Source organism: Mesorhizobium sp. M0522, from assembly GCF_040321085.1.
Taxonomy (GTDB): Bacteria; Pseudomonadota; Alphaproteobacteria; order Rhizobiales; family Rhizobiaceae; genus Mesorhizobium.
Genome location: NZ_JAMYQW010000012.1, coordinates 110,889 through 155,666, shown reverse-complemented (window position 1 = coordinate 155,666; position 44,778 = coordinate 110,889). Strand labels below are relative to the sequence as shown.

Below are 44,778 nucleotides of genomic sequence, written 5' to 3'. Positions count from 1 at the left end.
GGCTCGGCGGCGGCGGCCAGATCGGTCTCGGCGACGAAAAGGATCTTCAGACCGAGCACAAGGCGATCGGCGCCTACATCAAGGCGGGCATCGAGACTGAGCTGAAGGATTATTCCGTCGGCGACGATCCCCAGGGCGGGTATGTCGTCATGCCGCAGCGCTCCGACACCATGATGAAACGCCTCTTCGATGCGACCCCGATGCGCCGTCTCTCCCGCGTCATCACGCTCGACGCGGCCGACAGCTGGGAAGAGCCGGTCGATCCATCCGACATCGGCGCGACCTGGGTGGGCGAAACTGAGGCGCGGCCGGAAACCAGTTCCGGCTCGCTCGGCCTTCTGACGATCCCGGTGAATGAGATCTACGCGCTTCAGAAGGTGACGCAAAAGCTGCTGGACACCAGCTATCTGAATATTGGCCAGTGGATCGATGGGAAGATCGCCGACAAATTCGCGCGCTCGGAAGGCCTGGCTTTCGTGTCAGGTGACGGCGTCAAGAAGCCGCGCGGTTTCATGAGCTATGCGGCCGACAGCGTAGCCACGGGTGACGAGACGCGCGCCTGGAACGTCTTGCAGTATGTCATCTCTGGCGCGGCGACGACTGTGACCGCGGATAGCCTACGGGATGTCTATTGGTCCCTGAAAGCCGGCTACCGCACAAACGCCAGTTGGGTGATGGCATCGTCGACCGCGAACGCCCTCGACAAGTTGAAGGATGGCAACGGCGACTACCTGTGGCGCTCCGGAATGACTGCCGGCTCGCCGCCGTCGCTCCTCAATGCGCCCGTCGAGTTCGACGAAAATATGCCGGCGATCGGCGCCGGGTTGTTCCCGATCGCTTTCGGCGACTTCAAGGTCGGTTACACCATCATCGACCGTCTCGGGCTGCGTCCGCTCCGCGACCCCTACACCGCGAAGCCGCACGTTCTGTTCTACACTTACAAGCGCGTCGGCGGCGGCCTAAGCAACAGCGAGGCGATCAAGCTGCTGAAAGTATCGGCCTCCTGATAGGGATGCCCAAGTGGCGGGCCTTGAAATTGGCCCGCCTTTTGCCACCACCAGAAGGAACCGCCGGACATGGAACTTCCTGAACTTCACGACCGCGCTCTCGCGGCCGATCCACACGCTGAATACGACCGTCTAGCGCGCGCTATGGCAACACCGAAGCAACTCGACGACATCGAGGAGATGCCGAACCGCGTGACCTCTCGACGGTCTGAAGACGGCTGCACTCGATGCCCGGCGCACATTCGACGAGGTGAAGGCGATCGCGATCGATGCAATCCAAGATGAGATTGAGACCGAGACGCAAGCGTTGCTGGTGCGCCGGGCAATGTTGGCGGAATATCTATGGCGCCGCACATGTCTGATCCTCGCCGACGAGTTCCAGCGCCGCCGCACGGGCGTAGCTCCCCGGGCGAAAGGACTGAACTAATGGGCAAACCGCCCTTTCGCCTCCAAACACCTCTCGAGGAAGCGCTTTCAGAAGCGATGCATCCCACGGCGCCGCCGGCGAGCTCCGGGCTGCTCGACGTGCCATGGATGGAGGAAATGCGCCGGCAGTGCGACGCCGATCCAGAGTACCGGAAGAAAATTGAGGCTCTCAGGGACCAGCACCAGGCGGACCCGATCTTCACTCCGATCTTCGCGGCAATCCTGGGCGCCGGCAATTTCACCATTTTCGGATCGACAACGTTTGCGACTGTGCTATCGGCCATCGCGACCACGGCAGTCGTGCCCGGCATTCAGGTGAAGTGATGACCGCAATCAATGTGCTGAAGCTTGCGGATTCGGTGCATCTCGTCACCGACGGGCGTGCCGGTGTTGCCGGCCTTGCAATTGGAACTTTGCCCAAGGTAATTCCAATTCCCCATCTCGACGCCATAGTCGCGACGCGTGGCCCGTCCCGGCTTCTCGGGCTGATGACGCTGATGCTTTGCGCAAAGGCGACATCCTTCGACGATCTCTGGGGCGAACTCTGCCGGCTGCAGTCAATATGCGCTCAAATGGCTGAGCCGTGGCAGGTCGAGACGCTGGCGGCCGAGTTCGATGTCGTTGTAGCCGGCGTCGGATCGAAGGGGCCAGCCGCATATCTGGTTTCCAACCATGGCAATCATGGCTTCAAACCTTGGGAGGTGTTCGAGATCCCTTATTGCCTCGCAACGCCCGTCATCGACCAAACCCTCCTTGAATCGGTGTTCTGGGCAGATAATCCGGTGGCCGAAATGCCTCGCCTGGTCGATTCTCAGCGTGCCGATCCTTCCGTTGGCGGCTTCGCGCAGCTGACCTCCATTACAGCCGCTGGCATTTCCACCAGGATCGTCCGCGACTATCGATCGACATTTAATTTGGTCGAGGCTGATGCTTGGGCGGCGAGTGCTTGTCGACAGCATCCGCCAACGCGACCAACAGCTTTCCAAGCCGGCGGGCCTTTTCCGTCGAAAGCGCGATTTGAAGAGCTTTCACGCCTGGAGCAATACCGTCCTTGGGTACCACTGGGCTGACAAATTGCAGAAGCAGTCCGACCCCGTTACCATCGAGCGGGACACACTGATGGCCAGTTGCGAGTGACAAAACTAAAGAGCCATCTGGGTTCTTTTCCCAAGCAGACACGTCGATGTCTTTGGTTTTCAACCTCGCCGCCTCCTTGGCGCTCTAGCAGGGCCGGCCGGGGCGAGGGGCTGGGTATGAGGCCGGCAAACTCCAGCCCGTCACTGGCGCCGCCTGTCTTCCTCGACGTGCCGGCGAACACGGTCGTATAGATCGTAGACATGGTCGGCAAGTACCTTCGCTTCGTCGTCGGACATCACTGCCAGTGTGGCAGGGACGTATCCGGCGTCAGGATCCTTGACCACCGTCAACCGTTCCATAATCTCCCGATACAGAGATTTCATCTCGTCCGTTGGGAAATCTCGCTCCTGGACAGGATGGAAGGTTAAGTATGCACTGTGCAGGCGTTCTTGCAGGCGACCTGACGAAGTGGCCATCATGCCTGTCACCGCAGTGAACTTTTCCAGTGCATATTCGATGCTCATGTCATCCCCCAAATTGTAAAAGTGAGCATCGCCTATAAGTTTAACGCGCGCAAGCTTCGCCGCGTGAGGGCGGCCTGTGTGGCGTAAAGAACTGGAGTTTAGTCGTGCACACTCGCCGAGGTGCTCTTTCGAAGACGAACTCCTGGCCCTTCGCCATTCTCGTCTACAAAGATCACGCCGGCCGCCTCGAGGGCAGCGCGTATGTCAGCGAGCGTCCGATCGTAAGGGGTACGTTTGCCTCGCTCGAAGTCCGCAAGCGTCTTTGTAGCGACTTTGCTCGCCGACGAAAGTTGAGCCTGTGACCAATCCAACAGCGCCCTAGCTGCACGGCATTGCGCGGGTGACAATTCCATTTAAGAGAAACCTTACCGAAAATCGGTTGACTTTTGCCGAGTAACCTTACATAAAATCGGTTATCGCATAACGCGACAAAAGGAGCAAGAGCATGCCGAACATACCTGTTCGGGCAGCCGCCGAAGGCTTGCCCATCATCACCCGTCGCCAGGTCCTTCGTGGCTTGACCGCATTGTCAGCCGGCGCTGTTGCGCTGGCGGCCTCGACCATTCCGGCCGCGGCAGCCGTCGGCGGTACCGCAAAGACGGCTCATAAGATGAGCATCGAGGAGCGCCTGGACCGACTGCCACCGCGCGTGGCCAAACGCCTCCGTGCACAGTTCCATGCGATGATCGACTTTGAGATCGAACGTGCGCGCTCGGTCTCAGAGAAGGGAGCTCAGTCATGATGAGCGGCATGATTAAGGCAGAAATTATTCCAAACGTGTTCTCCCGCCGCGTTTTGCTAGGCGCCTTCGCTGCGCTGCCGGCCGGGGCCGCTGCCTTGGTGGTGGCAACGCCCATTCCGGCCGAGCCGGCCGAGCATCCCGACGCCGATCTTTTCTGGCTTTATCAGGAACTGGAGGAAGCTCACGCCCGGACGGAGCGGGCGTCAAAGGTCTGCAGCCGAGCCGGCAAGAAGTATGAGGCAGCGTTGCCGCCGCCACCACCGGACCCGAATGAATACTGTGAGAACGTGAAATGGTCAGATGAGGTATCGGCTGCGTGGGATGGCATGACGATGGGCGATTATCGGGCCGGGCGCCTCCCTGCCGCCTACCAGTCCTATGAATGGGCCAAAGAGAAAGAGATCGCCATACGCCGCGCCGCCCGAGACAAATATGAGACCGAGCGAAAGGAACTGAGCCGAAAATTCAAAATTAATGCCCTCGAAAAGGCCTTTGACGACCTCGTCGACGAGATGTTTAAGGTCGGCGATCGCATCTTCGCAACGCCGGCCAACACGTTGGAGGGGATGGTGATCAAGATCCGGACGGCCGACAGGCTGGATTTGAAGAGCTTCGCCGGAAACGATGCGTTCGTGTCGATCGCCGCGGACATCAGGCGCCTTGCAGGGGAGGTGGCCTAGATGAGCAAGACCACCAAGCCCGACGCCAAGCTCCTCCGGCTCGAGGTCAAATTCAACGCCGCAAGCGATCGATGGAACGAGGCCACGGCCAGGACGGCAGAGCTCGAGGAGGAGGAGCTTCGTATCAGGTCCCGCCGTGCGAAAGCGGAAAAGAAGGAGGAGAAGAGAGCCGAGGCTTTCGTCCGCGCCCGCGATCGTATCATGAATACCCGAGCAAGAAGCCTGGAGGGTCTGGCCGTGAAGATGAGAGCGAGAGAGCGCGATTACACCGACGCCAAGGACCTGGAGATTGAAATTCTGAAAAGCCTAGTCGACGACATCAAGGTGATGACCGATAAAGCGTTACACGGGAAACCAGCGGTGTAACCCGCTGAGAAGGTGGCTAATTTCGCCACCGCTGCGCCAGTGGGGAAGACTTCCCCAGGTCCAGATCATCATTCTTCCCGCCGGGAAGAATGATCCTCTGCGGTTCCGGTGCGGAAACCGTTCCGGGCCGGAAAACGGTTTTTTTGTTTTGGGTGTGCAGATTTGCATCCCCGGCCCGTCGAGACCTGGCGTGCGGGAAAATGTTTCACGGGAAGAGCACTGAAACAGGGTCGCCTCTGCCGGAGCGATTCCAAGCAAGCAACAGCGTTCCGCGTACATATGCCGTACATAACCGGAAAATCTTCGGTTTTGGCGCGTTGCTAAGTCTTTGAAATTATTGGCTCCCCGGGCCGGATTCGAACCAGCGACCAACCGGTTAACAGCCGGTTGCTCTACCACTGAGCTACCGGGGAACAGAGGCTCTTGCGTGAGTGGGGCAGCCTATAGCAAACCCGTTTCGGCTTTGCAAAGAAGCATTTCGCATTTTTTCGGTGCTTTTTGGCGCAGGGCTTGCTGGCAATGGCCGGCGAGCGCCCTCATATGAGCTGTCTCTCGCCTGTCACGGAACAGAAAAGGCCGTTGCGGCTTTCTCCGGCTGATGGTGCTACTGATGCAAACGGATCGACATTTCACATGACGGCAATGAGCGACGAACAGCCACCGGCCCGGAAAATCTCGGTCTTCGGCCGCCAGTTCACCATGCCGCGCTCGCGCGGCCTCAGGATTGCGATCGGCGTTGTGCTGATCATCGGCGGCATTCTCGGCTTCCTGCCGATCCTGGGTTTCTGGATGGTACCGATCGGACTGCTGGTGCTCTCCTACGAATTTGCCCTGGTGCGTCGTCATCGGCGCCGCTTCGTCGTCTGGTGGGAGCGACGGCGCCGGCCTGACTGAGATTGCCCCGCTGACGGCCGCCAGCCTGCCATATGTCGGCGAGCGGCGTCGTCCGCCCATACGTTTACCGAGGTTGGTCGAAGCAGCTCTCCAGACGTTCGCAAAGCTCCTTGAGAACGGCGGTAGCCGATGCCAGCCGCGCCCGGTCGCGCGGCGGCAGGCTGTTTGCGCCTTCTATGCTGAGGCGGTCGATGGCATAGCGCACAAGCTCTGCAGACTGCGACAATCCGCGCGACGTGCCGTCCTTCGTAGCTGCTCGACGCATGGCGGAGCCTCCTCTTTGCCCAACGTGGCCGCCGGTTTCGGGTTCCCGCCGCCCAGAATCATGCTTAACGATAAGCTAATATGTTATTGCTAACATGGGCATTGCGTTGATAAGGCAGGGCATGGAATGTCGAGGAACCGTTGGGAATGCATGGTGGCCGCTTGACGGCATTTTCGCCGCAACCTATTGGAGCCGGGTGGAACGCCGGGAGCAATGAGGCCTCGTGGCGGAGTGGTTACGCAGAGGACTGCAAATCCTTGCACCCCGGTTCGATTCCGGGCGAGGCCTCCATTCTCAAGCGCGGCGGACGCTTGAGGATTGTTTTTCTTCGGTAATTTCCGCAGGGGTGGCAGCCGGAACCGCACCGCCCTCCGCAGGGTGTGGCAATATGTTCCCCATTTCGCCCCAGTCGATGCGCTCGACTGCCTGCCTGGCGAGCCGGGATTGCTGCTTTTTGGCGGTATAAATCTTCGAGGTCTTGCCGTCTTTCCAGGCGAACAGCCCGTCGAGCATCGAATCGGTAGCCTCATTTTCCGCGAGATTCGTCGCAAGGCCCTTGCGCACCGAGTGCGCTGTGCAGTGCGTCAGGCCCGCCTGGTTGAACCATGCTGATACGCGCTGCGACAGGCCCTTGATTGAGTAGGGCTGGCCATATTCGGTCATCAGGTAATAGAGGCCCGTGACCTTATGTAGCGACAGGACATGGCCCAGAATCGGATGGATGGGTACCTGGAGGGTCGTCGGGTTGCGGTTGCGGCCCTTGAACACCCGGAAGATGAAAAGCTCCTCTCGGCGATGCCTTGGCCCGATAGCCTGCAGGTCGGACACGCGGAAGCCGATATACATCAGTAATGCCAGCGCCAGCACGGCTTTCGATTCTGTGCCATGGTGGCGGACATAGATGCCGATTTCATCGCTGGTGATCGTATGGTGCCCCTCGGTCTTACGGCGATAGGACCGGACCATTCGCGCGGTGTTGACCGGCATGATCGGCTCCGGTCTGCCGTCGCGGCCGGGGCGCGTAGCATCGAACACCTGGCGCAGGATCTTCAGCCGCTCATCCGCGGCGAACGGCGTGTCGGCCTTGCGATCACGCAGCTTGGTGAGATTGTCGACCGAAAGCGCCTTCAGCGGCATGTCGGCGAACAGATCCGTGCCGCCGATCTTGACCGGCTCGAGCAGCATGGCGTCGACGATCTGCCGTCGCTTGGCCTGCGTCGTCTTGTCGAGCTTCTGGAAGGCGTCAGACCTGAAATAGACCATGCACAGCCAGTGGAACGTGTTTGGCTGCGGATGGCCGGGCAAAGACTTTTTCGGCGCAGGTGCCGGTGCGCCCGATTTGTCGACCTGGTTGCGGGCTTTCCAGTATTCGGTGGAAAAGCTTTCCGATTCGGAATCGTCGGGCAGGCGGCAGATGCGCACGCCTTCGAAGCGGAAATAGTAGCGCATCGTGCCGTGGCGCGATTTGTTCTTCTCGATGTAAGGCAGGTCGATTGTCGCCAAATCCGCCATCAGTCGGCGTCCCACCGTCCCGGTTCGCCGTCTTCCCCTTGCTGCTCGCCGTCAGTAGGCCACTCGGCAAGGGCTGCGTCAATCTCGGCGACGCGCCACAATTTGCGCCGGCGCCAGACGCGCGGCCGGGGCAGGAGGCCTTCTTCGACCATCTGCATGACGCTGGTCGGACTGACATCGAGCGCGATCGCGACCTTGGTCAGCGACATGGCGAGGCGCGGCACGGTGACCGTGAGCGGCGACGTATCATGCTTCACAGCTTCGCCTTCCGACGCGCCTTGTCCCGGCGCTTCTGGTTTTGCTTATGGGTAACCAGCTCCAGATGATCGTCGCGGATGCAGCGGCGCATCCGGCATTTGTGATCGAGCTGCTTCTTGCCCGGAATGATGCCGTGCTCGTTGGTCCAGGAAACCTTGTGGACGGCCATCGTCTGGCCGTCGAGCGCCATGCGCGGATAGCCGCCGCCGCGGCCATTGCCAGAATCAGGACCGGTCCACAGATGGCAGGGTGACTTGCGGCCCTTCTCGTCGACATAGCCCGTGTCGACGATTTCGACACAGGCCATGACCCGCATGCGGATCGCGTCGCGGCGGGAGAGCGGCGCATTCATCAGAATGGGATCTCGTCGTCGAGTTCGCGCGAGCCGCCGCGATTGGCTTGCGCCTGGCGGGTGCGCTCCTCGATCGCGCGGCGCTCGTCAGTCTCGCGAGAACGCTGCGTGCCGTAATCGTCAGCGCCTTCGGCACCGGGCGGGCGGTTGGACGGCAGCTTGTCGAGCATCTGGATTTCGCCGCGAAAGCGGTTCAGCACCGTTTCCGTTGTGTAGCGTTCGATGCCGTCCTGGCCGGCCCATTTCCGGGTCTGCTGCTGGCCCTCGACATAGACCTTCATGCCCTTTTTAAGGTATTTTTCCGCGACCTCGGCGAGCTGCGTATTGAAGACGACGACCGAATGCCACTCGGTCCTTTCCTTGCGCTCGCCGCTGTCCTTGTCCTTCCAGCTTTCGCTGGTCGCCATGCGGAAGGTGACGATCGGATCGCCGGCATGGCTGCGGCGGATTTCGGGATCGGCGCCGAGATTGCCGACGAGGATGACTTTGTTGACGCTGCCGGCCATTACGGCTCCACTCCCATGGTGGTCAGCGCCGCGTTGGCGGCGGCGATCTGTTGATCCAGCGATGTGGTGACATCGGCGATGATCTGCGCGAGGTAGGCGGCAGACAGCACGATCTCGCCGGCATCCTTGCCTTCGCCGACCATCAGCGCGACGCGCTGGCTGGTGACGCGGTCGCGCATGCGCTGGGCGATGTCGCGCTCGCCGAATATCTTCTGTGCCCTGGCGAGGTCTGCCTTGGTCAGCATCAGACCATTCCCAGCGCGGCTTTGTAGAGGTCGAGGATCGATTCCTCTTCCTGCCGTTCGGCCTGGTCTTTGCGGCGCAAGGCGACGATGGTGCGCATCGCATCAGTGTCGAAACCGGTGCCCTTGGCCTCGGCATAGACTTCCTTGATGTCGGCATTGATGGTGCTGCGCTCTTGCTCCATGCGCTCGATGCGCTCGATGAAGGCGCGCAGCTGGCCTGCCGCGACGGTCTGCGAAGTTTCGGTGATGTCGTCCATAAGATCCTCTGCGGCTACATGCGGCGCTGGCCGATGACGAACATCGCGCCTTCCGCCCCGGTGATGTGGAAGGGCATGCCGAAATCGACCGGCGGGTGGATGGCGATCTGCTTGGCGCCCGCCGCGTCGATGGCGTCGCGCAGGAAGTTGGCGGCGAAGGTGATTTCCGTGCCGTCCTTGACGCCCTCATTGGTGATCTCGACGGCGTCTTCGGCATCGCCGCCGTCGCCGCGGGCGAACAATTCGATCGCGTCCTCGCGCATGGTGATGCGCACGGTGCGCACCGTCTCGCGCTTGCCCTTGGCATCGCTCTTCGGGACGACCAGCAAACCGTCCAAGGCGCGGCCGAGCGCGTCGGCGGACACGACAATGCGGCCTTCGGTGCGCTGCGGCACCATGCGCGGATAGTCGATATAGGTCGCGTCGATCAGCTTGGAGGCGATGCGCAGATGCTCGGCCTCGATCACCAACAGCCGGTCGGTGCCCGACACGATAATCTCGCTCTCGTCGCCGGCGAAGATGCGCTGGATCTCCTTCGCCGTCTTCGGCGGCACGATGATGCCGGGAAGGATATCCGTGTTGCGCTGGGGCAGTTCGCCGGTCATCTCCGGCCCGTCCAGATCGATGACATGGACGCGGTTGCCGTCGGCGCCGATCAGCTTCAAACCGTCGCGCTGATGCAGGAACGGGCCGTGCAGCATGACGCGGTTGAGATCGGCCGACAGTGCCTTTTCGCAGCGGCGCAGGACCTCGCAAAGCTCATGCGCGCGAAGCTTCATCGTCCAGTCGAACTTCGTGGTCTCGATCAGATAGAAATCGCTGCCGGGCAGGATCTGCATGGTGACGCGGCCCTTGCCGTGGCGGGCGACGACCTGTTTCATATCGGCGTCGAAATCGAGCGTACCGGCATCGTCGCCACCGGTCCTGGCGATGAAGAATTCGAGCACCGCGCGCGGCACCGCCGCCAGCACTTCACCCTTGACCTCGCAGGGAAATGTGACATGCGCCTCGATGTCGAGGTCGGACATGGTCAGCGTCATCTGGCCCTTGCGCGCGTGCAACCTGGCATGATCGAGGATCTCTATCTCGCGCGAGGCGCCGGGGATGTTGCGGATGGCCTTGGCGGCTTCGGCGAAGCCGGCGACGGAGAATTTGATCATTCCGGGTACTCCATCACGACGCCATGAAGCTGTTTTGTTGGCGTAAAACTGGCGACGGCTCGATCATGCCGCGCGTCGATCTCGGCTTCGGTCGGAAATGGCGTTGGCTGCGGCACCTTGCGCGCTGCAATCAAGCGGGCGCGCGCTTCCCATGTTGGCAGGTCGCGGAAGTAGTCGCGCGCCTTTTGATAGGCCTCGCGGTTTCTGCCCTCGACAATGAGATCGCAGATCTCTTCCAGTTCTGGCGACATCACAGCCTCCGCGCGTTGGGGCAGTAGCGCGTGAGGCGGTCGCGGAACTCTTCCGCCGCTTTGGCCACCGGCCATGCGGTCAGCCGGCCGCGCATCGGGATCGGCTTAGCCGCGTCGATCGCCGCGCCCCAGCTCTTCGGCGCAGGCATCAGCAGCTGGCGCTGCTCCGTCGCCAGCATGCGCAGGTCGAAGTCGGCGATCGCTGCGCGATAAGTCTTGCCGGGCGGCGGCAGGCCGGCGGCGCGCCAGATGGCTGCATCCAGCCTCGCCTTGGCGGTAGCGATCAGCGTCTCGACCATGCTGGCGGCGGCCGTCCCATAAAGTTCGGCGGCCATCAGCGCCAGCCATTTGGCAACCGGCGTTGTCATGTCGCCGAAGACATACTCATGCCCGTCATGCACGAGGAAATAGGCGGCAAGGTTGATGTCGCGGGTTTCGTCCATCACGGCATCGGCGCCGACGACGCTGTGCTGGGCAACACAAAAGGGATTGCCCGGCACCGCCCCACCATAACGGCAGATGCGCGCCAGGCCCTCGGCGACATCGCCATAAAGGTCGATGTCGAGCGCCGAGAAGCCCGTCATCGGGAAGGCGCGGCCGGTGATGGTCTGCTTCCACAAACCTCGATTGCTGGCGTGTGCGTTCATGCGCGTTCGCTCCGGCTGACATCGGCCTTCTGCGCGCTAGCGACCGCATAGAGGACGCGGTTCACCTCGCGATCGATCAGCGGCAGCTTGCGCAGGAAGGATTGCAGGTGGTTAAGGCATCGCTCCGATTGCGACCACCAGGGATCGAGCTTGAAAGCCGCACGGGCTGAACAGTAAGCACGCCACCGCTTTTCGGCGGCATCCTCGCTGACCGGATCGAGCCCGGCCGTCTTCGGCATGATGTGCGCCGCCGAAAGCAGCGCCTTTTCGATTATCTGCGGCACCCGGTCGCCAGCCGGCTGGATCTCGCGGACGAAGCTTTCGGCTAGGATCAGCTTTGCCATGGGCAGATGCTCGATGATCTCGCCGATCGAAAAGCCGAGCATGCTGATATCTTTCTCCGTGGCGCCAAGGCCGCAACCGGCGATCTCGCGCATTGCATCGGCCAGTTCAGTCGCGCGGGGGTGACGCTCGGATGCCTCCGGATGATGCGGCCTGATCTGCGGCGACGGGCGCTCGCCGGTGCGCCCGGCAAGGCTTTGCGGGATCGCGCCGCGAAGCGTTTCTGTGTCGGTGATGCGGGCGTCCATTCAGGCCTCCTGTGCCTTGGTGATGCGGGAAAGAAGATCCTTCTGCCGGTCGAGCGCGGCATGGCAGCGCTGTTCGTTTTCCGGCGTATCGGCGTCGGTGTAGGCTTCGGCGGCGTCGACCACTTCGCGCATGGTCGCGACAATTTCGGCGGTCTCAGGAAAGCCGCTGTCGTCACGCCATGCGGCGGCAGTCAGGCTGAGATCGGCGTCCGACATCGGCCAATCGGCGGCGGCGGCGAAGTCGAAGCCGTAGCCCTCGAGTTCGGAAATCAATTCCTGGCGTGGCGTCAGCGGATCGCAGGGTGAGCTCATCAGAGCGCTCCCATGATAATGGCCGCGCAAAACAGTACCGCCGCTACCGCCGCCAGCGAGGCGAGGTTCTTGGCCAGCGAATAGTCCTCGTGGTAACCTGCGGAGCGCTGCTTCAACTCGCCTTCGATGCAGCCGAGATTGCGCGGGGGAATTGGATGCGACGATTGGTGGTGGCGGCGGCGCTGGTGACGGCTTGGGCCGGGCAGGGGCGAGCAGACGATCCTGCCGTGCTCGGCCGTTCCGGCATGGAACAGGTTTACGTGTGGCGGGATTACGATGCGTGGAGCGAGGGGCTGGCGCTGGTTCGGGCCGGCGTGCACAAGACCGACCCGCAGATGGTTCTTCGCCTGATGGCCTGCGTCGTCAAGAATGGTGACCACGCTGTGGTCATCGCAAGGGCCGGCGTTGCATCGAAGACCATCTTGGTCATAGACGGCGCCCAGAAGGGATGCCGCGGCTTTGTGACCGACGAGGATCTTGGAATGCGATGACACGGGGCCGCTCCATCGGTTTGATGCGATGGCCCAAAGTGTGAATTACTCACATCATGGTGTCAAGCGGTAATGTGATTAACTCACACTGACAATTCAAGCCGTGAGAATCAGGCAGCTCTTATGGAGCCCGTTTGCGCGGCCTGGCCGCAAGCATTGCCGCCAGTTCGCCCGCCAGCCTGACGACTTTGGCGCGATCCTCGTCGTCGAGTGGGGCAAGGTAGGCGGCAATGACCTCGCCAAACTGAGAGGCCAGGTCTTCGCCGAACGACCGTTCCAGCCTATCGATCACCTCCCGGTTGAGGCTCTTGCCGTCGCGAACCGCCTCAAGACGCGCTTTGAGTTCGGACGGCAGGCGTACATGAAAGCTGGGGCGTGGCGGTCGTGACATGCCCCGACTTATCGCCGAAAGGTCAAGTCTTCGAAATGGTTCCAGATTTGCTATGAAACTGGTACTACTTTCCCCGCTATCCACAGGGTATGGTTACACGTTGAAATAATCTGGTGATCTATCGGCAAGGGTTGTAAGCGTATCAAAACGGGACAACCGGACCGCGTGAAAAAACTGATTTGACAGCCTAAAGGAAATTGTTCCTAATTTCGATGCCGTCCGGTTTGGGAGAGAAAGCAAGTGATCCAGTACGAATCGCGCGAAGCGGCGGGCGAGCAGGCGATGGAAGAGTTGCGGGCGATCGCGATGTCGCCGCAATCAAGGGCCGCGCTGATCGCGAGGCGCATCGACAGGGATACGCGATCAATCGCCGCGGCGATGAGAGAAATCCACGGCGGGTGCTGGCGCGTGCTTATCGATCACGATGTCGGCGTGGTCGCTGTTTCGCGGGATTTCTCGGCACCGCTGGGCTCGCCAAGCGCGAATCTGGCATAGGTCAGCACGGCGGCCTGAACCTCCCGCGGCGCCGCCGCCAGACGCGTGAAAACCTCGCGCAACTCGTCGCTGCCATCGATATCCTGCGGTAAGCCTTCGCCGGTGATCAGCCATGCTTCCCTGACCCGGAAAGCGCGCGCATAGTCCTTGGCCGCACGGGTGATGCCGGTCCTTCCGCTCTCGTGCTGGATGTAAGTGTTATAGTTGAAGCCGAAACGCTTCGCGGCGGCCTTCGCATTGTCGAAGCCGCGCATCTCGCGCGCCTGGCGTAAGCGCGCCGCCTGCTCGTCTATTCGGGTTACATCCGTCATGGCGTGACTTTTTCACATTTTCGACGTGAGTTTCTACTTGACAGATTGATGTGACTTTCTCACACTATCGGTCATGATGGATCATTCGTTCGAACTAGACACGGCTGTCGATGTGGTCGCCCTGCGGGGCGAACTCGGTTGGACGCAGCAGCAGCTCGCGGACCATTGCGGCGTCGACCGCTCGACCGTCTCCACCTGGGAGACGCGGCCGCCGACCAAGGGGCCGGCGCTGATCCTGCTGCGCCAACTCATGGCTGCGCTTTCTCGCCAGCCGCAGCGGTCCTCCGCCAGCAACCCCGACGATTTCGACGCCGCCGCCCCTGCGGTCGTCGCTGCCGGCCCCGATTGCCCCTCCCAAGCCGGGGCCGGCCTTTCTTTTCAGCAATTCCACGAGACGGCGGACAAATGAGACATCGAGCATGCTGGCCTCCATAGGGGCTGTTTAAGACACCGCCACATCACCATCACCGCAGCATTCCCACCACGGGAAACGACGCCGGATTTTCCCGGCGCGGGAAAGCTTTTGTCCGCGAGGCAATCATGTCCGACAAAATGCCCAGTGCCTGGTTCTATCGGCTGAAAGCCGCTCAGCGCGATCTCATTTCGCGGGCAGGCGGCATCGAGCGATCCGCCGAGATCGCGTCCCTGTCGAAAAGCCAGATCGGCCGCTTCAACAATGCCGGCGACCCGGAACTGATGCCGCTGTCGGCGGTGCTGATGCTGGAGGCCGAATGCGCGGCGCCCCTAGTGACGCAGGTGATGGCCGAACTGAACGGCCGACGCCTTGCCGACGCCGAAGTGGGCGAGGCGGCGAACGCCTGCATCATGGCCAGCCACGCCGAAGTGGTTGTGCAGGCGGGCGAGCTGATGGCCAAGGGCGCCATGGCCTTCGCCGATGGCCGGCTGACACCTTCCGAAGCCGCAGGCATCGACCGGCAGGCCGCATCGCTAGAGCACGCCGTGTCCGACCTGCGCCGCGCCGCGGCAAGCGCGCGCGTCAGCGGGCTGACGGTGGTTGGGGGCGCCAAATGAAAGAGCGCTTCCTCGGCTTCACCACGATCTATGGCGCGCAAGGCGAACATGAGACGCCCTATTTGACGCGCATCTGGATCGGTCGGCTTCGCATGCACATCTTCCACCGCGGCGATGCCGATCCCGATCCGCACGATCACCCCTGGGATTTTTGGACCTTTCCCCTGACCGCCTATGTCGAGGAAGTGGCGATCAAGACGCCCCGAAGCGCGGTCACCTTCAGACAAACCGTTCCTGCCTGGCGATGGTCATTCAGGCCTGCCGAACACACGCATCGCGTGCTTGGTCGCTATGATTTGCTGGCGACGACGGAAGCCGCGCTCCGCGCCTTCATCGTCGGATCTGGCCGAGTGCCGCCGCAATACGGGCCGGGCAAGATCATCACCGTCGTCTGGCAAGGGCGGCCGCGCCGCAAATGGGGCTTTTTGCGCAACCGCGACGGCGCGTGGTGCTGGACGCCTTGGAAAGACTACGTCTTCGCAGGCGGCAAGCACGCGCCCTGCGAGCCTTCGGATGGAGGGGCGTGATGGACCTCAACGAGTATGCCCACGACTGCCATGCCGCCAATCAGCATTGGTGGCATCACCCGAAAACCGGCGAACGGCTGGAGCGCAACAAGGGCGAACTGCTCTGCCTTATTCATTCCGAGATTTCGGAATGCATGGAGGGCGAGCGCAAGGACCTGATGGACGACAAGCTGCCGCATCGCAAGATGGCGGAAGTCGAGCTTGCCGACGCCCTGATCCGCATCTTCGATTACGCTGGTGCTTACGGCTATGACATTGAAGGCGCCGTCCGCGAGAAGCGGGCCTATAACGCCAAACGCGCCGACCACCAGGCCGAAGCACGCCTCGCCGCCAACGGCAAGCGCTGGTGATCGCCATGATCCCCGCCGACACCATCGCCAAGGCGCGCGACATGTCGATCGTCGACGTGGCGCTGGCTCTGGGCGCCGCGCAAGGCGTCAAGATCGATGAGCGCGGCGTGCCGTGCCCGGCCTGCGGCGGCACTGACCGGTTTTCGGTGGACAAGGCCAAGAACGTTTTTCTCTGCCGGCATTCCGGCACCGGCGGCGATCCGATCGCCCTGGTGCAGCATGTGCATCAATGCAGCTTCGGCGATGCGATCGAGCATCTGACCGGCGCCAAGCCGTTGGCCACAGCCAGGCGTGCACCGGCGCAAAGCGAAGACCAGAAAAACATCTATCGCGAAAAAGCCCGCCTGCGCGCCTGGCGCATCTGGCAGGACGGCGCGCCGATCGAGGCCGCGCGTGGCGGCCGCTGGGTGCGCGACTATTTCGCCCTGCGCGCCATCCCTTTCCCCGCATGGCGCATCAAGGCGCTGCGCGAGGTCTCGCACCTGCCTTACTGGCACCGGTCGAAGCCCGACCAGTCCTTCGTCGTTATCCATAGCGGCCCGGCGATGCTGGCGGCGATCACCGGGCCGGACGGCCACTTCATCGGCGTGCACCGCACCTGGCTGGATTTTTCCCGCGCCAACGGCAAGGCGGTGATCGTCGACCCGGAGACGGGCGAGGTCCTCGACGCCAAGAAAGTCGAGGGCAGCCAGAAGGGCGGCAAGATCGTCCTGCGCGACGGTGAGTCCGGCGGTGTCTGCGCGGTGGGCGAGGGCATTGAGACGGTACTGTCGTGGGCCGAAATGCAGGCCAGCGCAGCAAGGGGGCATCTGGCCAAGCCAGCCCTATGGGTCGGCATCAATATCGGCAACGTCGCAGGCAAGGCCGCCGAGCAGATCCCGCACCCTTCGCTGACGATCACCGACGCGCTCGGCCGCAAGCGCCGCCAGAAGGTCGGCGGCCACGAGCCCGACATGGCGGATGCCGATTGCCTGCAGATCCCGGTTGACGATTTCGAACGGCTGATCCTGCTCGGCGATGGCGACAGCGACCGCTTCACCACGCAGGCAGCTATGCTGCGCGCCCGCAAGCGCTTCGAGCTGGCCGGCCATAATGTCGAGATCGACTGGGCGCCCGACGGGCAGGATTTCAATGATGCGCTGCGCTCGATGGCGGCCCCTCGGGCGAGGGCGGTAGCATGAACGCCGATGCATTCTGGAGCAACGGCGCGCGCGACCCCGGCCTGTTCCGTTTCACGGTCAAATGCGACCGGGCGATGAATGCCAAGATCGAGAAGGCGGCACGAGCCGCCGGCATTTCGGCATCGTCATTCGTGCAGAACTTTTTCGAGAAGATCCTTGATCAACCGGCGGTGATGGCGTCGGCCGAGGAAATCGCAGAGACACGCCGCGAGATCGAGACCGCCCGGTCTTGCGGCATCACGGTATCGATGCTTCGCATTCACCGCGCAATGAAGGACGGTGCCAGCGAGCGCGGCACGTTTGCCGATGGCGTCGGCGTCATCGCCGAGGCGACGGGCCTGCCGCCAAGTTCGATCCGTGTGATGATGTCGAAGCTGGTCACCGCCGGCCTGATCCGGCGGCTGAAGAGCGCAGCGCGCGGCACCACGGGGATCTATCACGTGTTTTCGATCGGAGACGATCGATGACGCTGCAGGCCTATCACGATTTCCTTGCGCAAAAACGCGTCGCCGATGTTGCCACCGGCCTGATCAAGCTGCCGGACTTGCCGGAGTTCCTGTTCCCGCACCAGCGCGACATCGTGCGCTGGTCTCTAAGGCGCGGCCGCGCGGCGGTTTTCGCCGGCACCGGTCTCGGCAAGACGCTGATGGAATTGGTTTGGGCGCGCGTTGTCGCCAACCACACCGGCAAGCCGACGCTGCTGCTGGCGCCGCTCGCGGTCAGTCATCAGCATGAGCGCGAGGCGTCCGAGTTCGGCATGTCGGCCAAGGTGGTGACGCGCGACGGTGTCGCCGACGAAACGGCGATCACCAACTATCAGAAGCTCGACCAGTTCGACCTGTCGGCCTATGGCGGCATCGCGCTCGACGAAAGCTCGATCCTGAAAAGCTATGACGGCCACTACCGCACCAGGTTGATCGAGCTGGCCAAGCCGATCCCGTTCCGGCTCGCCGCCACCGCCACGCCCGCCCCGAACGATTTCATGGAGCTTGGCAGCCATGCCGAATTTCTGGGCGTCATGTCATACTTTTCGATGCTGGCGACCTTCTTCACCCATGACGGGTCGGAGACGCGCAACTGGCGGCTGAAAGGCCACGCCGAAAACGACTTCTGGCGCTGGATGGCGTCATGGGCGGTGATGCTGCGCAAGCCGTCCGACCTCGGCTATTCGGACGAGGGCTATGAGCTGCCGCCGCTGACCAAGCGGTTGCATGTCGTCGAGACCGGATCGCACTGGCAGAGCGACGGCCAGTTTTCCATGCTGCCGGTGCTGGCCAAGACGCTGCAGGAACGCAACCACGCCCGCAAGTCGACGATCGACGATCGCATCGCCAGGGCGGTGTCGCTGACGCCGGTCGATAAAACCTTCGTCTGGTGGGGCAACCTCAACGCCGAAACCGAGGGCGTAACAAAACTGATTCCCGGCGCTGTCGAGGTGCGCGGCTCGGATCACGACGACTACAAGGAAGAAAAGCTGAAGGCCTTCAGCCAGGGCAAGATCCGGGTGCTGGTTACCAAGCCCTCGATATGCGGCTTCGGCATGAACTGGCAGCACTGCCACCGCACCGGCTTCGTCGGCCTCAATGATAGTTTCGAACAGGTATATCAGGCGATCCGCCGCTTCTGGCGCTTCGGCCAGAAGGCCGAAGTGACCGCCGACTTCATCGCCGCCGACACCGAAGGCGCGATCATCGCCAATCTCGACCGCAAGGAAGCCGACGCCGAGCGGATGGCCGCCGCCATGGTCCGCCATATGGCTGACCTGTCGTCGGTCGCCGTGCGCGGTTCGACGCTGGACCGTCCCGACTATCAGCCGAAACAGAAACTGCGCCTGCCGCAGTGGGAGGAATTCGCTTGAAAAGGCTCCCCGCCATCAAGGCCGTCGACCAGGTCGTCACCGACCGCTACGCCCTGTATCAGGGCGACAGCTGCGAACTGATCCGGGCGGTTCCCGGCGACAGCGTGCATTTCGGCGTCCATTCGCCGCCCTTCGAAGGCCTCTACAAATTCTCGGGGTCCGACCGCGATTTATCGAATTCCGAAGGCGCCGCCTTCTGGCGGCACTACCAGTTCCTGATCGCGGAAATGCTGCGCATCACCATGCCCGGCCGCATCCAGGCGGTGCATGTCATGCAGCTGCCGACATCGAAGCGCCGCGACGGTTTTATCGGCATGCGCGACTTCCGCGGCGAGGTCATTCGCGCCTGGCAGGATGCCGGCTGGCATTTCCATTCCGAGGTTTGTATCTGGAAAGATGCCGTGGTCGCGCAGGCGCGGTCGAAGTCGCACCGGCTCAACCACAAGCAGGTGGTGAAGGACTCGACCATTTCAGGGCAGGCGCTGGCCGACTACATCGTCGCTTTCCGCAAGCCCGGCGACAATCCCGAGCCGGTGGCCGGCGCGCTAAGACGCTATGTCGGCGAGGGCGACGGGCCGGACTACGCCAAGTTCACCACCGACAATGACAGCCGCAACTGGTATTCGATCGAGGTCTGGCAGCGCTATGCCTCGCCTGTGTGGATGGATATCCGCCAGTCCCGCACCCTGCAATATCTGACGGCGCGCGGCGAAGCGGATGAAGCCCATATCGCGCCGCTGCAGCTCGATGTGATCGAGCGCTGCATCGACCTGTGGTCCAATCCCGGCGACATCGTCTTCACGCCGTTCCTCGGCATCGGCTCGGAAGTCTGGTCGGCGATCCATTCCGGCCGCCGCGGCCTCGGCTTTGAGCTGAAGGACAAGTATTTCCGGCAGGCGCGCCTCAACATGACGCGCGATCTGGCCGACAGGGAGCCGGACTCGCTTTCCGCCGTCGCGCCTCACACAGGCGAGGATGAGGCCGAAGATGCCCCGATGCACGGCGATGATGCCGACGCTGTCCTGGAGGCTGTTTCCTGATGGCCCGTGTACACGCTTGCCTCGAATGCGGCCTCCTTATCCAAGGTAAAGCGGGCACCACGCGCCAGCGCGAGTTCTGCTCGGCCAAGTGCCGCAGCGATTGGAACAACCGCCGCAAGCAGCGCGGTGCCGAGCTTTACGATCTCTACATGGCGCACCGCTTCGACCGCGCCAATGCGCAGGCGCTGCGCGTGTTCCAGGCCATCAACCGCATGGCGTCCAACTTCCGCGAGGAAGACAGAGCGAAGCGCGCCGGCCGGCAGTCGTGGCGCTCCCCGCGAACTGTAATCGAGGAGCGGCCCTATCTGCGCAGCATCACCACGCATGTCCGCATCGGGCGGTCTGGCGGCTGACGCATGCACGAAGACGACGACTTCATGCCGGATTTGCCGGACGACGATCTGCCGCCGCCGGAAGGCGGCGAGGACGGGCCGACGCCAGAGCAAGCCTTGCTTGCTGCCTGCGCGGCCGAGCCGGAGACCGATATCGGCAATGGCCGGCGTCTCCGCCGCCGCTTCGGCGACCTGGCAAAACACCATGCCGGCGCGGCAAGCCATATCGCCATATGCGTCGCGCATATCGGCTGGCACGTCTTCGAGGGCAAGCGCTGGAAAGAGGACGAGGACGGCTCGCTGATCCGCCGGCTGGCGCACAAGACCGCCGAGGCGATCCGCCAGGAAGCGGCGATGATCAACGCCAACGAGGAAGAGGCAGCGACCATTGCCGCCGGCGAGATCGCAGCCGACACGCTGGACCGGATGAACGACAGCAAGCCGCGCCTGCCCGACATCGCCCGACAGCAGACGATCCGCGACAATGAGGAAGCAGTCAGGGCGGCCGAGGCAATCGTCAAGCTGATCGAGGCCAGGCGCGGCCAGCGCCGCCGCCACGCCAAGTCGACGGCCGGGTCATCGAAGCTCAACAATCTGCTGGCCGAGGGCCAGCCCTACATGTCGGCCAAGGTGCAGGACCTCAACACCGAACGCTACTGGGTGAACTGCCGTGCCGGCACGATCGAGTTCTATCAGATGCAGGACGAAGAGCCGGACCCGGATGGCAATGACCGGTTCACCTGGCATGCCCGCATCCGCCAGCATCAACAGGGTGACTTCATCACCAAGATGGTCGAGGCGGACTGGCAGGACGGCACCAAGCCGGACATGCCGGAGTTCAAGAAGTTCCTGATCAAGGTCCAGCCCGACCAGCATATCCGCGCCTTCCTGAAACGCTTCTGCGGCTACTTGCTCACCGGGCTGACGATCGAACAGGTGATGCTGTTCTTCTATGGCGCCGGCCGCAACGGCAAGTCGACCTTCGTCGACCTGCTCTGCTTCATAATGGGCGACTATGCGGTGACGCTGTCGATCGACAGCTTTTCCGGCGACAACAAGCGCGGCGGCGGCGAGGCGACACCCGATCTGGCCCGGCTGCCCGGCGCGCGCCTGGTGGCGGCTGCGGAGCCGGAAGCCGGCGTCAAGCTGAAGGACGCCCTGATTAAGACGCTGACCGGCGGCGAGAAGATCCCGGTGCGCCGCCTGCACAAGGATTTCTTCGAAGTCGACCCGCACTTCAAGATCATCCTGTCGGGCAATCACAAGCCGCGCATCGACGACGATTCGGACGGCATCTGGCGCCGGCTGTTGCTGGTGCCGTGGACGATCCAGATCGCCGAAGCCGATACAGACCGGGCGCTGCCGCGCAAGCTGCGCGCCGAGGCCGACGCGGTCTTTGCGTGGATGGTGGAGGGAGCGGTCGAATACCTCAATCACGGGCTGGATATCCCGGCCGGCGTGCGCGCCGCGTCGAACGAATACCGGCAGGAAAGCGACGCGATCGGCACCTTCATCCGGTTGGCCTGCCATGTCACCGGCAATCCGGACGACAAGGAAAAGCCGATCGACCTCTATCACGCGTTCGAAAAGTTCGCGGCGTCGGAAGGTGTGTTCGCCTTCAATCGCTCGACCTTCGAAAAGCGCTTCGCCAAGTCGGCCGAGCGCAGTTTTGACGGTCCGGACGGCCAGATGAGGCAGTTCCAGAAACACCGGTCAAACGGCGAGACGCACTATCGCGGCATCGGCATCCGCACCGAATGGCAATCGCAAGGCGACCACGGCCACGGTCACGGGGAGGATGAACGGTGAGCGCTCTATTTTGCCGGATGTCCCATCTTCATAATGTCCGCGAGATTCGGCGGTTCGATTGTATCCGAACCATGGCCGGGGGTTCTTCGGAAAAGAGCTTCGAGAATCAGGGCTCTGTCCACTTTGACTTCGGCATCCCTTTCGACAAGGTGCAGGTAGGTTTCGAGCATTGTGTTTCGCTGGCGAGCGTCATCCATCAGCAGCAACGATCGCATATTGAACCTTACAACAATTCTGACCAGCCACAGATACATCGCGATCGGTACCGTTATAAGAAACAGGCGCGATACCGCAGAGATAAGAGCAACCGTGTCGCTTGTTCCTGGCGGGATGTCTTGGAATATCCCCGCGCTCACTTGGTGAAAAAAGCCGATGATTGCCTGATACTGCGAGATTGCGTAGGCGGGCACCACAAGCAAGAGGGCGATCAAAACTATCCAGGAAACGGCATATGCACTCCGAGCTGTCGCCGCGCTGTCCGTCCAGAGCTTTCTAGCGTCCTGCAGTTTGAGTTCTTCGCGGATCGAGGCTTTGAAGGCATCCAGGGCCTTATGAGGCTCAGAGATGCTGTCGTAAAACTTATTCAGGCGACCCGACATATCGGTAAGTTTCATTTGAGCGTCACCCAAGGTGGCGTCAATAGCACTGCCCTGTTGGGATGCAGAGAGCATCCAGTCTGCAATCTGACGCTGCTTGACCGTAAAGTACGCTGCCAGAACACTATCAAGCATCTTCAATGTTTGGTTGGGCTTTCTTTTCTCCGGATCATTCTCCGAGAAATAGGCCAAAGCCTGATCTTTCATTGGATTCTCGCCAGTTTCAGGCAAAAAGGCGATCGGTTCCTCGTCTACATAGAGCTTAGCAAGTCTGCTCATTGCGGTGGGTGTATCGCGCGCCTCGGCGCCATCTTCATCAGCCATGCCGTTCCCCTTCCCAGTGTCGTCGATCATGGAGACCGGTTGAGGCGTTGGCAATGTCCTTTTCCCTTCTCCCCATGGTCTGGCTTCGCGCTGCGAGGCTTGGCATCGCGTCTGTCGGCACTCTGGCCAGTGCCGCTAGTGCCGGTCATGCCCACTCGCCGCGCGACCAGCACTGCGAAAGGGATAGGGAGATCAATCGGTTGTGCCGGAAGTGCCGATAGTGCCGGTTTGCTAGGGGTAATGCATGTGAGGGCTTGGCGATGGGGATAGGGGCAAGAGTTCTTCCTTCATATGCGTTATCGGCGTTCACCCGCACTTCCGGCACTTGGTGCACTTGCCGTCTTTGATTTGCTTGCGAAAGCAAGGGTTTATTCAACTTTGAAAGAGAGTGCAGATAATGAAAAACAGTGCAGCTAGTGCCGATCTCGGTTTTGTGACCAGCAGGAACCGGCCATTGAGCCGAAACGCTGCCGGAAACCGCGCCGGCCCGGTTGAGGATGTCATCGCCTGGGCATGGCGCGACGAGTTGCCCAAAGTTCCAAGGCGCCAGGACGGGCCGATGACCATGGCAGGCGGCTGGGATCGCGCCGGACGCTTTGCCGAATTGCTGTCGCTGGTCGATCTGTTCGGCGTCAACCAGTTCGGCGCCGTTCCCGACTTCTCGGCCGAAAGCTGGCCTTGCCAGGATGCGCAGCTGATCGGCGGCGCGGTGATGGCGCTCGACGACTATGCGCTCGAACTGCCGGAGGACTGGCATCCGGCGCCCGAACTCGACCGCTTCGGCGGCCTTGGTGCCAAGGCGTTGAGTGAGGCCTGGCGGCGCATGACGATCGACGATGGTCAGGGCAGGGTGACGCTGCGGCTGAAGCCGTCCGAACTGATCATCCGCCGCGCGGTGATGGGCTGGGAAGCCGACGGCATGGCGCTGGACGACACCACGCAGGAAATCGAACGGCACGCCAACGGCAAGCCGCGCTATTACCTGCAGACGACGCAGCACCAGCTCACCGGCCGTGTCGTCGACGGGCAGGATGAGACGCTGGCGCGCATCATCGAGGTCAATGGCGTCAACAAGAAGGGCGAGGCGCTGCCCGGCGCCTACACCAAGCCCTATCTCGACCCGAACCCGGTCAATGCGATCATCGCACGGGCCGAGCATGAGATCTGGGTGTCGGCGCTGGCGATGGTCTTCGATGCCGTCGCTGGTCAGATGGAAGATGTCGTGATGCTGCCGAGCACCGTGCCGCTGGCGCCGTGGCTGGCTGATGCGCCCGTGGCGCGCGTACTTCCTGATCTCGTCGGCGACGCCGCCCTTCGAAAGGCACAGCAGGAGAAGGCTGACGCCTCGCTGAAGGCGCGCTTCCCGCGATGGTTCAAACTCTTCGAAAAGCAGCGTGAAAAAATCGCTGCAGCACCTGCTTGACGGGGGCAGTGATTTGGAGGATGTCTTGTCACGGATAAAAAGTTTCGAAAACCCCGCTGCCGATTCGGACGCGGGGTTTTCGCGTTTCAGGGCGCACGATGTCCGTTGAGCTTCATGTCGACGCGTCAGACTTCGAGCACCTGGCGCGCGGCATTGCGCACTTGCCCGAACAGATCAAGGCCAAGGCCGCAGCGCGCGCCATGCGTCGTGTCTCCGATATGGTCAAGACGCGCATCGTCAGGCGCAATGCCGAACGCGTCGATATCCCGCAGTCTCGGGTGAGGGCGTTGACCACGGCGCATTTCAACGCTGGCGGCAACAGCTACGATACCATCGTGCGGTCGAATTGGATTTCGCTTTACAAACTTGGCGCGACCCAGACCGCCAAGGGCGTGCGTGTTCGCATGAGAGGATCTTATAAATCCGCCTTCATCGCAGAGATGGGCAGCGGCCATGCTGGCGTGTTCAAGCGCCAGGGCAAGGCACGGCTGCCCATCCGCGAGCTATTCGGTCCAAACCCTGCCCACGACATCACTAACAATCCCGATGTCTATCTCAAGGTCATGGCTGAGGTGATCGAGCAGTACCTGATGCCTCGCTACCTGCATGAGGTCGAGAACCTCTTGCCCCGCTAGGCACCCCCACCCCTTCGGGTCCTTCCCAGCCCTCCACCCCATGCGGGCCGGGGCGACCCCGAAATCCCGCTAGTGAGGCTGGTCAAAAACTGACCTGACAACCCTGACATCGACGCCATGACAACCTTACAAAGCGATGCCGCTGCGAAGGGCGTCTGGATCTCGATTTCGGATCTGGCGAAGCGCAAGAACATTTCGCGCCAGTCGGCCAAGGAACGCGTCGACCGGCTTGTGTCGAAAGGCCTGATCGAGACGCGGCCGGAAGGTCGGTCGAGGATGATCGACCTGGCCGCCTATGATCGGGCGGTTGGCGAGGTCGGCGACGCCTACCGGGAAACATCGGCCGAAACCAAAAAGGAACCGGCCCCGGCGCACAAGCCGTTGCGCGACGCCCAGACCGAGCGTGCGCAATACGAGGCGCGCCTAAAGGCGCTTGACCTGGCCGAGCGTCAAGGCAAGATCCTGCCCATCAAGGGCGACCACGGTATCGAGAATGCGCTGACAATCGCCGGTGTCATCATCGCCCGCGAGATCGATCGGTTCATGACGGTGGTCGACGACATCGCTGTCGCGGTCGCCAAGGAAGGCGTGATCGGCGCCAAGCGCGTCATGAAGGAAGCGATCCGCGAGCGCCGCGCCCGCGTCGCAGAAGCGCTGGCCGAGGTCATCGCCAAGGGGCAGGCGGCCGAGCGGGACGGTCCAATCTCGACGGATGTCGGCAGCGACCTGGACGACTGAATGCGCATCGATCATTCGCGCTCGGCGCTTGCGGTCGCCGCCGCCGTGCTCATGGCCCAAATCAGGATGCCGGAGCGCCTGTCGCCGTCCGAATGGGCCAAGCGGCATCTGATCCTGCCGGACGGGCCGCGAGCAAACGAACTTTGGGATATCAACCACGGCCTGCACATCGTCGAGATGGTCGACGCCATGGGGCCGGACTCGACGGAGAATGAAGCGGCGGTAATGAAGTCGGCGCAGACCGGTTACACGGTCGCGCTGATCATCGTCGCCGGTCACTCGATCGACACCGATCCGTGCCGGTTGATGATCACCCAGCCGACCAGCGGCGCGCTGTCCGACTTCAACAAGGAGAAATTGCAGCCGGCGATCGAGGCGACCGAACCGCTCGCCGCCAAGGTGCGCCCGACATCATCGCGGTCGTCGGAAGGGTCGACTGCGTCATCCAAGCAGTTCGCCGGCGGCTCGCTGATCCTGGCGCTGGCGTCATCTGCGGCCGAGCTGCGGTCGAAGACGATAAAGAAGGCGCTGTGCGACGAGATCGACCAGTATCCCGACGACCTCGACGGGCAGGGCGATCCGCTGGAAATGATCGAGGCGCGCCAGATTTCGTTCCTGAATTCGGGCGACTGGAAGCGCGCCTTCATATCGACGCCGACCGTCAAGGGCGCGTCGAAGATCGAAAAGAAATATCTGGCTGGCGATCAGCGGCGCTGGCATGTGAAGTGTCCCGGCTGCGGCGATCGTTTCGTCTTCGAATTCGACCGCAAGCATTTTCGCTTTAACGATGCGTTTCCGTTCAATGCGCACTACGTGACGCCGTGTTGCGGCACGATCATCGAAGGGCACGAAAAGACCGCCGTTTACCGAACCGGCATCTGGACCGCGACGGCGCCTCGGCCTGGTGCGCGCCGCAGCTATCACTTCGACGCGCTGTCGTCGCCGCTGGTGCCGTGGGACGAGATCGCCCGCAAGTTCATCGAGGCGGATGGCGATCCGCAACTGCTGAAAGCGTTCTGGAACCTCTATCTCGGCCTGCCCTACGAGATCCGCGGCGACGCCCCGGACCATGTCAGGCTGATGGAGCGGCGCGACACCGAACTGAAGCGCGGCCATATCCCGCCGCTCGGCCTGATCATGGTCGGGTCGGCGGACGTGCAGATGCGCGGCATCTATTATTCGATCCGAGCTTTCGGTCCCGACCGGCAGAGCTGGGTCGTCGATGCCGGCGTCATCGAAGGCGAGACCGACGACCCGCAGGCCGGCGCCTTCCTGAAGCTGGCGAAGGTATTCGAGACGAGCTATCCTGACGCGTTCGGCAGCCGGCGCAAGGTCGATGCCTTCGGTGTCGATTCGGGCTTCCGCAGCCATGTCGTTTATACTTGGGTCAAGGGCCGCCTCGGCTGCTTCGCGCTGAAGGGCCTCGACGGCTGGCACCGCCCGGCGCTTGGCACCGGAACGCCGGTCGATATCGACTTCAACGGCAAGCGCATCCGTAACGGCGCCTATGTCTGGGGCGTTGGCACCTGGTCGCTGAAGGGCGCCTTCTATGACGACCTGCGCAAGGAAGGTTTGAAGTCCGGCAAGGATGCCAATCCCCCCGGCTATATCCATTTCGGCCACTGGCTGGACGAGGTGTATTTCCGCCAGATCACATCCGAATATCTCGGCAACGAGAATTTCAAGGGCAGGGTGCGGCGGGTCTGGAAAGTCAGGGCCGGCGAGGAAAACCACTTCCTCGACTGCGAAGTCTACAATTCGGCACTGGCCGACTATCTCGGCCTGTCGCGCCTGACGCAGGACGATTGGGCAAACCTCGCGGCGCAGCGCGCAGCGCCGGAAATCGCTCGCAACCCGGACATGTTTTCGCCGGCGCCGATTCTGGCCAGGGCGATGCCGAAACCGAAGGAACAGGACGGTGCCGACCGGCCGTCCGCTCCCGCTTCGCCCTCATTCTGGGATTGACCGATGGCTTGGACGCAAATCGATCTCGATGCGATCGAAAAGGCCATCGCCACCGGCGCGCGCCGCGTGCGCTACCAGACGCATGAAGTCGAGTACCAGAGCCTCAGTGACATGCTGAAGGTTCGCCAGATCATCAAGGACGAACTGGCCGGCAATGCGCCGGGCGTCGTTCTCACAGAATACCAGAGCGGGGCGTAATCCCTTTGAATCCGATCGACGCCCTGATCGCCTTCGTCGCGCCGGAGCGTGGTGTGCGCCGCATTCTGGCGCGCGACGCCATTCGCTCGCTTGCCGAGACTCGCGCCTATGCCGCCGCCGGCCAGGGTCGCCGCAACAAGGGCTGGCGTGCCCGGTCGACTTCGTCCAATGCCGAGATCGGCGCTTCGCTCAACAATCTTCGCAACCGGTCCCGCGAATATGTCCGCGACAGCTGGGCCGGCCAGCGCATCCTCGACGTGATGGTCTCGCATGTCGTCGGCACCGGCATCGTGCCCGCCGTCGAAACGGGAAGCGATCGGGCGAACAAGAAATTCTCGCTTGCGTGGGAAGAGTGGAGCGCCGCAGCCGACATTGAGGGCGTGCTTGATTTCGGTGGCCAGCAGTCGCTTGGCGTTCGTTCGATGATCGAGGGTGGTGACACCGTCCTTCGCTATCACGACATCACCATGAATGAGGCCGGCCGGACCGTCCCGTTCAGGCTGCAGGGCCTGGAAGGCGACCAGATCGACACCTCGCGGGACGCGCAGCTTGCCGATCAGAATGTCCGCCTTGGCGTGAAGCTAGGCGCCAATGGTCGCCGTCTTGGGCTCTACCTGCACGAAGATCATCCCGGCGAGATGACGCTTAAGGGCACATCCTATTCGTCTAACCTGGTCGCCTGGAATGACCTGTCGCATCTCTATCGGCCGCTGCGCTGGGGCCAGGTCAGGGGCGCTTCGTGGTTCGCGCCGATCCTGCTGACGGCCAAGGAAATCCAGGACCTCACAGACGCGGCGATCGTCAAGGCGCGCGTCGAGGCCTGTTTTGCCGCCTTCCGCAAGAATGCCGCCACCGGTGCATCGCCCTTTGCTGCTAAGACGGATGAGAATGGCGACAAGGTGACCCGGATCGAGCCGGGCATGATTTTCGACATCGGTGATTCCGACATCGTCTTCGCCCAGCCATCATCGCAGTCATCCTTTGCCGAGGTCTACATCGCCGGCATGCAGGCGATGGCTGCCGGCATCGGCATGACCTATGACCAGCTGACCGGTGATCTGCGGCAGGCCAACTATTCGTCGATGCGTGCCGGACGGATCGAATTCCGCCGCCTGGTCGAGCAGATCCAGTGGCACATTGTCATTCCCCGCTTGTGTATTCCGGTCTTGAACCGTTTTGTGGCGAGGGCGGTTCTTTCCGGCATCCTGCCCGACCGCAGGGAAGGCTATCCGGTCAAGTGGATCACGCCGGCCAACGAGCCGATCGATCCCAAGAAGGACCTTGAGGCGGACATCCTCGCCGTCCGCTCCGGCCGCCTGTCGCCGCAGGAATTCATCTCGGCATGGGGCCGCGACTGGCGCGCTGTGGTTGCCGACTATGCCCTTTTCCTGAAGGCGATAGACGACGCCGGCGTGCCGCTCGACATCGATCCGCGCAAGCCCGCCAACGGCCTCGCCGCTCCGGCACCGGGCGATCAGACCAAAGGAAATCAGGATGGCTGAGATCATTCGCCTGCCGCAGATGCTGCGCGACGCCGAAGTTCGCGCCGGTTCGTTCGACGATGCCGCCCATACGATCGAGGTCATCTGGACCACCGGCGCGACCGTGCGCCGCGTGTCCTGGTTGGAGGGCGAGTTCGACGAAGAGCTGATCGTCAGCGCCAACGCGGTCCGGCTCGACCGGCTCAACAGCGGCGCGCCATTTCTCGATACGCACGGCCAGTGGAGCCTCGACAGCGTCATCGGGTCTGTGGTGCGCGGCACGGCGCGGATCGAAGGCGGGCAGGGTCTTGCCCGCGTCAAGCTGTCCGCCGCTCCGGATGCCGTTGATCGCGTCGCCAAGATAAAGGAAGGCACCGTTTCCAACATCTCGGTCGGCTACCGCATCCACTCGGTCGAGCGGAAAGAGCGCGACGGCAAGATCCCGCTGCACCGCGTCATCGATTGGGAGCCGTGGGAAATCTCGGCCGTGCCGATCCCGGCCGATCCGGGCGCGCAGGTTCGCAGCGCCAAATCGGACATGTTCGATTGCAAGGTCGAGCGCGCGCTTGCCGACGACAACGACGTTCGCCGCATCCGCCTTGCCATGCAGCAGCGCATGGCCGGGCTCGGCCGCTAACCAGATCATTTTCACAGGCCGCCTGCGCTCCACCGGGGACGCAGGGCGACGGCGTACCGCCCCGGAAACGCAAAGGAACAAGCCATGAAAAAGGCTTCATTCTCCGCGGCCGTCGCCATGATCCTGTGCGCCGGCCTCATTCTTGGTCTGGGAGCAGAGGCGGCCCATGCTCTGCCTCATCTTTCGATGCCGATCTCGCATGAGCATTTCAATTTTTCCGATCACGTTCTGCATGCGTCGGTTGCGCTTGCCGGATTGCGCAGCAAGCTGGCCGACCTGACCACCAAAGCCGAAAAGAAGATCGGCGAGATCAAGGACGACACCTCTCCCGAAGCCGCTCGCACGATCCAGACGGAACATGCCGGGCTTCTCGCCGAGATCGATCAGGTCCGCGCGCAGATCCGGACCGCCGAGGAAGAGGAAACGCGCCGCAATGCGCCTCCGGCTCCCGACACGGCGACCCGTGCCGCCGACATCGTCGGCATCGCCGCCGCGGCCCGTGCCGCCGGCGCCGAGGTTTCGACCGAAGACGAGCAGACCGCGATCCGCACCAATGTCGAGCCGGCGACCTTCCGTGCCCAGATGTTCGATCGGCTTGCAGCCCGTTCCAGCCAGAACCGCACCGATCCGGCGCGCATCACCCAGGATGAACGCGAGACGCGCCGCAACGCCATGACCGAAGCCCTGTCCTATGGTCTCGGCGCACCGATCCCGCAAGCCGGTCCTTCGGCCGCTGCCCGTGGCTTCATGGGCCGTGGGCTGATCGACCTTGCCGCGCAATGCATCGACTATCGCGGCGGCCTGGTCATGAATGCCCGTCAGATCGACGACATCCTGACGCGCGCCGGCATGCATTCGACTTCGGACTTTCCGATCATCTTCGAAAATGCCGTCAACCACACGCTGGAAGGCCGCTATGCGCTGGCGCAGCCGACTTTCCGCCGCATCGCCCGCAAGCAGAACTTCCGCGATTTCCGCCCGCACACCACCGTCAAGCTCGGCGATTTCCCGATGCTGCAGAAGGTGCTGGAAACTGGCGAGATCAAATACGGCACCTTCAATGAAGGCAAGGAAACCGTCCAGGCCTTCAGCTACGCGATTGCCATCTCCGTCAGCCGTCAGATGCTGATCAACGACGACATCGGCGCCATTGCCGATCTGCTGTCGAGCTATGGCGCCAGCGTCGCCCTGTTCGAAGAGGTCATGTTCTACAGCACCGCCTTCAACGCCAATCTGGCGGACGGCAATCCGGTGTTCCATGCCAGCCACGGCAATCTCGCCGCCGCCGGCACGGTGATCGATGTGACCAATGTCGGCAAGGCGCGTGCGGCCATGTCGAAGCAGAAGAGCCTCGGCGGCAATCAGTTGCTCGAAAACCGCGCCCGCATCCTGCTGGTCGGCCCGGACAAGCTGACTGAAGCGGAAATGCTGCTGGCATCGATCACGCCGGCAACCGTCGCCAACGTCAACATCTTCTCCGGCAAGCTGGAGCCCGTCGACACCGCGCAGGTCACCGGCAACGCCTGGTACACCTTCGCCGATCCCTCGACCGGCTCGAACTACCGCTGGGGCTATCTCGAAGGCTACGAAGCGCCGCGCGTGCGCATGGACGAGCCCTTCGGAAAGCAGGGCTTCGCCATGTCGGTCGAGCACGATTTCGGCGTCGGCGCCACCGACTACCGCTTCGGCTACAAGAATCCGGGCGCCTGATCGCCCGGCTGAAACCCTGTCCTGAAACCTTTAGGGCGGCGTTTCCCTTCTTCTGGGAGCCGCCCATTTCACAAGGAAAGAAGCGATGAAAAACTTCATCCAGCCGGGCAATTCTATCTCGGCAGTCGCGCCGGTCGGCGGCGTCGTCTCCGGTATTCCGGTAATCGTCGGGTCGCTGGCCGGCATTCCCGGAACGACCGCGCTTGAGGCGGCGGAATACGAACTGCATCTGGTCGGCGTCTATGACATCGACAAGGCGACCGGTGCCGCATGGGCGGTCGGCGACAAGATCTATTGGGACGCCACCGCCAAGAAAGGCACCAAGACCACGACCAGCAACACGCTGTTTGCCGTCGCGGTGGCGGCCGCCGCTTCCGGTGACACCACCGGCCGCATCCGTCTTGGCGCTCCGGCAGTCTAATCTGGCGTGTCTTCGTTCTTCGCGTCCCTGGCAGGGCTTGCCCGCACGACCGTCGAGCGCGTCCATGGAGAGGCTGTCACCATCCTCCCCATGGATCGCCCGACCGGTCCGAACGGCAAGCGGCAAGCCTCGTCGGTTCGCGCGGCGTGGTCTGTCTCGGCGCTGTTCTATCGTGAGGCCGAGGGCGTTGATCGCGATATGCTCTCGGCCTTTCCCCGTGGCGGATCAGGTAATGCAGGCGGCGTCATGCGGGCGGGCCGGCATACCGCTTCTGTCGGCAAGGGGCCGGAGGGTCAATTGCCGATCGAGGGCGATATCCTGCGTCAGGACGACGGCAGCCTGGCGCATTTCGAGATCACATCAATCGACCCCGATGGCCTCGGCCACTTCACGCTGACGCTTGCCACGATCAAGGCACCGACATGACCATCTCGGCCGAAATGGCGCGGCTTGTCGCGATCGAGTGCCTGGCGCCGACTGCCGCCATTCTGGCGGGCAGAGGTTTTCCGACATTGGCTGGCGGCAATTTTTTCGACAGCCGGCGCATTTCGGTGGGTGAGCTTTCGATCGAACGGTTCACGCCGGCAGTGTCGATCTACACACGAAAGGCGGAATCGCCGCGGCGCGGCTTGGGGCAGGGCAGTGTCGAGCGCTTCGCCCGCACTGCACTGGAAATCGTTGCCGAACTGGCGATTGGGGCCAGCGATGAGTCCGGCGACTTCACTGATGCGCTGGCGGAGGACGATGTCACAGCCAGGCTGACGCTTGCTGCGCTCTGCGGCCAGATCGTCCAGACGCTGACCGCGTCGCCTGCCGGCGCGCTGTTTCGCAAGGCAGTCATCGCCATCGACGGCATCGACTTCGAGCCGCATGCGATCCCGCAACTCAATTTGCGCTGGCAGCGCACAACCATGCTGTTCGATTGCCAGATCCCCGGCGACGACTTCACTGTCGGCGGGCAGCTGCCGGAGCCGAGCGCGACTTTGGCCGCGCTTCTCCCGGCAGGATCATACGCGGCTGGCATCCTCGCCGACCTCAGCAGCCGCTTTGCAGCATCGCCGACCTATCCGGCAATTCAGACGATTGCTTTTGAGGTGAAGCGAAACGGTGTTTCCGGCGAGATGGGAACCACTGCCGCCGTAGCACCGCCGTTCGCAGATATCGAGGACTAGATCATGGCCAATCTCGTTCATGCCAGGCTGGCGGATGCTTCGCACCGTATGCCGCATCCTTTCCGCCAGAACACGGACTTTCCCGCCGAAGGCCAGACGATCGACATGGAAGATCCAGTCTGGATGCATCTCGTGAACGACGGTTCGCTGGTTGTCGACCCAATCGAAGCGCCTGCCGCCCAGCCAGTTCCGGCTCATGGGTCCGCAGGCAAGCGCAAGGAGAAAAACTGATGGGCATCCTGTTCAACAACATCCCCGGCGCCGGCCTCGTCGCGCCGCTGTTTGCCTTCGAGGTCACTTCCGGCGGTTCCTATCAGTCGGCCTCGCGCCTGCTTCTGATCGGCCACAAGAACACCGGTGCAGCGATTGCCGACAATGTGCCGACGCCGGTCGGCTCGGCGCAGGAGGCGGTCGCGCTTGCCGGCGCCGGTTCGATGCTGGCTGAAATGGCGCGCGTCGCCTTTCTCAACGCGCCGACGCAGGAGACCTGGATCATGGCCGCGCCTGCGACCGGCACGGCGCGCGTCGACACGATCAAGGTCAATTCGGTTCCGGCCGGTGGCGGCGTCGCCACCATCGAGATCGGCGGCGAGCCGGTGCAGGTGCAGATCGCGGCGGGCGACAGCGTCAATACCGTGGCCGCCGCCCTTGCTGCCGCCATCAACGCCTATTTCAACGTGCTGACCGGCGCGGCGCTGTCGGTCACCGCCACCGTCGCCACCGACACGGTGACCGTTACCGCCCGCCATCTAGGCCTGATCTACGTCGACTATGATTTTTATGTGCCGACCGTTGTCGCAGGCAACGCCTTCGCCGGGGCTGCCGTCACCGTCACCAACACGGTGGTTCCGACCGGCAGCCCTGACCTGTCGGCAGCTTTGGCGGCGCTTGGCGACGATCCCTTCGATTGGATCGTCTCGCCCTTCTCGGATGCGACCAACATCACCCGCTACACGACGGCGATGAACGATGTCTCCGGCCGCTGGGCTTATAACCGCCAGGTTTACGGGCATGTCTTCACCACCGCGGCCGGCACGCTGTCGGCGCTGACCACGATCGGCCTGGCGCTGAACGACCGCCACCTGACCATTCATCCGCGCCTGCCTGCGGCCGCCGGCAACCCGACGCCCGCATGGCTGGCCGCCGCTGCCCGCACGGCGCGCATAGTGCCATGGCTGTCCGACGATGCCACGGGCAATGTCTCGCGCAACCAGAAGGGCCTGGTCGTCCAGGGCGAGCGGCCGCCGCGTGACCGCTCGCTGGTGCCGACCTATGCCGGCCGCAACACCATGCTGCGCTCCGGCATTTCCAGCGTTATCGTCAATACCGATGGCGGCGTGGCGATCGACAAGATTGTCACCACCTACCAGAAGGACGCCAATTCGCAGCCGGACGAAACCTTCCGCGACATCCAGGCAATGGGCCAGCTCGTGGCCATCCTGCGCTATTTCCGCGCGCAGCTTTCTTACGAGCACGGGCAGAAGTCGCTTGCCGACGAAAACCCCGGCGGCCTCGGCGCGATCTCGACGCCGAAGTCGATCAAGGCGACACTTGTGCACGCCGCCGACACGCTGGAAAACCGCGGCGTGCTGGAAAACGCCCGCGGCTTTGCCGACCGGCTGATCGTCCAGCGCAACAGCCAGAGCGCCAACCGCGTCGACATCATGGCGCCGCTCGACCGCGTCAACCCGCTCGACGTGATCGCCGCCAACGCGATGCTTTACAGCCAGTATCGCGCCGTCTGATCGCCGCCTGACCATCCATTCAACTGAGAGGAAAAACCGATGCAGAATTTCGGCGGAGAAATGACGTTCGGTCTTTCGACCGGCGAGCGGATCGTGGTGCGCGGTGCCGCCGAGATCATGCCGTCAAACGTCAACATCGAAGGCAATGCCAACCAGGACGGCTCGCCCTATCGCACGGTCGAGCCGACCGGCTTTAAGGCCAATCTCACCTTCGAGGATTTGCCCACAGACGACTGGAATCGGCTGATGCGCGCCTCGGGCTTCAACGTGACGCTCAACGAAAGCTTCACCGGCGTCCAGCATCTGTGGACCGAAGCAGGCTTCACCGGCACGCCGACAGTCAACCGGGCGAGCGGCGAAGTCACCGGCGTGGCGCTGCTCGCCCGCGTCTACCGGAAGATCTGACGATGGCGGAAACGGTCGTTCCGCTATCGAAGCGCTATGAGGCGCACGGCGAAGCCTTCGACAAGGTGACCGTGCGCGAGCCGCGCTTCGAGGATCTGCTGGCGCTAGGCGAGCCCTACGAAATCCAGCGCGCCGGCGGCAACAATGTCGTCATCGAGAACGTCGACACCGTCGCTGCCTATGTTCGCCGCTGTGTCGTGGCGCCGGGGATCGAGAAGCTTGGCGTGCTTGAGCTGGCCGATGCCAGGCTGGTGCGCGATGCGGTGATCGGTTTTTTTATGCGTACCGCGCCGGCGGTCACCGAGTAGGCGACGTCATCGGCATCCAGGCCGATGACCTGATGTTCTTCTTCAACTGGCAGCCCGGCACGGTGCTGCCGATGGCGTTTTCCGACATCGCCATGCTGCACAGGCGCGGCATTGAATTCCTGAAGCGTAGGCCGAAGACATGAGCAACCGCACGATCGAGGCCATATTGCGCCTGTCGGCGAAGCTCGGCCCGATGGGTGCCTTCGGCCAATTGTCCAGCAAGCTCAACCAGGTCAACCAGAAGGCTCTGGCGTTCAACCGCACGCAAGGGCTGATGGCGCGCAACAGCATGCTGGCGGCAAACGCCATTCGCGGCCTCGTCGCCTATGGTCTGGTGCGCGGGGCCGGGCAAATGGTGACAAACTTTGCCGGCGCCGAACGGCGGCTGAACCGCATCGCCATCAATGCGGATGCCGGCAAGGACAAGCTTGGCGAGATGTTCCGCACCGTCGATCGTGCTGCGCTCGACTATTCGATGACGCAGGACAGCATCACGGACGGTCTCGAATCGCTTGTCGCTTCTGGCCGCAGTCTGGACGATGCGCTTTCGTTCCTGCCCTCCGTCGCCGCCACCGCGCAAGCTGCCGGCGCCGAGATTGCCGATATCGCCACCACGGCTGACGCTATCGGCAATTCTTTCCATTTCGCCGGCAACAACATGCAGCGCGCCTTCGACATCCTTGTGACGTCGGGCAAGCAGGGCAAGTTCGAGCTGAAGGACATGGCCCAATACCTGCCGTCGCTGGCGCCGGCCATGGCCTCGCTCGGATACGAGGGTGAGAAGGGCTTGGGCAAGCTCGCCTCCATGCTGCAGACAGTGCGCCTGCAAACCGGTGATGCGAGCTCGGCCGCGACCAATTTGCAGAACGTCTTGCAGAAGATGGAATCGAACGAGACGGCGAAGAGCTTTAAGAAGTTCGGCGTCGATCTGCGCAAGGAAATGGCCAAGGCACGGAAGGAAGGCCGCGACCTTATCGATGTGTTCATCGAACTCACCGAACGGGCGCTCAAAGGCGATCTGTCGAAGATCCCGCAACTGTTCACCGATGCGCAGTTCCAGCAGGGCATGCGCGCCCTTTTGCAGGGCCGCGACGCCATGGAGGGTTTCCAGAAGGCGCTCGAAAATGTCGACGGCGCGACGATGCGCGACCTCGGCCGCGTCCTCGATGACAACCAGTCGAAGATCGACCGAATGGGCGCGTCGTGGGAGCGCATGGTGCGCGCGATCGGGTCGGGTATTGCACCCGCCGCCACGGGCGCCATGGACTTCGTCAGCTCCAACATGGACAAGGCACAGTTCATCAATGCCGAGCTCGACAAGCAGGGCATGGGCTGGTGGGAGAAGCGCATGTGGTGGCTGCGCAATGGCTTCGACAATCAGGACCAGGGGCTGACCGCATTCAAGGGCGGCTGGCGGTCGCCGGAGGGGCGGCTCGCCGCAAAAGGTACGCCCGATGTCAATCCAGAACTTCCTTCACACAGGCAGGACCAGCCGGGCCGCACGCCGATCCCGACACCGCGTCCCGTCGCGCCGAGCGTGGCCGAGCAATACCGGCTCTACGGTCGCGGGCACGCAGCCGCGGTGCGCAACAGCGTTCGGATCGAGAAGCCGGACGGCTACTTCGGCAACGAAATCGATTTCAGCGCCATGGAACGAGCCACGGACGCCGCAGCCGCCGACCTGAAGGGAGCCGGCGTCGAGACGGCATCGTCCGTGGCCGATGGCGGCAAGCAGGCCGGCGACAGTATCAAGTCGGGTGCCGACACTCTGGCGTCGGTCGCGGGCAAGTTGGAAGCGGCAATCGTCGCCGGTGCCAATGCGCTTGCCGGTGCTGCCCGCAGTGCTGCCGCCGATCTATCGCGGCCGATCGGCTCACTTAAGGCGGTGCGCGCCGACACCGGCAAGTCCAATGCCGGCCATCTGATGGGACCACGCTGATGCGCGACTGGCTGAAAGCCTTTCGGCCCGCATCATTCCGTGGCGTGCCGTTCTTCGTCGAGGCCGAGGAAGCCGAAGGCGGCCGGCGTGTCGCCATCTCGCCGATCGCCTATTCCGATCTGCATGTCACCGAAGACATGGGCGGCGATGTCAGGCGCTTCAGCCTGTCGGCCTATGTCGCCGGCGACGTTGCCGATGCTGCCGCCCGCAACTTCACCGCCGCGCTCAACGCACCGGGCACCGCGACGCTTATCCTGCCGATGGGCGGTCCGGTTCTGGTGCGGGTGCCGCGCTGGTCGCAGTCGCGCGAACGGGCGCGAGCCGGGTATGTCGGTTTCGAGGTCGAGTTCGTTGCGGCCGGGCTGCCGTCGTTGCCTTTCGCCGCGGTGCCCGGCGCCTTTGCGATTGCCGGCAAGATCGCTGCCGGCGTCGACATGATCGCGTCTGCCGCCGCTTTCCGCATGCGCGATGTCGCCCCCGGTCAGGCGGCACCCTCGGCACTCGCTGCCGCATCCGCCGCGGTGGCGATGGCCTCGGTCGCCGATGCGGCGGAGATGCCGGCCGAAACACGACCCATCATTGCCGATCAGATTGCGACGATCACGCGCCTGTTGTCAGAGCCGGTCACCCAGGCCGGGCCGATCGCTGCGGCGATCGTCTCCACGGTCGGCGCCATCGCCGATGCGGCGAGCCCGACCGAAGCCACTGAAGCTTTTGCGGTTGCGGCGGCACCTTCCGGCACCGATGTCTTCGCCATGGTGTCGGCCGCCGCCTTCGCCGCCGGCTTTTGCCAGGCGCTTGCTGCCGGCGATTATATTTCGCGCCAAGATGCGCGCCGTGCCCGTGACCGCATTGCGCCGGTCGTCGATCCCGTCCTCGAGGCGCTGTCCACAGGTCTCGACGTGGCAGTCAGCGAATGGCTGTCGGATATCGCGGCGACCGCGGCATCCGACCTCAGTGCCGTTGCCGCCAATCGGGCGCCGCTGGTCAGCGTTCAGACCGAAATATCGTTGCCGGCGACGGCGCTGGCCTTCGCGCTTTATGGCGATGCTGGCCGCGCCGGCGAGCTGGTCCAGCGCAACAGCGTCGCCACGCCTGCTGCCATGCCGATCAGCTTCGAGGCCATCGCCCCTTAGCCTACGTGTACACGCTGCCCTCACAGGGCGGCCTGAGAGGATCGTGCCTTGCCGATTGAGACCATTGCCATCCAGGCAGGCGGGCTGTTCCTGCCGTGGCAGGATGTCTCGATCTCGATCTCGGCCGAAGAGGCTGTGCGCAGCGCCGTGGTCACCGGGCACATACCGCCAGGTGCCTCACCGCCTTGGCCTGATGACAAAGCCAGCCTGACGGCGAACGGCACGCTGCTGTTGACTGGCTATGTCCGCGACCTCCGGCCCGACCAGGGATCGGACGACTGGCGCGCGACCATCTCGCTGGTTTCGCGGACGGTTGATGCGGTCGAGACCTCGATCCTGCATAAGACCGGCCTGGTCGAGAACAGGAACATAAAGGGCATCGGCGAGGCCTTCGACAATTGCGGCGTCGGCATCGAGGCGAAGGGATCATTCGAAACCGTCGCCAAGCATCAGATCGAGCCTGGCGAATCGCTTTATTCGACACTGGAGCCGCTGGCGCGCGCCGAGGCGGCGATCATCCACGACACGCCGGAAGGCAGATTACGCATCGTCCAGAAGCCGGAGGGATCGCACAGCGGCGGCCTGGCGGCTGGCGTCAACATCATCTCCGCCGCAGCGGAATTTTCGGGCGAGGGCAGGTTCAACCCGGTCATCGTTCGCGGCCAGCAATCGCGCGGCACGACACCGCAGGCGCTGCGGCCGGAGGCCAAGGCGTCCGATCCATCGGTCGGCCGCAGCCGCCCCAAAATCGTTGTTCTCGATGGCGAGGCGACGACTAAGCATATGAAGAACGCGGTCGAATGGGAGGCCCGCGCGGCGGCTGGTCTCGCGGTCAACGCAACCATCACCGTTTCCGGCTGGCGCGATGCTGGCGGCAGAATCTGGACGCCGAACTTTCTGGTCTATGTGCGCCATCCTCGCGTCTATCTCGACCAGATGATGGTCATCAAGTCGGTGGAACTGACGCAGGACACGCAAGCCGATGGTGACGGCACGCGGGCGATCCTGACGCTGACCGATCCGCGCGCGCTCGGCGGCTCTTCGTCCGGGTCGAAATCGGGCAAGGGCTGGTCCGCGCCGGAGCCAAAGGCGGAGTATTCGGCGCAATGAAATCCTCTGCGCACCTGACGCGTTTCGAGATCGACTCTTCACGTTTCGACGACGGCCAGCTGCTGATCTCCGGTCGCGGACTTGCCGGTGAGACGTTCAAGGATCTGCTCTACGTCCAGCCGCATGGCGCCGCCAGTCGTCCGCCCAAGGGCGCGATCGGCGTTGCCATGGTCATGCCTGGCCGCCGCACACAGGCGATGCTGATGGGCATCGAGCATGCGCAGCACCGACCCGACCTGCCAGACGGCGCCGCGGCGCTTTACGACGCGTCGGGAAACATCATCAAATTGTTCGCTGGAGGCGTGACCATGGATTTCGGCTCGCGAACCATCACGCTGACCGGCGGCACCTGGAATGTAAAGGGCGACCTTAACGTCGACGGCAACATCACCGCCACCGGCTCGATCATCGACGCCGGCGGCAACACACCGCACCACACGCACTGATGATCAGGATCGTTCCACTCACCGGCGACGGCGAACCGCTTTTGTCGCCCGATACACTATGGGACGGCACGTCGGGCGACTGGGCCATAGAAGGCGACGACAAGGCCAATGCCGGCGGCCTGCGCGCCAAGGCGGAACTTGCCACCGCCGTGCTGCTTTGCCTGATGACCGATGCGCGCGTCGAGCCTGACGAGCTGCCGCCCGAAGAGCAGAACCGCGGCTGGCCGGGCGACAGTTTCGACCTGCGCACCGATCTCGGCGAGACGGTGATGGGCTCGAAACTCTGGCTGCTGCGCCGCTCGACGGCAAACGACGCTACCGCGTTGCGCGCCGAAGATTATGCCCGTGCCGCCCTGCAGACGCTGATCGACCAAGGCGCCGTCTCCTCCGCCGAGGTGACCGGTACGGCCGACCCGGCGCAGCGGCGTATCGATCTGAAAATTACCTTGAAGGACCGCGATGGCGCGGTCGTCTTCGATCGCCGCTTCGGCGTCCTGTGGGAGCAATTGCGTGGCCTGGACCGTCCTCTCGCCAACTGAGATTTCGACCCGGCTGCGCGGCACCTTGCGGCGCTATTTGCCGGGGACGGATGCGCTGGTCTGGCCGAACAATTTGACCGCAATCGTCAAGACCGTCGCCGCAGGCATGCACGACATGCATCTACGCGCCGCCTGGCTTTACGATCAGATTTTCGCGACCACGGCCAGCGTCCAGCATCTGGAACGGCACGGTGCCGAACTCGGCATCTATCGCCGGCCGATGGCGCGTGCCGAAGGCGTGGTGACGCTCAATGGCTATGCCGACACCATCTATCCGGCCGGCATCGCCTTCATCGCCGGCAACCGGCTCTATCGCTCGGTTTCCGATGCGCGCTCCGACCTGGCCGGGCAGCTCGCGCTGACCGTCCTGTCCGACGATTATGGCGTCGCTACCAACATCGCCGCCGGCGAGACGATGCAGCGCGCCGACCCGACGCAGTTCCCGAACCTGGAACTGGAGGCGACTGTGGCCAGCGGCGGAATCGGCGGCGGCGCCGATACCGAGACCGACGCGTCGCTGCGCGCGCGTATCCTCGACCGCAAGCGCAGGCCGCCGCAGGGCGGCGCCTATTCGGACTACGAGCAGTTTGCCCGTGCCGTGCCCGGCGTCACTCAGGCTTGGGCCTTTCCGTTCGCCGACGCGCCCGGCACGGTCGGCGTCTGGTTCCTGTTCGAAGGCCGCGTCAACGGTATCCCCGAAGCGGGCGATATCGCTCTGGTCCAGGATGCGCTGGAAGCGCGGCGACTGATCCGTGCCGGCCTGTCGGTTTCGGCGCCAATCCCGTCGCCGCTCGACATCACCATCGCCAATCTTGCCGTCGACACGGTGCAGACGCGCGCGGCGATTGCCGCCTCGATCGCCGCCATGCTGGTCAGGCGCGCCCGGCCGGGCGTCGCTTCCGCGCCGTTCACCCTGTCGCGCTCGTGGATCTCGGAAGCGATCAGCCTTGCGGTCGGCGAGGACCGGCACTTCCTGATCAACCCGTCCGGCGACATCATCTATGTCGGCGGCGAAATGCCGGTGCTGGGCACGGTCAACTATGTCTGACCGCTGGCCCCGCTATCCCGGCGAGGACGAGCTTGCCTTCTTCCATTTCGCCCCGGACGATCCGTTCATCGGTGCGCCGCCGCAGGGAGATGTCCTGTCCGATCCCTCGGATGAAGCCGCAGAAGGTTTTCTGACGGCGCTGTTGCCGAAGGGTGCGGCATGGGGCACGCCCGACAACCAGGCACTCGATCCGCTGTCAGTGCTGTCGCGGTTCTGGCGCGCGGCCGGCTCGGCCTTTGCCGATGCCTATCGGGCGCTGTTCGGGGTCGCGCTCGAATCGACGGCGGTGACGCTGGTCACGTCGCTCGACGACTGGGAAATCGAATACGGGCTGCCCGATCCATGCCTGGGACCGGACCAGACGATCGACGCGCGCATGCGCTCGCTGCTGCTGAAAATCCGCTCCGGCGGCACGATCACGCCGGCCGATTTCATCAAGCTCGCCGCCGATGCCGGCTATGCCATCTCGATCGAGGAGCCGACGCCGTTCCGGGCCGGCGCCTCGACTTGCGGTGGCCCTGAGGCAATCGCGGGCGGCGATGTCGTCGAGTATGTCTGGATCGTCAGCGTCCCGGGCGTATCCGTCGAATATTTCCGGGCCGGCGATGGCCGCGCCGGCGAAACGCCGCTCGGCCGGCTCGGCCTGCCTGACGATCTTATCTGCCTGTTCAACGCGCTGAAGCCAGCCTGGACCACCATCGTTTTTTCCGTCTGAAAAGAGGCCGCCATGAAGTTCGTCAATCCGCGCAATGCGCCGCCATCCGAGGAGCGCATTCCTTACTGGAACGAGAACCGGCCGGCCGGCCTTACCGGCGCCATCCCTCCGGCCGATGTCTTCAACGATCCGCAGGACGAGATCCTGAAGGTGATCGTCGAAGCCGGCCTTACACCCGATGCTGCGGACAAGACGCAGCTCTGGCAGGCGCTGCAGGCGCTGATCGCCGGCATCGTCGCCGGCAGCACGCCGTCGATCGAGGTGCCGCCCGGCTCGGTCTCGATGTTTGCCGCCGCGACGGCGCCGACCGGCTGGCTGAAATGCAACGGCCAGGCGGTCAGCCGGACCACCTATGCCGATCTGTACGCGGCGATCGGCACCAGCTGGGGCGCCGGTGATGCGGTCACCACGTTCAACGTGCCGGACTTTCGTGGCGAATTCCTGCGCGGCTTTGACGACGGACGTGGCATCGACGCCGACCGTGTCTTCGGGAGCTTGCAGGATTATGCGACGGCGCGGCCGCAGAACGACACCGTTCAGCGCATCGATCCGTTAACCGGCGATCCCGTCACGCTCAAGCAGGCCGGCAATCCGTCGCCGGCGACCAATCCGTCGCAGGTCGGCTTTGTCCGCGCCTCGAAGCTCGGCGAGCGCATCGTCACCGGCGATTTCGATCCGGGCGGCGGCGGCAACCCTTATGTCGACATCGTCAACGTCGTGACCGGCGACGCAGAAACGCGTCCGCGCAACCGGGCCGTTCTGTATGTAATTAAAACTTGACGCCTCGCGACGCGCACCGGCCGTTTCGGCCTCAGAGCTCTTCCCCATAATTGGATTGACCCATGGCCGCACCCGACCTGTTCGGTATCCTTGATGTCGTCAAGAAGCTGACGCCGCCGGCGGGCATGGGCACCGCCCATGTCGACGGCTTCTCCTGGGCGCGCAACGGCCTGTCCTATGGCGATTCGACCAAGCTGACCGCCGACGACTGGAACCGCATCATCGCCAATCTGCGCGTCGTGCTGATCGCCTCCGGGGTTAATCTTTCAACGCTCGACCCGGCCGACCCGGCGCTGCTGAAGACCGTGCTGGAGCTCTATCTGGGTGCGGCGGTCACCGACATCCTGTCCGGCGTCGATGTCGGCGGCTACGGCATGATGGCCAAGGCCATCTATGACGCCAACAATGACGGGCTGATCGATATCGACCATGGCGGCACCGGCGCGTCGAGCCTGATTGATGCCGCCGACAATCTGTCGGCCATGTCGACCGACATCGCCAGCGCTGCGACCACCGATCTTGGCGATGCCACCGGCATCAATATCCGCATCACCGGCACCGACGCGATCTCGTCCTTCGGCTCGGCGCCGAACGGTGCCATCCGCCGCCTGACCTTCGCCGCCGCACTGACGCTGACCCATAACGCCACCAGCCTGATCCTGATCGGCGGCGCCGATCTTGCGACCGAGGCCGGCGACACCGCGTGGATGCAGTCGCTCGGTTCCGGCAACTGGCGCATGCTCGGTTTTTTCAGGGCCAGCGGCGCGCCGCTCAGCAGCATCCTGCGGCAAGGCTCAAACCCGCTGCCGGCCGCCGAGGGCGACGCGCGATGGGATACCGACGACAATATCCTGCTCATCGGCGACGGCGTCGGGCCAAAACTGTTCCTGCCGGTGCCGGCCGGCCTGATGGCGGGCGACCTGCTTTATGCGACGGCGCCGAAGGTTCTGGCGCGACTGCCCAAGGGTGCGGCCCGGCGGACGCTGCGCATGAATGCCGCCGCGACCGCACTGGAATATGGCGGCGGCAACGGCCTGCCCGACGCCATCCTCGAGGACCAGAAGGCGTCTGGCGTCAGCGGCGGCTCTTCGGCGCCCGGCAATGGCGCCTGGGTGACGCACATCCTCAACACCAAGGTTCGCGACCCTTACAATCTGATGGCGCTGGCCAGCAACGTCTTCACGCCGGCGAACGATGGCCGGGTTGAATGGCAAGTCGTCGGCTATGGCACCGAACTGCAGGTGCGTCTGTTCGACGTGACCGCCGGAGCCGAAGTCGGCATCGGAATGGGCGCTGGAGGCAACACGTCGCCGGACACCGGTTGCATCGCCATCGGCGGCGCGATGGTCGTCGGCGGCCACGCCTATCGCCTGGAATGGCGCACGTCACACACTCATGCCAACGGCCTCGGCCTGGCCT

59 protein-coding genes and 2 tRNA genes (1 of these 61 cut by a window edge) are annotated in these 44,778 nt (G+C 63.3%); 43 read left to right on the top strand and 18 right to left on the bottom strand.

Annotated features, from left to right (window positions below):
* From NKI58_RS16120 to NKI58_RS16110, 3 genes are all read left to right on the top strand, one after another.
* The coding region (locus tag NKI58_RS16120) for a phage major capsid protein (protein ID WP_352853552.1) at positions 1 to 1,007 on the top strand (1,007 nt) is incomplete at its 5' end.
* 426 nt (positions 1,008 to 1,433) lie between these two features.
* The gene (locus NKI58_RS16115; RefSeq protein WP_352853551.1) at positions 1,434 to 1,757 is read left to right on the top strand and encodes a hypothetical protein; all 324 of its coding nucleotides are present in this window, start codon (positions 1,434 to 1,436) and stop codon (positions 1,755 to 1,757) included.
* A gap of 164 nt (positions 1,758 to 1,921) precedes the next feature.
* Entirely contained in the window at positions 1,922 to 2,503 is a 582-nt protein-coding gene (locus NKI58_RS16110; protein WP_352853550.1) for a hypothetical protein, read from the top strand.
* A gap of 207 nt (positions 2,504 to 2,710) precedes the next feature.
* Here NKI58_RS16110 and NKI58_RS16105 read toward each other — a convergent pair whose 3' ends face one another.
* Both NKI58_RS16105 and NKI58_RS16100 read right to left on the bottom strand, forming a co-directional pair.
* A complete protein-coding gene (locus NKI58_RS16105; protein ID WP_352853549.1) occupies positions 2,711 to 3,034 on the bottom strand; it encodes a hypothetical protein in 324 nt (107 codons plus the stop codon).
* Positions 3,035 to 3,132: 98 nt separating this feature from the next.
* Complete coding sequence (locus tag NKI58_RS16100) at positions 3,133 to 3,387, bottom strand: helix-turn-helix domain-containing protein (protein WP_352853547.1); 255 nt, start codon at positions 3,385 to 3,387, stop codon at positions 3,133 to 3,135.
* Between the two features lie 92 nt (positions 3,388 to 3,479).
* Here NKI58_RS16100 and NKI58_RS16095 point away from each other — a divergent pair, with 92 nt between their 5' ends.
* From NKI58_RS16095 to NKI58_RS16085, 3 genes are read left to right on the top strand one after another with little or no spacing between them, the layout of a single operon-like run.
* Positions 3,480 to 3,776 carry a hypothetical protein gene (locus NKI58_RS16095; protein ID WP_352853546.1) on the top strand — a complete coding sequence of 99 codons (297 nt, stop codon included), beginning with the start codon at positions 3,480 to 3,482 and terminating at the stop codon, positions 3,774 to 3,776.
* Positions 3,773 to 4,456, top strand: a complete 684-nt coding sequence (locus NKI58_RS16090) for a hypothetical protein (RefSeq protein ID WP_352853544.1) — start codon at positions 3,773 to 3,775, stop codon at positions 4,454 to 4,456. The genes NKI58_RS16095 and NKI58_RS16090 overlap by 4 nt, the downstream gene beginning before the upstream one ends.
* Entirely contained in the window at positions 4,457 to 4,822 is a 366-nt protein-coding gene (locus tag NKI58_RS16085; RefSeq protein ID WP_352853543.1) for a hypothetical protein, read from the top strand.
* A 338-nt stretch (positions 4,823 to 5,160) separates the two neighbouring features.
* On the opposite strand, the gene NKI58_RS16080 is transcribed toward NKI58_RS16085, so the two are convergent.
* Positions 5,161 to 5,235 (bottom strand) — tRNA-Asn (locus NKI58_RS16080).
* Positions 5,236 to 5,455: 220 nt separating this feature from the next.
* Here NKI58_RS16080 and NKI58_RS16075 point away from each other — a divergent pair.
* The gene (locus tag NKI58_RS16075) at positions 5,456 to 5,716 is read left to right on the top strand and encodes a hypothetical protein (RefSeq protein WP_023676401.1); all 261 of its coding nucleotides are present in this window, start codon (positions 5,456 to 5,458) and stop codon (positions 5,714 to 5,716) included.
* Between the two features lie 64 nt (positions 5,717 to 5,780).
* On the opposite strand, the gene NKI58_RS16070 is transcribed toward NKI58_RS16075, so the two are convergent.
* Positions 5,781 to 5,981 carry a hypothetical protein gene (locus NKI58_RS16070; protein WP_156937330.1) on the bottom strand — a complete coding sequence of 67 codons (201 nt, stop codon included), beginning with the start codon at positions 5,979 to 5,981 and terminating at the stop codon, positions 5,781 to 5,783.
* A gap of 217 nt (positions 5,982 to 6,198) precedes the next feature.
* Here NKI58_RS16070 and NKI58_RS16065 point away from each other — a divergent pair.
* Positions 6,199 to 6,272 (top strand) — tRNA-Cys (locus NKI58_RS16065).
* A gap of 3 nt (positions 6,273 to 6,275) precedes the next feature.
* Here NKI58_RS16065 and NKI58_RS16060 read toward each other — a convergent pair.
* Genes NKI58_RS16060 through NKI58_RS16010 form a run of 11 tightly spaced genes read right to left on the bottom strand, consistent with a single transcriptional unit; the run spans position 6,276 to position 12,071 of the window.
* Positions 6,276 to 7,493: a tyrosine-type recombinase/integrase gene (locus NKI58_RS16060; RefSeq protein WP_352853542.1), complete on the bottom strand. Its 1,218-nt coding sequence runs from the start codon at positions 7,491 to 7,493 to the stop codon at positions 6,276 to 6,278.
* Complete coding sequence (locus NKI58_RS16055) at positions 7,493 to 7,750, bottom strand: hypothetical protein (protein WP_352853541.1); 258 nt, start codon at positions 7,748 to 7,750, stop codon at positions 7,493 to 7,495. Before NKI58_RS16055 ends, NKI58_RS16060 begins: the two co-directional genes overlap by 1 nt.
* Complete coding sequence (locus tag NKI58_RS16050) at positions 7,747 to 8,058, bottom strand: HNH endonuclease signature motif containing protein (protein WP_502898826.1); 312 nt, start codon at positions 8,056 to 8,058, stop codon at positions 7,747 to 7,749. Before NKI58_RS16050 ends, NKI58_RS16055 begins: the two co-directional genes overlap by 4 nt.
* 44 nt (positions 8,059 to 8,102) lie before the next feature.
* Complete coding sequence (ssb, locus tag NKI58_RS16045; protein WP_352853539.1) at positions 8,103 to 8,609, bottom strand: single-stranded DNA-binding protein; 507 nt, start codon at positions 8,607 to 8,609, stop codon at positions 8,103 to 8,105.
* The gene (locus tag NKI58_RS16040; protein ID WP_352853538.1) at positions 8,609 to 8,854 is read right to left on the bottom strand and encodes a hypothetical protein; all 246 of its coding nucleotides are present in this window, start codon (positions 8,852 to 8,854) and stop codon (positions 8,609 to 8,611) included. The genes ssb and NKI58_RS16040 overlap by 1 nt, the downstream gene beginning before the upstream one ends.
* Entirely contained in the window at positions 8,854 to 9,111 is a 258-nt protein-coding gene (locus NKI58_RS16035) for a DUF2312 domain-containing protein (RefSeq protein ID WP_352853536.1), read from the bottom strand. Before NKI58_RS16035 ends, NKI58_RS16040 begins: the two co-directional genes overlap by 1 nt.
* Before the next feature lie 14 nt (positions 9,112 to 9,125).
* Positions 9,126 to 10,271: a DNA polymerase III subunit beta family protein gene (locus NKI58_RS16030; RefSeq protein ID WP_352853534.1), complete on the bottom strand. Its 1,146-nt coding sequence runs from the start codon at positions 10,269 to 10,271 to the stop codon at positions 9,126 to 9,128.
* Complete coding sequence (locus tag NKI58_RS16025; RefSeq protein WP_352853533.1) at positions 10,268 to 10,522, bottom strand: hypothetical protein; 255 nt, start codon at positions 10,520 to 10,522, stop codon at positions 10,268 to 10,270. The genes NKI58_RS16030 and NKI58_RS16025 overlap by 4 nt, the downstream gene beginning before the upstream one ends.
* Complete coding sequence (locus NKI58_RS16020; RefSeq protein ID WP_352853532.1) at positions 10,522 to 11,169, bottom strand: hypothetical protein; 648 nt, start codon at positions 11,167 to 11,169, stop codon at positions 10,522 to 10,524. Before NKI58_RS16020 ends, NKI58_RS16025 begins: the two co-directional genes overlap by 1 nt.
* Positions 11,166 to 11,759, bottom strand: a complete 594-nt coding sequence (locus NKI58_RS16015) for a hypothetical protein (protein WP_352853531.1) — start codon at positions 11,757 to 11,759, stop codon at positions 11,166 to 11,168. Before NKI58_RS16015 ends, NKI58_RS16020 begins: the two co-directional genes overlap by 4 nt.
* Positions 11,760 to 12,071, bottom strand: a complete 312-nt coding sequence (locus NKI58_RS16010) for a hypothetical protein (protein WP_352853530.1) — start codon at positions 12,069 to 12,071, stop codon at positions 11,760 to 11,762.
* 155 nt (positions 12,072 to 12,226) lie between these two features.
* Between NKI58_RS16010 and NKI58_RS16005 the strand changes: the two genes are divergently transcribed.
* Positions 12,227 to 12,562, top strand: coding sequence for a hypothetical protein (locus NKI58_RS16005; protein WP_352853529.1), 336 nt, complete (start codon positions 12,227 to 12,229; stop codon positions 12,560 to 12,562).
* A gap of 121 nt (positions 12,563 to 12,683) precedes the next feature.
* Here NKI58_RS16005 and NKI58_RS16000 read toward each other — a convergent pair whose 3' ends face one another.
* Positions 12,684 to 12,953, bottom strand: a complete 270-nt coding sequence (locus NKI58_RS16000) for an Arc family DNA-binding protein (RefSeq protein WP_352853527.1) — start codon at positions 12,951 to 12,953, stop codon at positions 12,684 to 12,686.
* Between the two features lie 419 nt (positions 12,954 to 13,372).
* Complete coding sequence (locus tag NKI58_RS15995; protein WP_352853526.1) at positions 13,373 to 13,759, bottom strand: helix-turn-helix domain-containing protein; 387 nt, start codon at positions 13,757 to 13,759, stop codon at positions 13,373 to 13,375.
* 73 nt (positions 13,760 to 13,832) lie between these two features.
* Here NKI58_RS15995 and NKI58_RS15990 point away from each other — a divergent pair, with 73 nt between their 5' ends.
* The 10 genes from NKI58_RS15990 (at position 13,833) to NKI58_RS15945 (ending at position 21,888) form a co-directional block, all read left to right on the top strand.
* Positions 13,833 to 14,168 carry a helix-turn-helix domain-containing protein gene (locus tag NKI58_RS15990; RefSeq protein WP_352853525.1) on the top strand — a complete coding sequence of 112 codons (336 nt, stop codon included), beginning with the start codon at positions 13,833 to 13,835 and terminating at the stop codon, positions 14,166 to 14,168.
* Positions 14,169 to 14,299: 131 nt separating this feature from the next.
* Positions 14,300 to 14,791: a hypothetical protein gene (locus tag NKI58_RS15985; protein ID WP_352853523.1), complete on the top strand. Its 492-nt coding sequence runs from the start codon at positions 14,300 to 14,302 to the stop codon at positions 14,789 to 14,791.
* Positions 14,788 to 15,318, top strand: a complete 531-nt coding sequence (locus NKI58_RS15980; protein WP_352853521.1) for a hypothetical protein — start codon at positions 14,788 to 14,790, stop codon at positions 15,316 to 15,318. The genes NKI58_RS15985 and NKI58_RS15980 overlap by 4 nt, the downstream gene beginning before the upstream one ends.
* Positions 15,318 to 15,668, top strand: coding sequence for a nucleoside triphosphate pyrophosphohydrolase family protein (locus NKI58_RS15975; RefSeq protein ID WP_352853519.1), 351 nt, complete (start codon positions 15,318 to 15,320; stop codon positions 15,666 to 15,668). Before NKI58_RS15980 ends, NKI58_RS15975 begins: the two co-directional genes overlap by 1 nt.
* A gap of 5 nt (positions 15,669 to 15,673) precedes the next feature.
* A complete protein-coding gene (locus NKI58_RS15970) occupies positions 15,674 to 16,849 on the top strand; it encodes a DUF7146 domain-containing protein (RefSeq protein WP_352853517.1) in 1,176 nt (391 codons plus the stop codon).
* On the top strand, positions 16,846 to 17,316 hold the full coding sequence (locus NKI58_RS15965; RefSeq protein ID WP_352853515.1) for a hypothetical protein: 471 nt from the start codon (positions 16,846 to 16,848) through the stop codon (positions 17,314 to 17,316). Before NKI58_RS15970 ends, NKI58_RS15965 begins: the two co-directional genes overlap by 4 nt.
* On the top strand, positions 17,313 to 18,707 hold the full coding sequence (locus tag NKI58_RS15960) for a helicase (protein WP_352853514.1): 1,395 nt from the start codon (positions 17,313 to 17,315) through the stop codon (positions 18,705 to 18,707). Before NKI58_RS15965 ends, NKI58_RS15960 begins: the two co-directional genes overlap by 4 nt.
* Positions 18,704 to 19,747, top strand: coding sequence for a DNA-methyltransferase (locus tag NKI58_RS15955; RefSeq protein ID WP_352853513.1), 1,044 nt, complete (start codon positions 18,704 to 18,706; stop codon positions 19,745 to 19,747). The genes NKI58_RS15960 and NKI58_RS15955 overlap by 4 nt, the downstream gene beginning before the upstream one ends.
* A complete protein-coding gene (locus tag NKI58_RS15950) occupies positions 19,747 to 20,100 on the top strand; it encodes a transcriptional regulator (protein WP_352853512.1) in 354 nt (117 codons plus the stop codon). The genes NKI58_RS15955 and NKI58_RS15950 overlap by 1 nt, the downstream gene beginning before the upstream one ends.
* Before the next feature lie 3 nt (positions 20,101 to 20,103).
* Positions 20,104 to 21,888, top strand: coding sequence for a phage/plasmid primase, P4 family (locus NKI58_RS15945; protein ID WP_352853510.1), 1,785 nt, complete (start codon positions 20,104 to 20,106; stop codon positions 21,886 to 21,888).
* Positions 21,889 to 21,893: 5 nt separating this feature from the next.
* Here the strand turns inward: NKI58_RS15945 and NKI58_RS15940 are convergent, their stop codons facing one another.
* The gene (locus tag NKI58_RS15940; protein WP_352853508.1) at positions 21,894 to 22,808 is read right to left on the bottom strand and encodes a DUF6161 domain-containing protein; all 915 of its coding nucleotides are present in this window, start codon (positions 22,806 to 22,808) and stop codon (positions 21,894 to 21,896) included.
* A 454-nt stretch (positions 22,809 to 23,262) separates the two neighbouring features.
* Here NKI58_RS15940 and NKI58_RS15935 point away from each other — a divergent pair, with 454 nt between their 5' ends.
* The 24 genes from NKI58_RS15935 to NKI58_RS15820 form a co-directional block, all read left to right on the top strand.
* Entirely contained in the window at positions 23,263 to 24,231 is a 969-nt protein-coding gene (locus NKI58_RS15935) for a hypothetical protein (protein WP_352853507.1), read from the top strand.
* A gap of 98 nt (positions 24,232 to 24,329) precedes the next feature.
* A complete protein-coding gene (locus NKI58_RS15930; RefSeq protein WP_352853506.1) occupies positions 24,330 to 24,866 on the top strand; it encodes a phage tail protein in 537 nt (178 codons plus the stop codon).
* Between the two features lie 117 nt (positions 24,867 to 24,983).
* Entirely contained in the window at positions 24,984 to 25,604 is a 621-nt protein-coding gene (locus NKI58_RS15925) for a winged helix-turn-helix domain-containing protein (RefSeq protein ID WP_352853505.1), read from the top strand.
* On the top strand, positions 25,605 to 27,569 hold the full coding sequence (locus tag NKI58_RS15920) for a phage terminase large subunit family protein (RefSeq protein WP_352853503.1): 1,965 nt from the start codon (positions 25,605 to 25,607) through the stop codon (positions 27,567 to 27,569).
* Between the two features lie 3 nt (positions 27,570 to 27,572).
* The gene (locus NKI58_RS15915) at positions 27,573 to 27,767 is read left to right on the top strand and encodes a phage head-tail joining protein (RefSeq protein WP_352853501.1); all 195 of its coding nucleotides are present in this window, start codon (positions 27,573 to 27,575) and stop codon (positions 27,765 to 27,767) included.
* Positions 27,768 to 27,772: 5 nt separating this feature from the next.
* Positions 27,773 to 29,269, top strand: coding sequence for a phage portal protein (locus NKI58_RS15910; protein WP_352853499.1), 1,497 nt, complete (start codon positions 27,773 to 27,775; stop codon positions 29,267 to 29,269).
* Entirely contained in the window at positions 29,262 to 29,885 is a 624-nt protein-coding gene (locus NKI58_RS15905; RefSeq protein ID WP_352853497.1) for an HK97 family phage prohead protease, read from the top strand. Before NKI58_RS15910 ends, NKI58_RS15905 begins: the two co-directional genes overlap by 8 nt.
* 84 nt (positions 29,886 to 29,969) lie before the next feature.
* Positions 29,970 to 31,595 carry a phage major capsid protein gene (locus NKI58_RS15900; protein ID WP_352853496.1) on the top strand — a complete coding sequence of 542 codons (1,626 nt, stop codon included), beginning with the start codon at positions 29,970 to 29,972 and terminating at the stop codon, positions 31,593 to 31,595.
* Positions 31,596 to 31,680: 85 nt separating this feature from the next.
* Entirely contained in the window at positions 31,681 to 32,016 is a 336-nt protein-coding gene (locus tag NKI58_RS15895; protein ID WP_352853494.1) for a DUF2190 family protein, read from the top strand.
* Between the two features lie 6 nt (positions 32,017 to 32,022).
* Entirely contained in the window at positions 32,023 to 32,442 is a 420-nt protein-coding gene (locus tag NKI58_RS15890; RefSeq protein ID WP_352853493.1) for a hypothetical protein, read from the top strand.
* Positions 32,439 to 33,188, top strand: a complete 750-nt coding sequence (locus tag NKI58_RS15885) for a hypothetical protein (RefSeq protein ID WP_352853492.1) — start codon at positions 32,439 to 32,441, stop codon at positions 33,186 to 33,188. The genes NKI58_RS15890 and NKI58_RS15885 overlap by 4 nt, the downstream gene beginning before the upstream one ends.
* Before the next feature lie 3 nt (positions 33,189 to 33,191).
* Positions 33,192 to 33,419: a hypothetical protein gene (locus NKI58_RS15880; protein ID WP_352853490.1), complete on the top strand. Its 228-nt coding sequence runs from the start codon at positions 33,192 to 33,194 to the stop codon at positions 33,417 to 33,419.
* Positions 33,419 to 34,933 carry a phage tail sheath subtilisin-like domain-containing protein gene (locus NKI58_RS15875; RefSeq protein ID WP_352853489.1) on the top strand — a complete coding sequence of 505 codons (1,515 nt, stop codon included), beginning with the start codon at positions 33,419 to 33,421 and terminating at the stop codon, positions 34,931 to 34,933. The genes NKI58_RS15880 and NKI58_RS15875 overlap by 1 nt, the downstream gene beginning before the upstream one ends.
* Positions 34,934 to 34,972: 39 nt before the next feature.
* Positions 34,973 to 35,338: a phage tail tube protein gene (locus NKI58_RS15870; RefSeq protein WP_352853488.1), complete on the top strand. Its 366-nt coding sequence runs from the start codon at positions 34,973 to 34,975 to the stop codon at positions 35,336 to 35,338.
* A 2-nt stretch (positions 35,339 to 35,340) separates the two neighbouring features.
* Entirely contained in the window at positions 35,341 to 35,646 is a 306-nt protein-coding gene (locus NKI58_RS15865; protein WP_352853487.1) for a hypothetical protein, read from the top strand.
* 139 nt (positions 35,647 to 35,785) lie between these two features.
* Entirely contained in the window at positions 35,786 to 37,585 is a 1,800-nt protein-coding gene (locus tag NKI58_RS15860) for a phage tail tape measure protein (protein ID WP_352853485.1), read from the top strand.
* On the top strand, positions 37,585 to 38,721 hold the full coding sequence (locus NKI58_RS15855) for a DNA circularization N-terminal domain-containing protein (protein ID WP_352853483.1): 1,137 nt from the start codon (positions 37,585 to 37,587) through the stop codon (positions 38,719 to 38,721). Before NKI58_RS15860 ends, NKI58_RS15855 begins: the two co-directional genes overlap by 1 nt.
* A 48-nt stretch (positions 38,722 to 38,769) precedes the next feature.
* Positions 38,770 to 39,831: a phage baseplate assembly protein gene (locus NKI58_RS15850; protein ID WP_352853482.1), complete on the top strand. Its 1,062-nt coding sequence runs from the start codon at positions 38,770 to 38,772 to the stop codon at positions 39,829 to 39,831.
* Positions 39,828 to 40,277, top strand: a complete 450-nt coding sequence (locus tag NKI58_RS15845; protein WP_352853481.1) for a phage baseplate assembly protein domain-containing protein — start codon at positions 39,828 to 39,830, stop codon at positions 40,275 to 40,277. The genes NKI58_RS15850 and NKI58_RS15845 overlap by 4 nt, the downstream gene beginning before the upstream one ends.
* Positions 40,277 to 40,816 carry a phage GP46 family protein gene (locus NKI58_RS15840; RefSeq protein ID WP_352853479.1) on the top strand — a complete coding sequence of 180 codons (540 nt, stop codon included), beginning with the start codon at positions 40,277 to 40,279 and terminating at the stop codon, positions 40,814 to 40,816. The genes NKI58_RS15845 and NKI58_RS15840 overlap by 1 nt, the downstream gene beginning before the upstream one ends.
* The gene (locus NKI58_RS15835; protein ID WP_352853478.1) at positions 40,788 to 41,864 is read left to right on the top strand and encodes a baseplate J/gp47 family protein; all 1,077 of its coding nucleotides are present in this window, start codon (positions 40,788 to 40,790) and stop codon (positions 41,862 to 41,864) included. The genes NKI58_RS15840 and NKI58_RS15835 overlap by 29 nt, the downstream gene beginning before the upstream one ends.
* The gene (locus tag NKI58_RS15830; RefSeq protein WP_352853476.1) at positions 41,857 to 42,579 is read left to right on the top strand and encodes a putative phage tail protein; all 723 of its coding nucleotides are present in this window, start codon (positions 41,857 to 41,859) and stop codon (positions 42,577 to 42,579) included. The genes NKI58_RS15835 and NKI58_RS15830 overlap by 8 nt, the downstream gene beginning before the upstream one ends.
* A 12-nt stretch (positions 42,580 to 42,591) precedes the next feature.
* Positions 42,592 to 43,359: a phage tail protein gene (locus NKI58_RS15825; protein WP_352853475.1), complete on the top strand. Its 768-nt coding sequence runs from the start codon at positions 42,592 to 42,594 to the stop codon at positions 43,357 to 43,359.
* 62 nt (positions 43,360 to 43,421) lie between these two features.
* On the top strand, positions 43,422 to 44,778 hold the 5' portion of the coding sequence (locus NKI58_RS15820; RefSeq protein ID WP_352853473.1) for a hypothetical protein. It continues 53 nt past the right edge of the window; only the first 1,357 of its 1,410 coding nucleotides appear in the window; it begins with the start codon at positions 43,422 to 43,424; its stop codon lies off the right edge, out of view.

What these genes read in the sequence shown, in the direction of transcription:
- NKI58_RS16115 (WP_352853551.1), top strand. Translation starts at nt 1,434, where the DNA reads ATGGGCAAACCGCCCTTTCGCCTCCAAACACCTCTCGAGGAAGCGCTT.
- NKI58_RS16110 (WP_352853550.1), top strand. Translation starts at nt 1,922, where the DNA reads ATGACGCTGATGCTTTGCGCAAAGGCGACATCCTTCGACGATCTCTGG.
- NKI58_RS16105 (WP_352853549.1), bottom strand. Translation starts at nt 3,034, where the DNA reads ATGAGCATCGAATATGCACTGGAAAAGTTCACTGCGGTGACAGGCATG.
- NKI58_RS16100 (WP_352853547.1), bottom strand. Translation starts at nt 3,387, where the DNA reads ATGGAATTGTCACCCGCGCAATGCCGTGCAGCTAGGGCGCTGTTGGAT.
- NKI58_RS16095 (WP_352853546.1), top strand. Translation starts at nt 3,480, where the DNA reads ATGCCGAACATACCTGTTCGGGCAGCCGCCGAAGGCTTGCCCATCATC.
- NKI58_RS16090 (WP_352853544.1), top strand. Translation starts at nt 3,773, where the DNA reads ATGATGAGCGGCATGATTAAGGCAGAAATTATTCCAAACGTGTTCTCC.
- NKI58_RS16085 (WP_352853543.1), top strand. Translation starts at nt 4,457, where the DNA reads ATGAGCAAGACCACCAAGCCCGACGCCAAGCTCCTCCGGCTCGAGGTC.
- NKI58_RS16075 (WP_023676401.1), top strand. Translation starts at nt 5,456, where the DNA reads ATGACGGCAATGAGCGACGAACAGCCACCGGCCCGGAAAATCTCGGTC.
- NKI58_RS16070 (WP_156937330.1), bottom strand. Translation starts at nt 5,981, where the DNA reads ATGCGTCGAGCAGCTACGAAGGACGGCACGTCGCGCGGATTGTCGCAG.
- NKI58_RS16060 (WP_352853542.1), bottom strand. Translation starts at nt 7,493, where the DNA reads ATGGCGGATTTGGCGACAATCGACCTGCCTTACATCGAGAAGAACAAA.
- NKI58_RS16050 (WP_502898826.1), bottom strand. Translation starts at nt 8,058, where the DNA reads ATGGCCTGTGTCGAAATCGTCGACACGGGCTATGTCGACGAGAAGGGC.
- ssb (WP_352853539.1), bottom strand. Translation starts at nt 8,609, where the DNA reads ATGGCCGGCAGCGTCAACAAAGTCATCCTCGTCGGCAATCTCGGCGCC.
- NKI58_RS16040 (WP_352853538.1), bottom strand. Translation starts at nt 8,854, where the DNA reads ATGCTGACCAAGGCAGACCTCGCCAGGGCACAGAAGATATTCGGCGAG.
- NKI58_RS16035 (WP_352853536.1), bottom strand. Translation starts at nt 9,111, where the DNA reads ATGGACGACATCACCGAAACTTCGCAGACCGTCGCGGCAGGCCAGCTG.
- NKI58_RS16030 (WP_352853534.1), bottom strand. Translation starts at nt 10,271, where the DNA reads ATGATCAAATTCTCCGTCGCCGGCTTCGCCGAAGCCGCCAAGGCCATC.
- NKI58_RS16025 (WP_352853533.1), bottom strand. Translation starts at nt 10,522, where the DNA reads ATGTCGCCAGAACTGGAAGAGATCTGCGATCTCATTGTCGAGGGCAGA.
- NKI58_RS16020 (WP_352853532.1), bottom strand. Translation starts at nt 11,169, where the DNA reads ATGAACGCACACGCCAGCAATCGAGGTTTGTGGAAGCAGACCATCACC.
- NKI58_RS16015 (WP_352853531.1), bottom strand. Translation starts at nt 11,759, where the DNA reads ATGGACGCCCGCATCACCGACACAGAAACGCTTCGCGGCGCGATCCCG.
- NKI58_RS16010 (WP_352853530.1), bottom strand. Translation starts at nt 12,071, where the DNA reads ATGAGCTCACCCTGCGATCCGCTGACGCCACGCCAGGAATTGATTTCC.
- NKI58_RS16005 (WP_352853529.1), top strand. Translation starts at nt 12,227, where the DNA reads ATGCGACGATTGGTGGTGGCGGCGGCGCTGGTGACGGCTTGGGCCGGG.
- NKI58_RS16000 (WP_352853527.1), bottom strand. Translation starts at nt 12,953, where the DNA reads ATGTCACGACCGCCACGCCCCAGCTTTCATGTACGCCTGCCGTCCGAA.
- NKI58_RS15995 (WP_352853526.1), bottom strand. Translation starts at nt 13,759, where the DNA reads ATGACGGATGTAACCCGAATAGACGAGCAGGCGGCGCGCTTACGCCAG.
- NKI58_RS15990 (WP_352853525.1), top strand. Translation starts at nt 13,833, where the DNA reads ATGATGGATCATTCGTTCGAACTAGACACGGCTGTCGATGTGGTCGCC.
- NKI58_RS15985 (WP_352853523.1), top strand. Translation starts at nt 14,300, where the DNA reads ATGTCCGACAAAATGCCCAGTGCCTGGTTCTATCGGCTGAAAGCCGCT.
- NKI58_RS15980 (WP_352853521.1), top strand. Translation starts at nt 14,788, where the DNA reads ATGAAAGAGCGCTTCCTCGGCTTCACCACGATCTATGGCGCGCAAGGC.
- NKI58_RS15975 (WP_352853519.1), top strand. Translation starts at nt 15,318, where the DNA reads ATGGACCTCAACGAGTATGCCCACGACTGCCATGCCGCCAATCAGCAT.
- NKI58_RS15970 (WP_352853517.1), top strand. Translation starts at nt 15,674, where the DNA reads ATGATCCCCGCCGACACCATCGCCAAGGCGCGCGACATGTCGATCGTC.
- NKI58_RS15965 (WP_352853515.1), top strand. Translation starts at nt 16,846, where the DNA reads ATGAACGCCGATGCATTCTGGAGCAACGGCGCGCGCGACCCCGGCCTG.
- NKI58_RS15960 (WP_352853514.1), top strand. Translation starts at nt 17,313, where the DNA reads ATGACGCTGCAGGCCTATCACGATTTCCTTGCGCAAAAACGCGTCGCC.
- NKI58_RS15950 (WP_352853512.1), top strand. Translation starts at nt 19,747, where the DNA reads ATGGCCCGTGTACACGCTTGCCTCGAATGCGGCCTCCTTATCCAAGGT.
- NKI58_RS15945 (WP_352853510.1), top strand. Translation starts at nt 20,104, where the DNA reads ATGCACGAAGACGACGACTTCATGCCGGATTTGCCGGACGACGATCTG.
- NKI58_RS15940 (WP_352853508.1), bottom strand. Translation starts at nt 22,808, where the DNA reads ATGGCTGATGAAGATGGCGCCGAGGCGCGCGATACACCCACCGCAATG.
- NKI58_RS15930 (WP_352853506.1), top strand. Translation starts at nt 24,330, where the DNA reads ATGTCCGTTGAGCTTCATGTCGACGCGTCAGACTTCGAGCACCTGGCG.
- NKI58_RS15925 (WP_352853505.1), top strand. Translation starts at nt 24,984, where the DNA reads ATGACAACCTTACAAAGCGATGCCGCTGCGAAGGGCGTCTGGATCTCG.
- NKI58_RS15920 (WP_352853503.1), top strand. Translation starts at nt 25,605, where the DNA reads ATGCGCATCGATCATTCGCGCTCGGCGCTTGCGGTCGCCGCCGCCGTG.
- NKI58_RS15915 (WP_352853501.1), top strand. Translation starts at nt 27,573, where the DNA reads ATGGCTTGGACGCAAATCGATCTCGATGCGATCGAAAAGGCCATCGCC.
- NKI58_RS15905 (WP_352853497.1), top strand. Translation starts at nt 29,262, where the DNA reads ATGGCTGAGATCATTCGCCTGCCGCAGATGCTGCGCGACGCCGAAGTT.
- NKI58_RS15900 (WP_352853496.1), top strand. Translation starts at nt 29,970, where the DNA reads ATGAAAAAGGCTTCATTCTCCGCGGCCGTCGCCATGATCCTGTGCGCC.
- NKI58_RS15895 (WP_352853494.1), top strand. Translation starts at nt 31,681, where the DNA reads ATGAAAAACTTCATCCAGCCGGGCAATTCTATCTCGGCAGTCGCGCCG.
- NKI58_RS15885 (WP_352853492.1), top strand. Translation starts at nt 32,439, where the DNA reads ATGACCATCTCGGCCGAAATGGCGCGGCTTGTCGCGATCGAGTGCCTG.
- NKI58_RS15880 (WP_352853490.1), top strand. Translation starts at nt 33,192, where the DNA reads ATGGCCAATCTCGTTCATGCCAGGCTGGCGGATGCTTCGCACCGTATG.
- NKI58_RS15875 (WP_352853489.1), top strand. Translation starts at nt 33,419, where the DNA reads ATGGGCATCCTGTTCAACAACATCCCCGGCGCCGGCCTCGTCGCGCCG.
- NKI58_RS15870 (WP_352853488.1), top strand. Translation starts at nt 34,973, where the DNA reads ATGCAGAATTTCGGCGGAGAAATGACGTTCGGTCTTTCGACCGGCGAG.
- NKI58_RS15865 (WP_352853487.1), top strand. Translation starts at nt 35,341, where the DNA reads ATGGCGGAAACGGTCGTTCCGCTATCGAAGCGCTATGAGGCGCACGGC.
- NKI58_RS15860 (WP_352853485.1), top strand. Translation starts at nt 35,786, where the DNA reads ATGAGCAACCGCACGATCGAGGCCATATTGCGCCTGTCGGCGAAGCTC.
- NKI58_RS15855 (WP_352853483.1), top strand. Translation starts at nt 37,585, where the DNA reads ATGCGCGACTGGCTGAAAGCCTTTCGGCCCGCATCATTCCGTGGCGTG.
- NKI58_RS15845 (WP_352853481.1), top strand. Translation starts at nt 39,828, where the DNA reads ATGAAATCCTCTGCGCACCTGACGCGTTTCGAGATCGACTCTTCACGT.
- NKI58_RS15840 (WP_352853479.1), top strand. Translation starts at nt 40,277, where the DNA reads ATGATCAGGATCGTTCCACTCACCGGCGACGGCGAACCGCTTTTGTCG.
- NKI58_RS15830 (WP_352853476.1), top strand. Translation starts at nt 41,857, where the DNA reads ATGTCTGACCGCTGGCCCCGCTATCCCGGCGAGGACGAGCTTGCCTTC.
- NKI58_RS15825 (WP_352853475.1), top strand. Translation starts at nt 42,592, where the DNA reads ATGAAGTTCGTCAATCCGCGCAATGCGCCGCCATCCGAGGAGCGCATT.